The following is a 57,671-nucleotide window of genomic DNA, read 5'->3' on the forward strand; positions in this document are numbered from 1 at the left end:
CAAATCGCGCTGAATGTATTCAATCATCTTCATCGCCTCTCGCTGAATTTTCACCTGTCTCGACAAACAGGCGGTGTCAGCCGTGACATCGAACGCGGCACGCGAGCCATCCAGACACTCGTGTCATTTTCGCTCTACAGCATCTTTCCGACATTTTTTGAGTTTGCTTTGGTACTCGGTTACCTAGCCATCTTCTATGACATCTGGTTCTCCGTCATCACACTCGTGGCTTTAGTGCTCTACATCATATTCACGGTGGTCGTGACCGAGTGGCGCACCAACCTGCGCCGCACCATGAACCAGCTAGATACACGCGCCAATCAGAAAGCCATCGATTCGCTCTTGAATTTTGAGACAGTGAAGTACTTCGGCAACGAGGCCTTTGAAACGCGACGCTATGATCAGAGCATGCAGCAATATCAAAAAGCTGCAATCATTTCTCAACAATCTCTGGCTGCTTTGAATCTGGGGCAGCAAATAATCATTTCAATCGGTTTGGTTCTAATTGTCTGGCGGGCAGCTGCTGGCGTAGCAAATGGCAGCCTGACCTTGGGCGACTTGGTGTTGGTCAACACACTGATGATCCAGCTATATATGCCATTAAATTTTCTGGGGGTTGTGTATCGAGAGTTAAAACAATCCACCGCCGACATTGACCGCATGTTCGGCCTTCTAAACGAACAGCAGGAAATCAATGACAGCCCTAACGCATCGACACTTGTCATTGACGACCCGAACAGAGGCCCAAGCATAACCTTCGATAAAGTGTGCTTCAGTTACGACAAACAACGCCCAATACTGAAAGACATCAGCTTCACAATCCCGGCAGGCACCACGACCGCCGTGGTGGGTCGCAGCGGCGCCGGTAAAAGCACCTTGTCGCGATTACTTTTTCGGTTCTACGACGTTAGCAGCGGCAGGATTCTGGTAGATGGGCAAGACGTACGTCAAGTGACCCAAGCAAGTCTGCGCCAAGCCATCGGTATCGTGCCGCAAGATACTGTTCTTTTTAACGACACGGTTGGCTACAACATCCGTTACGGAAGACCTGAGGCAACAGACGCTGATATGAAGGCAGCCGCCAAAGCCGCCCAATTAGATGCTTTCATCGAGAGTTTGCCGCAGGGGTACGAAACACCGGTCGGTGAGCGTGGCCTGAAGTTATCAGGGGGTGAGAAGCAACGGCTAGCGATTGCCCGCACCCTACTTAAGAATCCAGCGATTTTGGTGTTTGATGAAGCAACCTCTGCACTTGATTCACGCACAGAACGTGCCCTGCAGACTGAACTCTGGAAACTCGCACGCAATCGATCAACCTTGATCATCGCGCATAGATTGTCAACAATCGTGCATGCCGATCAAATCTTGGTCATCGATCATGGTGAATTGATCGAGCATGGCACTCACGAAAGCCTATTGGCAAGTGGTGGCACTTATGCGCAGATGTGGCAGATGCAGCTATCTGAACCTGACCATGTTGAAATCAACTGATCAACCGCCCTCCAGTCTCGGGATGAAATACACCTGTGCGCCAGGTGTGAGCGAGTGCGTATACACAATCTCATGAATCACGCCATCAATCGCGACCGCGCTGTCTTCCTCGAGCACGGCAGCCAGGCCCGGGTAGCGCTTGTCGATTTCGCGCAGCAAGGCTCTGATGGTCGAGGCCTGAGCCTCAAAGACTTCCTCGCCCTTGGTGAATGGCTCAAACGCGCCGGTCAAGGTAACCTTGACCGGGTTGCTATTTTGGCTCTCAGGCACTGACAGCCTCAGCATCTAACGCCGCTAGAATGGCCGGTGGTGACATTGGCAGAGCCGTCATGCGCACGCCCACTGCATCACGAATCGCATTACCGACCGCTGCCATGACCGGTACGATATTTACCTCGCCAACACCTTTGACACCAAACGGATGATTTGGGTTTGGCACCTCAACGATTACGGCCTCGATCATCGGTAAATCCGACGCCACAGGAACCCGGTAGTCTAGAAAACCCGGATTCTCGAGTTGGCCACGATCGTTATAGATATACGTTTCATTCAAGGCCCAACCAATTCCCTGAACCACACCCCCTTCAATCTGACCTTCTACGTAGCTACGATGAATGGCACGGCCGACATCTTGCGCTGCGACGTAACGCAGGATCTTCACAGCCCCTGTTTCAGGATCAACTTCCAGATCACAAAACTGCGTTGAAAACCCAGGAGCTTGCCCGCCGGCGTTGACTGCAACTTCGGCGACAATTGGTCCACCAGTGACTGCGCGCTTTGCTGCGATATCCTTTAGTGTCAAAGGTGCAAAATCACCAACTGAAGGATCTGCCGGTCTCGCAGCACCGTTCTGCCAAACAACCGATTCGATATCAACGTCCCAGATCATGGCTGCACGGGCACGCATATCTTCAATGACCTTCTGACATGCCTGCACAACAGCCATGCCAGTGGCGTAGGTGATTCTCGAACCACCTGTCAGGAAGTTGTAGCCAATCGACGCTGTGTCAGCAACGGTCGATCGAACCGACTCATAGGGCACACCCAATGTTTCAGCAGCCATGATGGCCATGGATGCGCGCGAGCCGCCAACATCCATGCTTCCGGTCGCCAACGCAATCGAACCATCTTCGTTCACGTGTAGCGTCGCAGTGGATTCCCCGCCGCCATTAAACCAAAAGCCTGATGCCACACCCCTACCCTGATTGGGCCCAAGCGGCGCCTTGTAGGCTGGATGGTTCATCAAGGCCTCAATAGTCTCTCTGAACCCATCGTGTGCATGCTTGGGTCCCCAAATGGTTGGCGATCCAGCCTTTACAGCGTTCTTGAGTCTAAGCTCCAAGGGATCCATGCCGATGCGTCTAGCCAACTCATCCACGACGCTTTCGACGGCAAAGGCTGCGATCGGCGAGCCGGGCGCTCGGTATGCCGCAGCCTTGGGACGATTACACACCACGTCATAACTCACAGCCCGTGCGTTTTCTAGGTCATACACAGAAAAGGCACACATAGCCGCATTCATGACAGGCGAACCAGGGAACGCCCCTGCCTGGAACTTGAATACGCCATCGGCCGCGACGATTTTGCCATCACGCGTAACGCCCATTTTTACGGTCATGGACGAGCCAGAGGTCGGCCCGGTTGCCTGGAATACCTCTTCACGCGACATCACCATTTTGACTGGGTGCCCAGACAATCTCGAGAGCGTCAAAGCTAGCGGCTCCAGATAAATGACCGTCTTTCCACCAAAACCTCCGCCGATTTCGGCTGGATGGACCACCACGTCGCTCACATTCAGGCCTAGAAGCTTGGCGGTGTAGGCTCGCACCACGAAATGCCCTTGGCTTGACGACCAAACCTCACACTGCCCATCTGCACCCCAACGCGCCAAAGCAGCATGCGGCTCAATATAGCCCTGATGAACTGGTTCGGTCGTAAAGCTCATCTGAACGACTTCATCGGCCTTTGCAAAGCCAGAATCAATATCACCTGCCTTGATCTCATTGATTCTCGTGACGTTAGACGGCTTGTCTGGCACCGGCTCAACACCACGCGTAAATAAATTATCAAACAGAACAGGCGCATCAGCACGCATAGCCTCTTCTACATTGATGACGTGGGGCAACACCTCATACTGAACATCGATTAAGTCAAGCGCCGCAGCTGCGATCGCTTGCGAAGTGGCCGCGACTGCTGCCAGAGGATGTCCCACAAACAAAACTTTCTCTCTGGCCATGACGTTGCGAGTCATGTGCCAGAAATTGAGCTGCACTCGCTCGGGACCTTGGTAGGCGAACGCCTGATCAGGCATATCGGCTGCAGTCATCACGGCCTTCACCCCAGGCAAAGCCTTGGCGCGACTCGTGTCAATTGAGATGATGCGGGCGTGTGCATGTGGTGAGCGCAATACCTTGCCCCACAACATGCCGGGCAACTCATAGTCAGCGCCATACTGTGCCAAACCCATGACCTTGGGAACACCATCTGGACGCACAGGACGCGAGCCAATCAGCTCGGATGGGTTCATGGCCACTTCAGTTTTTTTAAGCATGGCTCTCTCCTCGCATCTCTCGTGCTGCATCGAGCACGGCCTCGATTATCTTGTTGTAACCGGTACAACGGCATAAATTACCTGCCAGCCAATAGCGCACTTGCTCCTCGGTTGGGTCAGGGTTGTGCTTCAGCAACTCACGCGCTGCCATCAAAATTCCTGGCGTGCAGATCCCGCATTGAAGCCCCGCATGCTCGAGGAACTTGCGCTGCAACGGATGCAGTTCACTGCCAGCAGCCATACCCTCAATGGTTTGAACAGCTTTACCGTTGGCTTCAGCACCGAGCACGAGACAGGAACATACCAGCTCACCATCTAATGTCACGCTACAGGCCCCACAATCACCGGTACCACAACCCTCCTTCGTTCCTGTCATGTCAAGCTCATTACGCAACACATCCAGAAGCGTTTGACTTGTGTCACACAAAAACTCTACCGGCTCGCCATTAATGGTTGTACTCACATGATGCTTGGCCATCTCAGATATTCCCCCTTGCGCGTGCCAACGCCTTTTGTGCCGTTCGCCGGGCAATCACGCCCGACAGTTTCGTTCTAAATACCTTTGTACCCCGCTTATCGTCGATCGGACGCGCAGCAGCGCTAGCAGCCAAACCGAGATTGGCTAGAGCTGCATCGTCCACCATCGTGCCTATGAGCGCCTGTGCTGCCTCTGGCACCACAATGGCTTTTTCAGCGACAGCGCCCAGACAAACCTTGGCTGCGGTACAAACACCTTGTTGATCCAGCGTTAACGAAATACCGGCTCCCACCACAGCGATATCCATTTCTGTTCGCGGTGTAAACCGGATATAGGCACTGCCGGTGTGCTCGGGTGGGTTCGGGAAAAAGATCGACACTAAAATCTCACCAGGCTCAAGCGAGTTCTTGCCAGGACCCGTAGGCACCTGCTCAACCGGGATCTCACGCCGACCATTGGGACCCTCGATACTGGCCACCGCTCCCACTGCCATCATTGCTGGCACGCTGTCAGCAGCCGGTGAGGCGTTACACAAATTACCACCCATCGAGGCTCGACTTCGCACCTGGATTGAACCAATCCAATTGGCACCATCAACTACCGCCGGAAAGAGGGCTGCGAATTCGCGGTGTCGAACAAGCTCCATGCAGGCTACGCTCGCACCCACACGCCAGCCGCCTGACTCTTGCCGAATAGATACCATCTCGTCAATGCCTTTGACGTCCACGATCAGTTTGGGTGCGATTCGCCCGGATCGCATTTGCACCAGCAAATCGGTACCACCAGCGAGCACCCTACCGTGCCCGTCGGCTGCTGCCAGCAATAAAGCCGCCTCCTTGGCACTAGCAGGCGTTTCAAACCTTACATCAGCTGTCATCGTACTTTCCCTTGTTGTTCTAATCAAAAGCCATCTATGCCAAATAATGCGACCCCTTAACGGCGACACCGTTAAGTCCTCATCGCTGCATCACGGCTGACTGCACCCTTCGATTCTAGACCAGTGAAACACCGCAACGAATACTTTACCTAGGTAGACCCGACTTGATATTTCATAGCGCGAAATTTGGGCGAATGTGAGCCCTTTCGTTGCTACTATCACCTAGATAACCATCCATAACCCGTCAAATCAAGGAATATCCTCATGACACTTAAAGACAAAGTAGCCCTAGTCACTGGCGCAGCAAGCGGAATTGGCAAGCAGTGCGCCATCCATATGGCAAAAGCTGGCGCCAACATCGTGATTGCAGACCTCAACTCGGACGGTGCCCAGGCAACAGCTAAGGAAATCGAAGCATTGGGTGTCAAAGCGATTGGGTTGTCCATGGATGTGACCAGTGAAGATCAAGTCAATGCCGGCATTGAGGAGACTGTCAATAAGCTTGGCAGTATTGATGTGCTGGTATCAAATGCTGGTATCCAAATTGTGCATCCCATCGAGGAGTTTCCCTACGCCGATTGGAAAAAGATGCTCGCCATCCACCTGGACGGTGCTTTTCTGACGACCCAGGCTGCTATCAAGCACATGTATGCGAGTGGTCGCGGCGGTTCGATTATCTATATGGGTTCTGTGCACTCACACGAGGCTTCCAAGTTGAAATCGGCCTACGTCACCGCCAAACATGGTCTGCTTGGCCTGGCGCGGGTTGTAGCCAAAGAAGGCGCAGAAAAGAATGTGCGGGCCTACGTGGTGTGCCCAGGGTTTGTGCGCACACCCCTGGTGGATAAGCAAATCCCAGAACAAGCCAAGAGCCTTGGCATTAGTGAAGACGAAGTCATCAAAAAAGTGATGCTCGGGCAAACAGTCGATGGCATCTTTACCACCACTGATGACGTCGCATCTGTTGTAACCTTTTTGGCGGGTTTTCCGACGGCTGCCATGACTGGTCAATCTTTTGTTGTCAGCCACGGGTGGTATATGCAGTAATGACAACAAGGATGAGACAGCATGGCAGCACAAACACACTTTTTTAATGCGCAAGCTCTAAGTACCGCAATTAAACAAGTGGTCAAGGGGTTCGGAAGCGAACCCCTTGAAGTCGAATTGGTGACCGACAACCTGATTGAAGCAAATCTCACCGGACATGATTCCCATGGCATTGGTATGCTGCCACGCTATGCGCTCTCTCTGAAAGAGGCAGGTGGCTTGCAGGCCAATGCTCATGTGAGCATCCGGGTGGACCACGGCACGATGCTAGGCTTGGATGGCCATGCTGGTTTCGGTCAAGTCATCGGTCATGAGGCCATGCTAATTGGTATTGAGCGGACCAAACAGCATGGCAGTTGCATCATGTCGCTCGGTAACGTACACCACTTGTGTCGGATCGGTGCCTGGGCAGAGATGGCCACAGCCGCAGGGCTTATTTCCATCCATTTTGTAAACGTCATGTCCAAGCCAGTGGTCGCCCCCTGGGATGGTGCAGACGGCCGATTTGGTACGAACCCATTCTGCGTGGGGATTCCCATTGAGGGTCGATCGCCTGTCATTCTGGATTTCGCAACCAGCGTCATTGCCCAGGGCAAAACGCGCGTGGCCTATAACAAGGGCATTGAATTAAAGCCTGGGCAAATGATAGACCATGAAGGCAAACCGACCACCAATCCTGCTTACGGTGTCGTACCGCCCTTTGGAGCCATCAAAACATTTGGTGAACACAAGGGGTTCGGACTGTCGCTGGTATGCGAGCTGTTGGGAGGCGCTTTGTCAGCAGGACAAACCTTGCATGACCGGTCAACGAAAAGCAGAATATTTAATGGGATGCTGACGATCCTGATCGATCCCAATAGACTCGGAAAAGGTAATCTATTTGTAGAAGAATCACTCGCTTTCCTAGAATGGGTCAAACAATCTGCGCCGATTGAAGGTACTGAAGGTGTCAAAATCGCTGGCGAGCCTGAACAAATGACCAAAGCCGAACGGCTAAAAACAGGTATTCCCGTTGATGAGAACACTTGGCGGGAGATCCTTCAAACGTCTGAGATACTCGGTATCGATTCTCAAGAAATCGATACATTGGCTCGCGCCTCATAAAGCCTCATCAAAAAACCCAACGGTTCTTCGACAGCAGAGCTGTCAAAGAACCGTTGGGTTAGTGACACTGGGCAGAGCCGGCTTACTGAACTGCCTGAATCGCGCGGATATTATCCGCTCCAAACTCTTTGGCGTATTCAGCATAGGCAGGTGTAATCGCTTGACGGAAGCTCTCGCCGTTTACCTGCTCCACCACCTGCATACCATCTTTCCTCAGCAGAGCAATTCCATTGGCCTCATCGTCATTGACTTTCTTGCGCTGCGCGGCAGAGGCCGCTTTGGCAGCATTCAGAAACACTTGCTTATCAGCGTCGGACAGCTGACTCCAAACGCTCGGCGACAAGATAATGACAGCAGGCGAATACACGTGATTGGTGAGTGACAGATGTTTCTGCACCTGCGCAAACTTGGCCGCCAAAATCACAGGAATCGGGTTTTCCTGGCCATCAACAGTACCCTGTTGTAATGCGGTGAACAGCTCAGGAAAGGCCATGGGTGTCGGCAAGATACCGAAGGTTTTGTAACCGTCCATGTGCACTTTATTTTCCATCGTGCGCATCTTCAATCCATTAGCATCGCTTGCCTGAACAATGGGGCGCACGTTATTGGTCATATGGCGAAATCCGTTCTCGGTCCATGCCAGACCGACAAGACCTTTATCCTGCATTTTTGCCAGCAAGTTTTGACCTATTTGACCATCCATCACTTTTCGGGCGTGGTCGTAATCGCGAAACAAGAACGGAATGTCAACAATCTTAACTTCAGGCACGAAATTACCCAGAGGACCCGTCGAAGTATTGACTAAATCCAGTGTGCCAAGCTGAACCGACTCAATCATCTCGCGCTCACCACCGAGCGCACCGCTAGGAAACTGCTGGCACGTGTAGCGACCCTGCGTACCTTTTGAAATTTCTTCACAAAATACCGTTGAGCCCACACCATAGTGTGAGGTCGGTGAAGTCGCGTAACCAATTTTGAGCACGGTTTGTGCCTGAGCAGCAACACCAACACCAGCCAACGCAGCCGTTAAGGCAGCTACGCGCAAAAACTTGCTTGCTTTCATGACTATCTCCAAAAACGACAAAAGTTTGATTGCCAAAGTTAGCGCAAAAATCGCCTGTCAACGAATCTAACCCTATCGCCAGGCATCAGGGCTTTCCCTTATCCGGCGACAGTACACTTCCATCTAGCTCGGCCTTCTTGCGAGCTATCTCAGCTTTAGCCTGATCAGCCTCAGCTCGCAGCCTAGCCAACTCTTGCGGCGACACCCGTTCTGGATTGCTGTAGTCAAGTTTCCAGTCAGCGCTATCTGACCAGCGCTGAGGTGACTGAACTGTCGTACGGGCGGCCGGCGCACTTGCCAAGAGATCAAGCGCGAGCCGCAAGGTTTCACGCTGGGAGACCAAATCATGGGGTTTACCAGCTGCATTGCCTAAGGGGAAATCGCTAAATAAAAACCGAGGCACACCGCAGTGTTCTACGATATCTTTGGCGCACCCCATTAAAACCGTTGCAATGCCGTTGGCCTCGAGATACCTAGCCACCAAACTCAAGGTCTGATGACACACTGGGCAGTTGGCCACCAAGACCACAGCATCAAGGCCATCAGCCTGACACCGACGCAAAAGCTCAGGACAATCGACAGATAACGTGTGCCGCTGGCTACGATTGGTTGGCGCACCATGAAACCTTGACGCAAGTCTACCAATCACACCCTCGGCAGCAAATTCACGTAAGAGCGGCAACGGAAACCAACTCCCCGAGTCTGTCATGGTCGTATGTTGCCGATCAATTGCCACATGAGCAATTCGCACATCATGCGAAAGGGCTGTGTCACCCGAGTACACCTCGTAGAACTTTGCACGCGCGTTATAAGGTGCGCCAGGTCCTTGCGGTCCCTTTTCCGGATCAAATGGGGACGCTGTTGTGATTAAACCAACCACACTCTCGTGCAGCGGTTTGGCTAGTTTGACAAACGGAACCTCTCGGTAATGAGCCCATCGATAGGGGTTGTTATAGCCAAGCGCCAAATACCAAGCCCGCGTACGTTCCATGTAACCAATCGGCACATCTTGCTCGTCGTCAAACGCAAACGCTGATGGATCGCAAGAGTTACTCATAGGGCAGCCGGCGCGCTGTAACCTGACACGAATGACTTGGTCGGCCCACCATCCTCAGGGAATACGTGACGATTAATCTTCCCAATATTGCCGCCATAAGCATGGATGCTGATGGATACCCGGTCGTCGAATGCATTGCTGACTCGATGAACATCGCCAATTGATGGCGCAACAAATCCGATATGTCCAGACTCCAACCGTTCGGGCTTACCAATAGGCTTGGGCGGCGCCTGCTCGGTAATCTCGTAAGCCTGACAAACCTCTGCCCCGCGTAACATACCAATGACGCCCCAAACCGTGTGATCATGAATCGGGGTGGCTTGACCAGGCCCCCAAACAAAGCTCACCACGGAAAACCTGTCATCCGGATCCGCATACAGACAGTACTGTTGATAATACTGTGGGTGCGGTTGTGCCATTGCCTCAGGCAACCAATCGTCACAAGCCACTAGCTCGCGCATAGCATCGCCCAATTTATCCCAGAAATCTGACTGCGCCTCGCCGCCCGCCTCTACCAAGCTGTCAACACTGGCTACAAATCGATTCAATGCCTCTGACATATGACTCACCTATTTTGTCTTGAACAAACAACTGATTTACTCCGTACTTTGTAACGTTAATCCGCGGCGCGGTACTTCGCAATCCGGCGCTTCAATCCAGGCACCAGAACCGAACGGACCAAATCGGCAATATCGGCATCATCGGTATTCTCACGGAGCACCTCATATAGCGCAGCACGCGCCTGACTCGAAAGCGCACCCCCAGCTAGCACCTGCTGATTCACCACCGCATCCCAATCAACCGGCTCTTGCACTTCACAAACGAGTCCCGATTGCAATGCATCATTGGCATCAAGCGTCTTGGCAACCTGCTGTATTTGCCGTACGCGCTGTGCACCGATTAGTCGAGCCAGGCGACGGGTACCAAGGACCAGACCAAACTTAAGGCCTGGCATCCGAAATGTCGTAGTAGCAGTCGCTACACGATGCTTGCAAGTCACCATCAAGTCAACACCTGCGCCAAAGTTTTTTCCGTGAACCAATGCCACCGTCAGAACTGAACAAGCATTTAGCTTTTGCAGCAATTGCTCAATTCGGACAAAGCGCCACAACAGATCACCTTCACTGGCATTCTCAAAGTCAGAGAAATCAAAACCGGCACAAAAATTCTTACCCTCACCCCGCAGCACCAGCACGCTGGCATCTGAAGCAATCACCTGATCAACGGCATCAATCAATGCCTCCACCAACTCCGCATTCAAGGCGTTACGTTTTTCAGGACGGTTTAATGTCAAGGTCCAGACACCGTCATTTTTTTGGACCCGCAGACATTCTTGGCTCATTGCCCTTCCCCAAAAACCTCAGCATTATGCTCACCTAGGGCCGGTGGCGCACGCCGAATTGCAACGGACTGTCCATCAAATTGCACCGGTGAACCAAACGTCCGTGTCTTGACCCCATTAGGTAGTGTGATATCCCTAACCCATTGCATATGCCTGACCTGTTCATCAGCCAGCACCTGTGAGTAGGTATTGATGGGCGCACAAGGCACACCCCTGGCCCGAAACCGTTCAAGCCACACCGCAGCATCAGCATGCATAAAAATAGTCTCAAGCATCTCACACAATACTTGCTGGTTTTGTGCACGCAACGTCGGATTCAAAAACCGCGGGTCTCGCACCCATTGAGCTTGACCTACTACCTCACAAACACTCGCCCACAGGGCATTGTTGCCAGCGGCCATCCCGAAGTAACCATCTCGGCATTTGAAAGCCTGATACGGCGCATTGCGCGGATGTGCTGATCCCAGTTTGACCGGGTCATTGCCACTACCAAAGTATTCTGACGTCTGCAAAGCTGCAATACCCAGAGTGGCACCCAACATGGGCACATCAATATGAGTACCTTGACCGGAGGATTGCGCTGTGCGCAAGGCACACACCACCGAAAAAGCAGCATAAAGCCCAGCAGAAAAGTCTGCCAAGGGCACGCCACACTTGACCGGCTCCCCGCCTGGTTCACCCGTTATGCTCATGATGCCACTCATCGCTTGTACAGTCAGATCGAAGCCACCTTCGGCTGCGCGCGGACCTGTTTGTCCATAAGCTGAGATTGAAGCCATCACAAGAGCTGGATTGATATCTTTCAAAGTGGCATAACCAACCCCAAGGCGATCCATCACACCTGGCCGGTTGTTTTCAATCAACACGTCGGCGGTTTTGATTAGTGTTTTGAATTTGGACAGGTCATCTGGATTTTTAAGATCCAGCGTCACGGAACGCTTATTACGATTAAGCGATGCAAAATTCTCACTGTAACCCTCGGAAATTGGCGGCCAACTGCGCAAGGTGTCACCGCCTTTGGGATTTTCGACTTTAATCAGATCGGCCCCCATATCCGCTAGCAACATCCCACAAAATGGCCCGGCAGCAACGTTGCAAAGCTCAATAACACGCACCCCTGTCAGCGACAAATACGACGACGAATCTGATATGGATGACACTTTTTGCCCCTTAAAATCGCATTAGTACTCAGTTAATCCAATGTTATCCTCTGGCGAGTCCACAAAGACTAAATTAACCCATCGACGACCTAAGCTTGTCTACCGAGAAACCCAACACCTTCTCTTTATTCGATATCGTCTTGATGTCATTCGTGAGTCTGGGCTGGGGTATTTCCTTTCCGGTCATGAAGCTCGGTCTAGAGACGTATCCACCCATTACGTTCAGAGCGATTTCAATCGTGATCGGTATCGCGGCTTTGGGGATTTTTTTAGTCGCGCGTGGCCAGTCTCTAAAAATCCCCGCTTCAGACTTAAAGAAACTATTTGCCATTAGCCAAGTAAATTTAACTGCCTGGCAGATGGGTTTGCTCTACGGTGTAATCCTGATGGGCGCAGGTCGAGCATCTATCGTGGGTTACAGCATGCCAGTTTGGGCGTTTGTAACCAGTGTCCTAATCTACAGAGCACCCATCACTGCTCGTGGCGTTACTGGCGTCAGTCTCGCCCTGCTCGCGGTATTGTCGCTGACACTAAACGATTTCTCACTATTCCTGGCTGAACCGTTTGGACTATTGATTCTTGTAGGTGCGGCCATGAGTTGGGGTGCCGGCACGGCAATGATACGTAACACCCCTTTGTCAATCACCAACGAGTCGATGGCATTCTGGGCCCTGATTTGCACTGTCCCAGCCTATGCCATCCTGACGTACTGGTTTGAGAGTCATCTTTGGCGGTGGCCAAACTTCACCGAGACGTGGACGATTCTGTATGGCGGACTTATCACTTTTTCATTCTGCTACATCGTCTGGTATCGAATATCTCGCAGACTACCACCAGAAGTCAGTAGCTTATCGGTGATGCTTGTGCCAATCATTGGCGTTGTTAGCAGTGCCCTCACCGTTGGCGAACAAGTATCGATACCAGACTGGTTTGCTCTCGCACTGATCATCGTTGCCATGGGTGTCGTGCTCTTGCCCGCCCGCGTGTTTAACGTCAGGCGCCGTCAACGATCATCATATTAAAGTCCGCAGCACCGAGACGCTCTTTTTTTCCTGCCTGATACTCAACCGAGTTATAAAACTCCCGGGCTCGATCGCGTGAATCAAACTCCAAAACGACCACTCTGGACCACGGAAATGCGCCTTCCATGATTTCAGTCTCACCCCCTCGGACCAGATATTTACCGCCATATTTCGCACAAGCCTCGCTTGCCTTGACCATGTAATTTTTATATTTGTCATTATCAGTGACGTTAACCATCGCAATGACATAAGCTGACATTTCACTCTCCTTAAAAATCGTTCACTTGCTGCGCGTGACTAGCCATACACCAATAACCGTCACCAGCGTGCCAAGCGCCACCCATAGCGACAATGCTTCATCAAACAAAATCCAGGCCATGATAGCAACAGTGGGCGGCGTCAAATAAATCAGGCTGCTTACCCGCGTGGCCGCCCCCTGACGCAACAGAACAAACCAAAGGCTCATCGCACCGATCGATAAAAACACCACACTCCATACCAAGGCACCAATCATCTCGTTAGTCCACTGCACGCTCATTGGTTCAAGTGTGACCATCATCGCCGCGGCAACAGCTGCACTGGCTGCATACTGGATCATGGTACCTGCGCGCAGGTCAAACATCGGACAAAAGCGTTTTTGATATATCGTACCGGTGGTAAAAGAAATGAGCGCGATGAAACACAGGACGACACCCCAGAAGGTCACACCGTCAAACCCGAGCTTGTCCGCTAGGACGATGGCAACACCACCAAATCCAAATACCAGACCCGCCCATTGGCGTGCACTGACTTTTTCTGCTAGGCGTGCGGCTAGAAAGGCCGTCAACACGGGCTGCAAGCCAACGATTAGAGCCGTCAAACCCGCTGGCATGCCAAGCTTGATCGCCGACCATACGCCGCCAAGATAACCCACATGCATCAAGAGGCCAGCGATGGCGATGTGGCTAGTGTCACGCCAGCTTGGCCACGTTGGACGCCACCATACACAAAGCGGCAGCATAATCACGAGCACACCCACGAACCGCATTGTCAGAAAAGTCATCGGATCGGTGTACGGCATGCCATACTTGGCGACGATGAAACCGGTGCTCCACACCAGCACAAACAACGGCCCTACCCAAATAATCGAGAGTTTTTGCACCTGCCAAACCTTGTATTGAGAATAACTCTCAGTTCTAGTTAACCGTCGTTCCTGCGCGCCAAGTGAAAGCAATTCTCACTCACAGGACAAGCAGGATTTTTTATTGATGAATGTCAAAAATTTATGGTGAGGTGTACATTCAATTCATGACTTTCTTAACTATGTTTCGTACAATATCTATCAAAAGATCTACACCCATTCGTTCTTTGCCAGTTTAGTTTGTCGCTTCACAAGAGGAAAGCAAAATGAAATCTACCCGTCGTCAGTTTATGGCCGTATCCGCTGTCAGTGTAGCCTCGCTGGTCACAGCCAAAGTTGCATACGCACAACCCATGCTCGGCGAAGGCGAGCCACAAGCAGTTGCCCTAGGCTACAAAGAGGATGCTACAGCAGTCGATAAAGCAAAATTCGCAAAATATCAGGATGGTCAGCGTTGCGACAATTGCCAACTCTACACCCCCAAAGATGCTAAGGCCGGTGCCTGTAGCGTGTTTCCTGGCAAGCTCGTGACGGCAGCCGGATGGTGTAATTTGTGGGTCAAGAAAGCTGGCTAATGAAGGCTCTTCCAGAAAAAAGGCCGCCCTGGGGCGGCTTTTTTTATTCCACAGTCACTGGGCCAAGCGTACCCACAGGACTGCACCGCTTCTAGTCGGTTTTCGCTGCATGGGCTCTATGACGAGCGATATCGTCGCCAACGATCTTGACTTCCGCTAGAATCGAGTCACATTGTTTATGGAGACTGCTAATGAAAAAGTTCCTTTTAGCCTCTGGCATTGCACTTGTGTCCATGGCTGGTGGCCTGGGTACAGCGCACGCCATTAATATAAGCACTTCGGAAATGGTCACGATTTGCAAGGACACTGGCAATCCTGCCGCACAAAATTTTTGCAATGGGTATGCACAAGGTGTTTACGACATGTACGTGTCTGATATCCATCCTACAGAAAATCCGGCCTACATCTGTTTTCCGAATCCAGGTCCGTCACGTGCTGATGCCATCAAGGGTTACGTAGCCTGGGCATCAAAGGCTACCGAATATAGCCGTTTGCCAGCTGCTGACACCATGATGCGTTATCTGGCCACCACCTACCCTTGCAAGAAGTAATGTGAGCTGACCCGTTTAATCAGACAAGGATTGATCATGATGACGACATTCAAACGCGCTATTTTTGTTTTACCTGTGGTAGCCGCATTTGCGGTAGCCGGCTGCGGCAACATGACCCAGGCTCAACAACGTGAACTCTCCGGCGGTGCCATTGGTGCAGCTGCCGGTGCTGGTATTACTGCGCTTGCTGGTGGCTCAGCCATATGGGGCGCCATTGGCGGTGCAGCCGTGGGTACTCTTGGCGGCTACCTTTACAACAAAAACGAACAGAGTAAATAACTTCGAATCGCAGCTGGTAGAAGAAAGCCTCGCATTGGCGAGGCTTTTTTTATCGGGTTGCCATCATCGCGAGGCACAAAGCCACTTTTGGAAATATGATTACACGGTTAATCAGGATTCTCGATAAAGGAGACTTTACATGGCAGTGACTTTGAAACCAGCCGATCACATCGCGCACTGGATCGATGGCAAGCCCTACAGAGAGACTGGCGCGCGCGCACAAGATGTCTTTAACCCGGCCACTGGTGCCGTGGTGCGTCAAGTCGAGCTTGGGTCAGCCAATACTGTCAAAAAGGCCATTGAATCAGCCAAAGCTGCCTTCACGGCTTGGTCCAACGTGCCACCGATCCGGCGCGCACGCATCATGAACAACTACTTGAATTTGCTCAACCAGCATAAAGACGCCCTCGCTGCGGTGCTCACACAGGAACATGGGAAAGTCTTCTCGGATGCTCAGGGCGAAGTCACTCGTGGTATTGACATCGTTGAATTTGCCTGCGGTATACCCCAGTTACTAAAGGGTGACTACACTGATCAGGTATCGACCGACATAGACAACTGGACCATGCGCCAACCACTTGGTGTCGTGGCAGGTATTACACCGTTTAACTTTCCCTGCATGGTACCGATGTGGATGTTCCCCGTCGCAATCGCCTGCGGCAATACCTTTGTTTTAAAACCAAGTGAACGTGATCCATCGGCCTCGCTATTGATGGCTGAGCTTTTGAAAGAAGCCGGCTTGCCAGATGGCGTCTTTAATGTGGTTCAAGGCGACAAAGTAGCGGTTGATACTCTGCTTGAAGACCCGGATGTCAAAGCATTGAGTTTCGTTGGGTCAACACCGATTGCTCAATATATCTATCAGACCGGCGCGGCCCACGGAAAGCGCGTTCAAGCGCTTGGCGGCGCCAAGAACCATATGGTGGTCATGCCGGATGCCAATCTAGATGTTGCCGTCGATGGCTTGATCGGTGCAGCATATGGCTCAGCAGGCGAACGCTGTATGGCCATCTCGGTGGCCGTGCTCGTGGGTGACATCGCTGACAAAATCATCCCGCGTTTAGCTGAGCGTGCCAAACAGCTAAAAATCGCCAATGGCATGGAAAGCGATGCCGAAATGGGTCCGGTCATTACGCAAGCTGCCAAGGACCGAATTGAAGGCTATATTGCTGCCGGCGTTGCACAGGGTGCGAGCTTGGTAGTCGATGGTCGAGGTGTCAAAGTACCTGGTCATGAAAACGGCTTCTTCGTGGGAGGCACGCTCTTTGACCACGTCACACCCGAGATGTCTATCTACACCGATGAGATTTTCGGGCCCGTCTTGGTTTGCGTTCGAGTCAAGTCTCTGGAAGAAGCGGTCAAGCTGATCAATGATCACGAATATGGCAACGGCGTGTCTTGCTACACCAGCGATGGACATGTAGCGCGCGAGTTCTCCCGCAATATTCAGGTTGGCATGGTCGGCATCAATGTACCTATACCTGTACCGATGGCATGGCACGGTTTTGGTGGCTGGAAGCGCAGCCTCTTTGGTGATATGCATGCATACGGTGAGGAAGGTGTGCGCTTCTACACCAAGCAGAAGTCAATCATGCAACGCTGGCCTGAGACGATCGCCGCAGGCGCCGAGTTCGCCATGCCGGTTGCCAAGTAACACATCAGCGGTTTGTGATAGCACAAGGGCCTCCTGATCAGGAGGCCCTTTACATTCCAGCTCTGCAACGCTCAGAAAATAATTTGCTAGAACTTAAAGCCAGTACCCTATCAAGACAGCTCAGAAGCGGACGATTCCACCTGTTCATCGTCTTCGGTTTTCTTGTTCTTATGGAAGAATTCCATGATCTTGACAAAGAAAATCGGCACAATGGCAACCGCCAACGTGGTCGAAGCAATCATTCCACTAAAGACCGTAATACCGATCGAGAAACGTGAATTAGCGCCTGCACCCGTGGCTGTTAACAATGGAACAACGCCAAGGATAAAAGCAATCGAGGTCATCACGATCGGACGGAATCGCTCATGCGAGGCATGTAGCGCCGCCTCAGTGTAAGTCATACCCTTTTGTACTGCTTCAAGCGCCACTTCAACAATCAAAATAGCATTCTTGGCTGACAACGCGATCATCAACACCAGACCAATCTGCACATAAATATTGTTGTCCATCCCCACAGAAAGCAAGGCAATCACAATGCCTGACAAAGCAAGCGGTACAGCACTCAACACTGCGATAGGCGCAGCCCAAGACTCATACTGCGCGGCTAAAACCAGATAAACCAGCAAAATCGACAGCGCGAACACAAGAATCTGAGTATTACCGACCAACTGTTCCTGATAGGACATGGCTGTCCACTCATAACCAATGCCCTCGGGCAAGCTCTCATTGGCCAGTTGTGTGATCGCTGCAAGTACCTGACCCGAACTAAACCCTGGAGCGGCCGCTCCATTCACACTGGCCGTCGGGAATAGGTTGTACTGGGAAGCAATAGAAGGACCAGACGTCTGAGTGATTTCAACGAACGAACCGAGCGGCACCATATTGCCACTGCGATTTTTCACATACAGTTTTTGGATTTGGTTGATGTCTGTGCGGTACTTGCCATCCGCTTGCACATATACCTGATAGGTTTGCCCAAATTTGAAGAACTGATTGACGTAGGACGACCCAAAGTAAGATTGCAGTGCGTCATAGGCATCACCAATATTCACCCCTAGCGTCTCGGCAGCCGCTGGATTGAAGGTCAACTCAAGCTGAGGAACATCATTATTGAATGTCGTAAATGCCATCATGACTTCAGGCAACTTATTGACGCGTTCAATGAACTGATCGGTGGCATCGGCTAACTTGTCAAAGCTATTACTGCCATCGGTCAACAGCAACTGCAAATTAAACCCACCTGACATACCTAGCCCAGGAATTGCAGGAGGCAAGACCACCCGAGCACTTGCGCTTTGGACCTCTTGCAAACCAGCCGACATCCGTTGGTAGATTGAGCGCAGGTCTTCACCCTTAGCCTTGCCGCGTTCATCCCAAGGCTTCAGAATCACATACATCGCACCAGCACTCGGGTCAGTGTTGTTATTGTCCAGCACACTAACACCACCAATGGTGACTACATCTTGCACCCCGGGAACAGCCTCAATCACTTTGCGCACCTCTTGAGCAGCACTGTTCGTGCGTTGAAGTGATGCACCAGAGGGCAGTTCCATCGTGACAATCAGATAGCCCTGGTCTTCATTCGGAATAAAACCTGTCGGCACGCGTGTCAAACCATAGATCGATGCGCCAATAATTACCACACCGATCAATGCAGTGGTCGTGCTGTGCGCCACTAAGCCATGCATTAACTTCGCATAACGTGTGGAGACTGCATCAAAACCTTTATCAAACGCTCGAGCAAATCGATTTTTGGGTTTGGGCGTTTCATTTTTTTTCGGGGCCTTGATGAACTCACCAGCCTGAGCAGGACTCAGACTGATGGCCGCGATACCAGACAGCAATGCTGTAATGGCAATCACCAATGCGAATTGACGATACATTTGCCCAGTGATGCCTGAAATAAACGACGCGGGTAAAAACACGGCCATGAGTACCAGCGTGATACCGATAATGGGCGTCATTAGTTCGCCCATCGCGGCTATTGCAGCATCTTTAGGTTTCATGCCAGCTTCAACTTTCTTGGCGACGCCTTCGACCACCACGATCGAGTCGTCCACCACAATACCGATCACCACAACGATGGCAAATAAAGTCAATAAATTAATCGAAAAGCCCAACGCTGCCATACCCGCAAACGCACCGATGATGGTGACTGGTATGGTCACGGCTGGAACAAGGGTAATCCGCCAATTCTGTAAAAACACCAAAATTACCAACAAAACCAATAAGCCAGCCTCGTAGAGTGTGACGTACACCTCATCAATCGAGGCCGTTACAAACGAGGTCGTATCAAATGGGATGCCCCACTCAATGTCCGCAGGAAAGCTCTTGGAAATTTTTTCCATTTCATCACGCACGGCTTGAGCGACTTGCAAGGCGTTGGCATCAGGCAACTGATAGATCGCGATACCACCAGCGGGCTGATTACCTAACTGAAAAAATTGGTTGTAATTCTGGCTACCCATTTCAAGGCGAGCCACATCTCGCAATCGAGTCAACTGACCATCAGATTCTTTCAAGACAATTGCGCCAAACTGCTCCGGTGTGTCCATGGCACTAGCGACATTAACCGTGAATTGAAACGCTTGACCGTCCGGCACAGGTGGAGCACCAATCTGCCCGGCAGACAGCAGGACGTTTTGTTTGTTAATCGCCTGCATCACTTCGGCAGGCGTCAGATTACGCTCGAGCATCAGCTCCGGGTTTAGCCAAACCCGCATGCTGTAATTACCAACACCAAACACATTGGCAGCAGCAACGCCTGGAATACGAGCCAAACGCTGTTGCATCTGCAAATTAGCGAAGTTGCTTAAAAACAGAGCATCCCGGCTATTGTCCTTTGAGGTAACGGTCACAAACTGCAAGATAGCAGTGGATTGAGTCTGCGTGGTGACCCCCTGCTTTTGCACCGCTTGCGGCAACATAGGCAATGCAATGGCAACCCGATTTTGAACATCGACCTGAGCCATATCAGGATCTGTGCCAACTGCAAAAGTTACCGTTAACTGATAGGTACCTGCATCGGTCGAGAACGATTGCATATACAGCATGCCCTGCACACCGTTGACCTGATTCTCGATGTTGCTGCCCACCAATTGTTGGATAAGCTTGGCATTAGCACCCGGCCAATTCGTAGTGACCTGAATCGTCGGCGGTGTCATCTGTGGGTACTGCGCAACCGGCAAACCAAAAATCGACACTGCCCCGATCAGTACGATGATGATGCCGATGACATTACTTAAGATCGGCCGTTCAATAAAGGTCTTAGAAAGCATGGGTATATTCCAGTGCTAAAAGCATCAGGTCAGGGTCGTCGCTTGAGTACAAAGTTGCACCGACAACGCTCTTCAGGAACCAGCGGCAACTGGTTTAGCAGCCGCCCCGGTACCAGGCAATTCGGCTGGTTCAACCTTGCTCGTCTGAGCATCAACCGGTTTGCCAACGCTTAGAGTCACAAAGCCGTTGATAACCACTTGGTCAGAGTCAGACAAGCCTTTGGAGACTTCAATGAGGTGTCCAAACTGCTGTCCCGTGGTGATGTTTTGTCGGGCAGCTTTCTTATCCTGACCAACGACGAATACGTACGGACCTTGTTGGTCACGCAAGACGGCCTCAAATGGAACCAGCAGTGCATCGCGCTTGTTACCGTAATAAACCAAGACACTGGCGTATACGCCAGGCACAATCGCGCCATCGCGATTAGCGAATTGACCACGCAACTGCAGTGTTCCTGTGTTGATGTCTAGATCGCTTGCCGCAAAGTCGAGTACACCTTCATGTGGAAACCCTTGATCTCCCTGCAATGCAGCGAAGATAGGCAACTTGCCTACGCCCTGGCCCAAATTGTCGGTGCCGCCGGCCATTTTGATGTAAGCCAACAGCTCGGTTTGACTCATCGAAAAATAAATATAAAGTGGCTGGATTTGGCGAATATCTGCTAGTTTGATGCCATCGGGGCTCGCACCCAAATAATTTCCAACATCGATCAGGTGACGTCCCATGACTCCATCAAACGGAGCACGCACCTCGGTGTAACCGAGATTGATTTGCGCCAAAGCCAAATTGGCCTGTGCTTGCTGCAATTTGGAACGTGCACTGTCAACAGCCGCCTGAGACGTCGCCTTTTGCGCTAACAAGGTGCTCTGACGATCAAACTCGATTTTTGCTTCGTCGTAAATGGCCTGATTAAGTGCCACCTCTTGCTTGTACTGGTCCTGTTCGATAACAAACAACAAGTCACCTTTATTAACCTTGGCACCGTCTTTGAATAGAATTTGTTCAAGATAACCGGGTACTCGGGCCTCAAGGCTGACGTAGAGCAAAGGTGCTGCTGTACCATCAAAGACCACGTAATTCTGAACTGTTTGCTTTACAGGGGGAGCAACAGTCACTTTAGCGGGCGGTTGCTCGGGCGGCGCCTTTTTCTCACAACCTGCCAAACCCAGCGCCACCAGGACACCAACTGCAGCCGCCCCAAAACGAGATACTTTTGAAATAGACATCCAGTTCATCACTTCGCTCCACCAGCAGCGTTACTCATGTTTGCAGTCGCTGGCGCTACCGAGTTGGTCGCAGCAACCGTCGGATCAAGTCCCAACGTCTTAATCAATCTGGGCGTTTCAGGATGATTTAACATTTGTCCCCAGTCTGTACGTTCCTTCATCTGGGCCACCATTTCACTGGGTAACGGCGGAACTTTCAGCTCACCACTCCAGCCCCCACCGAGTGCCTTGAAAGCATCGACATAGCCCAGTAGCGCATTGGTGCGTGTTTGTACCAGATCAGTCTGAACCCGCAATAAAATCTGCTGGGCCACAATGACTGTGTTGTAGTCGGACTGACCTGCCTCATAAAGATCCAGGGCAAGCTTGGCTGATTCGGCTGCTGACCTTGCAGCGCGCGCGTAATCAATCGAAGCCTGCTTTGCCGTAGCAATTTGCACCAGAGCATCTTCAACCTCTGCTTGCGCTGCCAACACCGTGTTTTGATAGTTAAGCAATGCCTGCTGAAAAGCAGCATCTTGCACACGCACTTGATCGACGATAGCACCACGATAAAACAGTGGGAAATAAAAACCGCCACCGCCACTACCACTTGAACCTTCGAAACTAAACGTTTGACCGCCCGTATATGAGACCGAAGCATTCAAGTATCCAAACATCCCAGTCAAAGAAAAGCTCGGATAGAGATCGGCTTCACGCACACCAATCAGCGCAGACTGGGAAACTGCCTGGTATTCAGCGAGAGCCACATCAGGGCGTCGGCGCAACAAGTCTTTGGGGATACCGACATTGAGAACTTCCGGTGTTTTCAACTGGTTCTTGATACCACCAAAGGTAACCTCATAAAAACTCGGAGTCTGCCCCAACAGCGCGCTCATGGCATTTTGTTGGCGATTCAAGCGCGAGATCAATTGGGGAATTTCTGCCTTGGTCTGTTGGTAGCGAGTCTGAGCCTGACTCAACGCCAGCAACGACGTTGAGCCCGCCTTGTAACGAGCATCTGCAATCCGAAGGCTCTCGCCTTGCAAAGCGAGGTTGGTACGCGCCACCCTGATTAAAGATTCCAGGTTACGGATATTGATGTAAGTCCTCGCCACCATCGAGGCCAGCGACACATCGGCTGCGTAATAGGCTGCAATAGCACCCTGGTAACCGGCAAAGGTGCTCTCGATGCCGCGACGATACTTACCCCAAAAGTCAATTTCCCAATTGGCCTGTAACATCGCTTCCTTGGTGGATGCATTATTACCACCGATGGCACTGCCGGCGGCTACGACTGTGGGCAGCAAGGTTGCGTCGCTAACTCCCAACTGGGCTCTAGCTTGATAGATGCGAACTGCCGCCGACTGCAGCGACAAGTTCTGCTGCGCTGCCAACTTCAATAACTCATCCAACGTAGGATCTTCAAACTGCGACCACCATTGCACGGCATTGATTTGAGCATTGCGCACCGTCTCCACCGCTGCGGAAAACGGTGTGCCAGTCTCTTGTCGCCACTGCTCATTAACCAGCACTTCCGGTTGTTTGAAATCCGGCCCTACCATGCAGCCAGCTAGTAACGCTATGCCAGCCGCAGCGCCAAGCCATCTCAGTAATGATTTTCCCAAACCAGTCGATTCGGAAATGCAAGCACGCGAAACGGCAGGCACTGAATGACGCGTCTCTAGGTTGTTGGATGCCGGGTCATGCCAAACACAAAAAGTCACATTGGCGCGCCTTCGCACCGAAAAATCCGAGCCTGGCATGAGCAGCGATCCTTGAACAATTGCAGATTCGGAGATAGTAGCCGAATTCAGTGACGGCCTACTACCATTTTGTTGCGTGGCACCACGACAACACACCCGCCCGCAATGCCTTCAAAAGCGGCACTTATGTTTGCCCAATTCAACACCAATTTAACCTTAAGGATGGTCTAGCCAGGATTGACCAACGTATTTAGCCTTCTGCGACAATTCTTCTGCAATGGGCTAAAGCGGCCTCGATCAAGTTGTCGCTAGCCTCTTGCGTTCGAAAGGCGGAGTGAGCTGACAGTGTGACATTCTCAAGCTGGGACAGGGGATGCCCAGCGGGCATCGGTTCAGTCGTATAAACATCGAGCGCGGCATGCCCGATCTTGCCAGACACGAGGGCTTGAATCATGGCCGGCTCATCGACCACGGCGCCCCTGGCCGTATTGATCAACAAGACGCCATCGCGCATTTTCTGAATGCATTCGCGGTCAATCAGACCCCGAGTTTCATCGTTTAGCAATAAATGAACCGAGATGACATCACTGCCCATCAATACTTCATCTAAAGACATAAACTGCACGCCCGAATGGTTTTTAGGCGATCGATTCCAGGCGATCACACGCATACCAGCGCCAAGGCAAAGGCGTGCCATTTCCGCGCCGATTCCACCAAAACCGATCAATCCAACAGTTTTACCGGTCAATTGCAAACCATCACGCCTTGGCCACCCGCCTGCCCTGACACCACGATCCATGTAAGCAAAATCTTTGGCAGCTGCCCACATCAAGCCAAATGCGCACTCCGCAACTGCCGTATCGCCGTAGCCTTTGATGATGTGAACCTGAATGCCAATCTCAGCCAATTCCTCTGGATTCATGTAAGACCGTGCACCCGTACCCATAAAAACAACATGGCGCAAGTTTGGACACTGGCTAGCAATATCAGTCGGCAATCCGGTGTGATCTATCCAAGCAATGTCTGCATCCCCTACTACGGCCGGGATTTCATCTGGCGTGATGTCGATATTGCGGTTCACCATGATATCGATGTCAGTTGGCAGACGCAGACGATCTGTAACCGCAGCATGCATATCGCTGGCATCGATGAACACAGCTCTCATAGCAGAACCCATTTTTTTATTACCTAACTTGATCTGACATCGGCATCATGCTTGAACGAACCCGCCTGCGTCAACCACGACCCACTAAACCCACCGTACAAAGACGCATCCCGTATAAACTCAAATTGCCCATACAATTTGTAAGGCGTGCGTATAACAGCACCGATCGGCAGCCGCAAAATTGCGTGACCCGTCCAAGCCTGCATCAACCTCTGCTACCTGGTAACCGGCAAATCCATCGTGTACGGCATTACAGATCTGACCACCTTCATGCTTGGCACCATATTCATTGTGCTACTGCCTGGACCTAACTCCGTTTTCGTACTCTCAACGGCAAGCATGCATGGTACGGCAGCTGGCTATCGAGCAGCTGCAGGCGTATTCGTTGGTGATGCCATCTTGATGCTGCTGGCATCAATGGGCGCAGCATCAGTGCTCTACACCAATCCGACACTATTCATGGTGCTGAAGTATGCCGGTGCTGCTTACCTGTCCTGGATTGGTTTGGGGTTATTCCGAGAGGCTTGGCTTGGTCTAGCCCAAAAGCATACTCTGTTATCGAAGGCACAAGCCGTGCCACTAAATACCAACAAGCAGACAAGCCCGCAAACAGATGATCCGATCGTAGAGAAAGAATTAAAACGCCACGCAGGCCGCCAAATCAAAACCTCGCACAGCGCGCCGTTTCGGGGCGCTTTATTGATCAGCCTGCTGAATCCGAAAGCAATTTTTTTCTTCATTTCTTTTTTTGTGCAATTTGTCGACCCCAATTACGACCATCCCGTATTAACCTTCTTTTTGCTCGGCACCATCGTTGAAATCTGCAGCGTCGCCTATTTAGCCATGCTGATACACGGTGGTGCTCATTTGGCTAGGCGCATGCATCAATACCCCAGACTGAACGCTTTGGCAGCAGGTGCGGTGGGGAGTATCTTCATCTGGTTTGGGATCAAACTCGCGAGTGCCACGCTTTGATAATCAGATGGTTGGTTAACCTGAGCTCGTTAATGCGAATGATTCTATCTATCGGTTAATTAGGTTTACTTTTTGCATGAACCGGGCGATTGCCATCACCAAGTCATAAATTTGGATAACAATATGACTCATGGGAAAAATACACGCTCACGGCCATGCCCATACGCATGCGAACGATCATTTGGAGTCCGTGGCTGACGAATCAGCCGAAATGGACGTTAAGAACACGCCCTATACGGCTGCAGAACGCTCCAAGGTAGCAAAGTCCTCGACCATGGTTAGTGTCGTGGTCAATATCGTGTTGAGCACTTTACAAATTGCCGTCGGTTTTTTTGCCAAATCCCAGGCCTTGATTGCCGACGGTATCCACTCCTTATCTGACCTGTTGTCTGACTTTGTCGTGCTTATCGCTAATCATCACAGCCAGAAGGAAGCCGATGAGGACCATCCTTATGGACATCAACGATTCGAGACGGCGGCCTCGTTGTTCTTGGGAGGCATATTGCTATCTGTCGGGATCGGCATGCTTTGGGCTTCAGTAGACAAGATAATGAACCCAGAAACCATTCCAGATGTCGCTCCGATTGCGCTCGGAATTGCAATCCTGACGCTGTTTGCCAAGGAAGGTTTGTTTCGCTACATGCTATCGGCAGCTAAACGCGTCAAATCCAGTATGTTGGTGGCCAACGCTTGGCACGCGAGATCAGATGCTGCGTCATCGCTGGTAGTGGCCATCGGTATCTTGGGTCACCTGCTCGGCTACAAAATCCTGGATCCAATCGCCGCACTGATTGTCGGCTTAATGATTGCTCGCATGGGGTGGCGGTTTGGCTCAGAGGCTTTCAATGATCTGATGGATCGTGGTGTGGACGAGCAGGAACTGCAGGAAATTATCCGCACGCTCAACAGCACACCAGGCGTTTTAGGTGTACATGATGTGCGCACGCGAAAAATGGGTGACATGGTGATGGTTGATGCCCATATCGAGGTCGACCGCACATTAACCGTGGAGCAGGGTCATGACATTGCGGTAGCAGCCAGAGAGGCTGTCATGCATCGCCACAGGGTGCTGGATCTGATGGCGCACGTCGACCCGGTGGACCTGCCAAACGTTGCCTCCAGTTGAGATGACGGCCAGACAATCCCTACGCTGGGCCGAGCCACTACGTAATGCTGCATTTACACCCCAACCGCGCATTCACTCCCAAACCCGGTACCGAACTTAATCAGTAGCCAGCACTAACCATGCAAAACTGCGTATGGGGTTAGACAAGCACATACAATTCACTGATTACCGTCATCAACATTGATTTATCTGGATTATGTCCAAGCACAACCCTCCCCGCGCGAACGCGCAACATGATACGCACACCACCGACGAACTGGTAACCAGCCAGGTACCGGCTGACAGCATCGGCATACGACCGCTGGATGGCTTAAAAGTACTGGAACTTGGACAGCTGATTGCTGGACCTTTTGCATCAAAAATCCTCGCCGAGTTTGGGGCCGATGTTATCAAAGTCGAGCCACCCGAAGGAGATCCATTACGTAAGTGGCGATACATCCATGAAGACACTTCGGTCTGGTGGGCCGCACATGCTCGAAACAAGCGCTCAATCACGATTGACCTAAGACAACCCGAAGGACAAAACCTGGTGCGCATGCTTGCCAAGCAAGCCGATATCCTGATAGAAAACTTCCGTCCGGGCGCCATGGAGAAATGGGGCCTTGGCTTTAAAGAACTGCATGCCGTGAATCCAAAACTGATCATGCTTAGGGTGTCTGGTTATGGGCAAACAGGCCCATACAAAGATAGACCGGGGTTCGGTGTGATTGGTGAGGCCATGGGTGGGCTCAGATATATATCGGGCGAGCCAGGCAGGCCGCCAGTGCGCGTAGGGGTTTCGATTGGCGACACGCTTTCAGGGCTGCATGGCGTCATCGGCATCTTGATGGCTTTGCGTCACCGCGAAGTACAGAACGGTCTGGGCCAGGAAATCGATGTGGCGCTTTACGAATCTGTCTTCAACATGATGGAAAGCCTAATCCCCGAGTACTCCAAATTCGGTGTGATCAGACAACCCTCGGGCGGCTCGATGCCAGGAATTGCGCCAACCAACGCATACCCGACGCTAGATGGCAAATACGCATTGATTGCTGGCAATGGGGACAGCATCTTCAAGCGGCTGATGACACTCATCGAAAGGGATGATTTAGCCAATGACGCTGAGCTTGGGGACAACATTGGCCGTGCCAAAAATGCCCAGAAGCTTGACGACGCCATATCCGCATGGACTAGCCAACATCGACTCGATATCGTGCTCGCGAAACTAACCGAAGCTGGCGTTCCCAATGGACGAAGCTATGACGCAGCTGACATTTCTGCAGACCCGCATTACCGGGACAGAAACATGATTCTGCAAACCCAACTTCCTGACGGATCCGCTATCGAGGTTCCAGGGATTGTTCCCAAACTGTCTTCAACTCCCGGCCAGGTTGACCGATTAGCACCAGGCCTTGGAGAGCATACCGAAGAGATACTGATCGAACTTGGCTTAGACGATGACGAGCGCAAGGCTTTAAAAGACAAAGGTATTGTGTGAATCCATGCATGACGCTAGCCATTGACCGAACAACTGTGATGTCTGGGCTCAAGAAACGTCAGCTTGCAGAGCCGATGCATAAAGCTCAAGCGTTTGTTGATTGACGATATCTCGAGAAAACTCTTGAACTGCCATTTTGCGAGATGCATCACCAAACTGCTGGCATAAGGCGGGATCTTGTAACAAGCGGTCGATGGCGTTGGCCAAAGCGGAAGCATCACGCGGGGGCACAAGAAAACCATTCACACCCTCTTGCACCGCCTCGCGACATCCCGGCACATCGGTGGCAACGCATGGCAATCCCATGGCAAGAGACTCGAGCAAAGACTTTGGCAATCCTTCACGATAAGAGGGAAGACATGAAATGGTTGCCTTCGAAAGGACAGGCTGAACATCAGGCCGAAATCCCCACCACTGAACAACACCCTCCTGCTGCCAGTCTAACAACTGCTCCCTGGCAATTGCACCGCGATTGTCATCATCAGGGTCACCAACGAGTACAAATTGTGCGTATTGACGGCCGTACTGACGAGTAAGTCTTCTGGCGGCCTCAACAAACTCACCAACCCCTTTGTCCCATAGCATTCGAGACAACAACATCACCACTGGAATTGGTTTGGCAAGCCCTTGATTGGAGAAAGTATCCTCTATCTCTGGCAAAACTGGTCTGGGACGAAAGCGGTCAACATCAACGCCGGCTCCGCGAATCAAAACTGCGCCACTTTCCCTAATCCATCCTTGGCGCAGAAAATAATCACGGTCATCCGCATTCTCAAACACAGTTTTAGCGTGCTGCTTATCTAGAACCAAGTGAAAAAGTAACGACATGAACAGACGGGCCACTTTCGCTGCTCGCGTCTCGGATGAAAATGCAAACCCAAGACCGACTACAGCGTTAATCACGCACCTGATACCAACCCACCGAGCCGCGATAGAGCCGATCAATATCGGCTTTAAAGCGATTTGATGCACGATATCCGGCTTCTCTTGTTTAAGAATCCGGACAAAGTCTCGAAGATTTCTTACGAGCCTTAAAGGATGCATACTGCGCCGATCAATATGAATCGGGATCAGCCTGATGCCGTGCTTGGATAACCGATCTGGTTCTCGGTCTAACTTTGAGGTCACACGCGTGACCACGACCACATCGTAGCCAGCCTGCTTGGCTGCGATGGCGCGATCGAGAAAATGGGAATAAAAAAACCAATCGACACCAATAAAGTAAAGCAGTTTGGCGTGCTGTGCGCTCGGTAGATTTGATCCAATATGCTTGTTCAATTGAGTCGTCGCAATATTTTGTAGCAATCGATTAGACAAGTTTCGGCCTACTTCGGCAAACTCAAATAGCCTTAATATATGTGCTTCTAGTCAACTGCTATGGTACGCAATTAAGGCAATATTAACCACCGTAAAAAGTAACAAGCATGGACAAAATGAACCAATTCTCTTGACTGCGAATTAGGCTCAGATGCACCCATAAGCCCTTCTAGCCTTGAGTCGTTGACGCTCAAGTGCGACGCAACTCGAACCCCCAATGCCAAGAGAAATCACCTAGCACTCAAATCAACAGTGCTGTAGAAATCCTGCGTACCACGACTGAGTGAACCGAAGGCTGCCCGAAAGACAACAAATTACAATGCGGTATGAAAACGGTCATTCGATCTACCGCTGCACTGACCTCAGCCCACGCGGCAGGCTACCTCATTTCGTTGGCGGAAGTTCCCATCCTGGCGCGTGCGCTCGGTGCTAGCGCCTACGGTGAACTGGTATGGGTGCAGGCCACAGCACTGCTTGCATCGATCGTAGTGGACTACGGATTTAACCTGAGCGCTGCGCGTGAAATTGCAATACGCAAGAACGATCCGATTTTCCTGAAGAAGCTCTGTGGCGACGTGTTTCTTGCAAAACTTTTGATGTTAAGTCTGATTACCTTACCAATCTTGGCGGCCTATTGGATATTCACACCTGTGTCGGCGGGTATGGCAGCTGCAGGATTTTTGTATTTTGTAGGGTTCGGATTGACTCCATTTTGGTATTTCCAAGGCATGGAGCGCATGGGGCGAGCAGTGGCGATCGAAACAACTGCCCGCCTACTGGCTTTGTGCAGTCTGTTTTTATTTGTCAACTCACCGCAAGACAAAACGCTAGGATTAACTATCATGGCGGTAAGTTTTGCGATCTCTACTACGATAGCAATTGGCATGTGTCGATTCGAAGTGGGCAGTTTTAAAGGATCAATATCAGGTGCCATCGCCCAAATAAAAAGCAGCACCGCATTTTTTGTCTATAAAAGTAGTAACCAGATAATGACGACAGCCGCCACCACTGTACTTGGCATCGTCGCAGACAAAACAATCGTTGGCATCTTTGCACCGACCGAAAAGGTGGTGAAGGCTATTATCGGAATTCCTCTACCGATTTTTCAAGCCTTCTATCCTTATCTCTCGCGCCTGTTCGTAGAAAATCGATCGCAACAAAATCGTCAGGCATTGATATTGATAACACTCATCACGGCAGGAGGAATGGCAGCAGCCATCACTCTTTTCTTTATCGGCCCCAGTCTCATGCACTTGTTACTAGGACCGGGTTACGCTGCGGTAAACGAGTTACTAAGACTCATGGTGTGGCTCATACCACTTCGCCTACTCAATCAAACACTTGGCTTTGCCGTGCTACTGCCAGCTCATCTTGAACACAAAGCCGGCATAGCGACCCTTTGGTCATCAGCCATTGCTCTGGCATCAGGCACTTACTTCGCGAGCCTGTATAGTCCAACACAGGGTGCAACCGGCATGGTTCTGGGTTTACTGATCGGCGAACTGGTGTTAGTGGCTGCCCTGCTATGGTTGTGCAGGCATGGCTTGGTGTCCCGAATACAAACTTAAACCTCGATCGAAGTACAATTGACAAATAAATTGATAGTAACTGGTACGCCTTGGAGTCATCGATGGAAAGGCAAGCGGCAACACATCGCGCTAGCGTCGCATTCACGGCATAGCCTATCTAATAGGTAAGTTGCTTTAGTCATGCTCATCTGTTTATCAGTTGATTTTTTGTAAAAGTAGTTATGATGAATTAGGCTCACTAATGGCAACAATCATCTGAACATCTATTATTTGCAAGCACCCGACATATGAACTTTGCATAAAACCAGCTCATGTCAAACCCAAGCGAGCCCAATGATCCTGTGGCCAGTATCACGGTTTCCATCGTGAGTCATAAGCATGGCCAGCAAGTGGAAATGCTCGTCAAACAAGTTCTTGCGGATCCTTTAATCAGTCGCCTTGTTCTCACCTTGAACACAGAGGAGATGCTGAATCTACCCCAAGATGACCGGTTACTTTTGCTGCAAAATGCAACGCCAAAGGGATTTGGTACCAATCACAACCAAGCGTTTACGCATTGCGAAACACCCTACTTCTGTGTGTTGAATCCCGACATTGTGCTGCGAGATGATACGTTCACGCATCTGCTCGGGTGCCTAAACGAAACCAGAGCAGCTGTCGCTGGGCCCTTGGTACTCTCTCCGTTAGGCGAGCAGGAAGATAGCTGGCGGCGGTTCCCAACAATCTTTAGCTTGGTTTTAAAAGCGCTTGGTCATGACATGACGATCATGAAGCAAGCTGACAAGGAATTTCCGCTGTTTCCGGATTGGATCGCTGGCATGTGCATGTTGTTTGATTCGAAACACTACCAAGCAATCAACGGATTTGATGAGAGTCTGTTTCTTTACTACGAAGATGTTGATATCTGCGCACGACTCTGGCTCAAAAATCTAGCCGTTGTCGCTAGTTCGAAGGCAGTTGTTGTACATAACGCCCAGAGAGCCAGTCGACGAGAATGGCAGCACATGAAGTGGCATGCCAGGAGCATGGCGAAGTACCTCAGGCGCTACAGCCTAAGAATGCCCAAAGCCAATCGACACTTTGTAGCCGATCAATAGACAGCGGCAAAGCTAGTCGGTCGGCCCGAAATAGGCGTCACAGACTTCCTGTGGCGTCGCGTCCATTTTGATTTTGCCTTGTTCTAACCATAGAGCGCGATTGCAAATACTCATGGCCAGCTCTCGCGAATGGGTCGCTAGCACCAGAATACTAGTGGACTGAACCACTTCTTTCATTCTGGCTTCTGCCTTATGCTTGAAACCCTCATCCCCAACTGACAGCCATTCATCCATCAGTAATATTTCAGGACGCAGGGCAGTAGAGATCGTAAAGGCAAGTCGCATGTGCATGCCGGTCGAATAGGTTCTGACCGGCATTTCTATAAAATCACCAAGTCCGGAATATTCAACTATCTCCGGCGTTTTTTCTTTGATGTCAGCCGCACTCAGGCCAAGTAACCGACCACGGATGTAGATATTCTCTAATCCTGAGGCTTCAGGATCGATGCCTAGCGAGATATCGATCAGAGAACCTAGGTTGCCTTGTACGAGAGCGCTTCCGCTTGTTGGTGCGTACACGCCGCCTAAGACTCGCAGCAGGGTTGTCTTACCAGCCCCATTGTGTCCAAGCAACGCTACACGATCGCCATCTCGCATCTGAAAATCGAGTTTGTCTAACGCTCGAATTACCACGACACCGGCAGCATCAGCGCTTAACTGACCGCCAGTAGCCACTTGCATCAAGCGTTTTTTTAACGATCTACCCGTCGAGTTAAAAATAGGGAAGTCAACACAAACTCCCTGAAAATCAATTAAAGCCATATTCACTCGACTGTTAAGCCAATTAGTTACTTACTTCTTAGATGTCTTTGATTTTAACGTTAATCAACCAGCGTATTAGCGCGAGCCACACAATCGCGCTCGGACTGCATCGATCACCAAAACTGACAGCTGACTTCGACGGGCGTGTCCAAGCAGGTTGCCGGCCCAATCAAAGTTCAACTAGCCACCCTCTCAAAACGAGGCAAATCTATCCTACAGCCAGTAACTGATACGGCGCTTGTACCTTGCATAGACAATCAAGGTAAAGACCCAGCCAATTAGCGCCATACCAAGTGATACCAACCAGTTGGTCAGAGTCGGTGCAGTTCCAAGGATAGGTGCTCTGACGATCTCGATTAGGTGATAAAACGGATTGAGATCTAAAAAGACAAATTCGCGGCGACCCGATAATAGCGATGGCATCCAAATGATTGGCGTGACGTAAAAAGCGATTTGCAAAACACTCGCGACAATCTGGGACAGGTCTCGATACCGAGTGCACACAACACCAGCCAATAACGCTACCCAAGCCAATGTCAGCGAGCTCAAAACCAACCCTGGAATTGCAAGTAACGCCATTAAATCAAGCGGGCGTAGAAATAACAGGAAAATCAGAGGAATGATGACAACGTTGTGCGCGAGGATTACAAGATTGCGCCAAATGACACGCATAACATGCAAAAACATTGGCAAAGGCAGCTGCTTGATCACAGCATCGGAACTAATAAAGGCAGTACAGCCTTCATTGATCACCGTAGCGATATAGGTCCAGAGAATGATTCCCGTTGCCAGGAACGGCAAAAACTCTCGCATGGGTGTTTTAAAGATCCCACCAAATACAAGGCCGAGCGCTGCGATCAGTACGCCCATGCTGATCGTCAACCAAAATGGGCCTAACTTCGATCGTCTGTAGCGTTGCTTGACGTCTTGCCAGCCTAATGTGCCCGCTAGATCAGCTCGTTTAAGCGCGCTCAACACATCACGGATGGCCAGGTTGGAGGATGAATTCATGCTAAGCAACAAATCTCATATCAACATCTAAGTTGGGATTATTTCACAATTGCCAGTGGCTACATGAGTTCAAGCGCCGGCAGATATTTCTTTCAAGCCCAGCAAAGTCCGCCTCGCCGTTGTTTCCCAAGAGAACTGCTTTGCCCGCGCGATCCCCAACGCCGATAGACGGTCACGCAATGCCGGGTCTAGCAACAGCCTACTGAGACCTGCTTGAATACTGCTAACTGATAATGGCTCAACCAATACCGCCGCATCCTGGGCCACCTCCCGGGTGGCTGCGATATCGCTCGTCAATACTGGCGTTCCTGCCGCCATGGCCTCGATGACCGGTAAACCGAAACCTTCGTACAAAGACGGATATGCCAGAAAAGTGGCATGACGCAAGTACCAGGCAAGTTCGGTATCGCTCTTATGTCCCAAGAACTCCACCGATTCGTCACCACATTCGCGCAATCGATCAACCATCCAGCCTTTTGCACCAATGACCAATAACCGATACGATGCACGAGCTTCAGGGGCCAAATTACGCCATGCCTGTAGCAAGCGTTCAAGATTTTTACGTGGCTCAAGCGTCCCTATAAAGAGGACATAGGGTGACCATGGACTCCCGTCATCCAATTTGGTGACTGGGATATCACTAACAGATGACGCAGAGGGCAAATCGGTGGTGAACTTGCCTGCTGCCAATGGCGTCACCACTATCTTGTCACTGTTGCCAGGCAATAACAAATCAATATCCTTGGCTGTTGAATTCGAGACAGCGAATACGACACCCGCCCGTTTGATAGCCCTGCGAATCATGAAAGGAAAATAGATTCTCTTGATGGGCTCATGAACCCGGGGCAGTAACTCAAACGTCATATCATGGACGGTGACAGCCATCGGACATACCTTAAGCAATGGCAGGATAAATCCTGGCCCCCAATGCACATCCACATGATTTCGCCACAGATAGTACGGCAGCGCGGTTTGCTGCCACAGCATCCGAATAAGCTTTGAGTTCGACGCCATTTTGAATGAAAACGACTTACCCAGTGCAAGACACTCAAAGTGATGTTTGGCCGACGGCGCACAAAAAATAATGAATTCATGCTCTAAGTCAGCATCTTGATTCCACTGCGCCAGGATTTCCAGAAGGTACGTCACAGTGCCGGTTTTATAGGCACTGATTCCTGTGGCGTCAATGGTGATTTTCATAGCAAAGACCGAATCATCTGGGCCAGTTTTTGACCTTCCTTGGCCCAGGTAGACCCCAGGTCAACGGAATGCGCCACAGACAACACACCTGAGGAACCAAGATCGTTGGGCTGCAGCGTCTGCTGCAGCACTGCCTTGATACCGGCAACTGTCGGTTCGAAATAGCTTGCCTGCTGGCCGCCTGCCTCGCGAATTTCAGGCGTATCTGAAGCCAGCACATGCGCGCCGCATTTTAGTGCTTCAAGCACAGGGATTCCAAAACCCTCATAACGCGACGGAAAAATGAAAGCCTTCGCAGCACCGTACAAACCTGGCAAATCCTCATCGGGTACAAAACCAAGCTGCACAATGCGTACTGCACAAGATTTAGCGTACTCGATCACCTGCATCAGCTTTTTTGTTTTCCAGCCCATTTGCCCCACCAGGACTAGATCGGGCATTTCAATTTGGCGCTCGGTTTTCAGTCTCGCCATCGCCTCGATTAATGAATCAAGATTTTTTCGAGGCTCCAGGGTCGCTACAGCCAGGAAAAACGGTTCGTGCAGACCATACACACCTCTGACTCGTCTGACCTCCTCTAGGCTGGGCATTCTGAAATGCTGGCTCGCACAGGGATAAATCACTGCATCTGCCTGTTTTCCGTAGGTCTGAAATAGACGATCCTTGCTCCCCTGGGAAATGGTGATCAAACGATCAGCATTGTTCAAGGAATTACGAAAATACAAACTGTAAGCCAATCGATGCTTTAGCCCCATGGTTTCGGGGAACAGTTCGGGCACAAGATCCAGCACAGTCAGTAGACTTTTACAGTGGCCAGCGCGGCTTCTAAAGTCCCTAGGCAAGAAATTAGCACCACCCCAGAACACATCAATGCTATCTCGTTTAAGCAAAGAACCTACTCTCTCAGCGAACCAAATCGTAGGCGGCAAACGCGCATACAGCGGTGAGTGGTCACTGACTCGATGCCAGCGTTCATTGCGAACCGGCAAATCAAATGGACGATTGCCGTAAACAAAAAACTCAGCCTGAGGCAAACATACGTCTAAGGCACGACATAGTTCTAGCGCATAACGTCTAGTGCCTGCGAACTGAGCCTGAAATGGACGGGCATCGATACCAATTCGCATAGCCTAGGCGAGTCCAGATATGACGATAGCTTTATGCCTCACGGACTCTAGGCCTCCATCATCCACTTCAATGTGTCTGTCAAGCAGGGAGAATCCCAGTCTCCAATGATGGATAGCAACTTACTGGGGTCTCCGGACAACGTCTTCACATCGTTGGCACGAACAAAGTTGGGATTCAAACGGACCTCGATGGTTCGACCGCTAATGCGTTGAACAAGATCGAGCACATGGCGCAGTGAAATCGCTTTGCCGGAACAAATATTCACTATCTCGTTAATCGGCTTGGTCTGAAGCAAACGCCGATATGCCTTGGCAACAGCGCGTACATCGGTAAAGTCTCTAGACACATCAAGATTACCGAGCTCAATAAAACTCTCACCACGGCGAAAGTGATTCACAATCTTGGGCAAAAGAAATGATTCAGACTGCCCCACGCCAGTGTAGTTAAAGGGACGGGCAATCACGATGGGCAACTTATCACGCCACAGATTACTCATATATTCCATAGCGAGCTTGCTGACTGCGTAATCGTTGGCAGGATTGGGGGCAGACTTTTCATTTAAGACGCCTGCTGTCGCATTGCCATATATGTAAGCACTACTCGCGATTAAAACGCAATCGGGCGTTTTATCGCAATTCGCTAATGCAGACAACAGATTGCGAGTACCTACGATATTGACACGGTAGAAGGCATCCGCGTCACCATGCGCCACAAATGCAATGGCGGCTAGATGCACCACAACATCGGGACTGATATCCGACACAACATCATTTAGGCGGCTGTGATCAAGGAGGTTGACCTGCCTGTATCGTTGACTGCAGTCAGATTGTGCCTGCGATCCAATTCCCCAGACTTCCCAACCAGCCTGCTCTAATTCCTGAGCAACATACCGCCCTGTAAATCCATTAATGCCAGTGATTAATGCTCGTTTCATCACATGGACATTCAGAACGAAAAGCCACGTTCGTTGCGCTTTATGTCAGCTTCCACCATCATCTGGCACAACTGCTCAAGCGTAGTCTTAGGCTCCCACCCTAGATCAGTTTTAGCTTTTTCGGGGTTGCCAATTAGAAGATCCACTTCAGCAGGGCGATAAAACTTTGGGTTAATGCGCACCAGCGTACGTCCGGAAACCCGGTCAACACCAATTTCATTTTCCGCTTCGCCCTGCCACTGCAACTCAAAGCCAGCTGCCTGCGCAGCCATCGTCACAAAGTCACGTACTGTTTCGGTCCGGTTAGTTGCAAGCACGTATGTATCTGGCTTGTCTGCTTGCAACATTCGCCACATGCCCTCGACATACTCCTTGGCATACCCCCAGTCTCGCTTCGCATCGAGGTTACCGAGTTCGAGCACATCTAGTTTGCCTAGTTTGATCTTCGCAATGCCGTCAGATACCTTACGCGTCAAAAATTCTCTTCCACGCAATGGCGATTCATGATTAAACAAGATGCCACTGGCACCAAAAATGTTGTAGCTCTCCCGATAATTGACGGTCATCCAATGTGCATAGAGTTTGGCGGCACCGTATGGACTGCGGGGATAAAACGGCGTCGATTCAACCTGCGGAACCGCCTGCACCTTGCCAAACATCTCCGAAGTGCTCGCCTGATAAAACCGAATTTGAGGATTCACAATTCGAATGGCTTCAAGCAGGTTAACGGGCCCAATGCCAGTAATATCTGCCGTCGTAATCGGTTGCTCAAAAGAGACCCCCACAAAACTCTGGGCAGCAAGGTTGTAGACCTCCACAGCCTTAGAGAGCTCAAGCAGCCGAATACTCGATGACAGGTCAGTCAAATCGTACTCAACTAGATGTAACTGTGGATGATTCTCTAGACCTAGCTCCTCGATACGCCACAAATTGACTGAACTAGTGCGTCGAAACGTTCCGTAAACCCTATAACCGGCATCAAGCAGAAACTTTGCCAGATACGCACCATCCTGACCGGTGATACCAGTAACTACAGCAGTTTTCATGAAAATCCTTTAGATACAAAACGAGAGCCATCAGCGCAATATTCGAGTAATTTGTCTATTGAACGTAGACTGATTTGCCGAACTCAACTTACCAACGAGCAATCCGCAACCTATCCGGAATAAGTGTGCCAACGAACTTCTAAATGGCGGATTGATTGAATATGAGGTCCAGACAAGACCCACTACAAACAAAATGCTTCAGCAACCCGTCGCATCCTGTCTGAAATTGATTGCTACAAACGTCAGGCTCTATCCACTAAGCCTTAGTTTACTGCATTAGATCCAGCCGGGCTTATGCACGAGCCTGCCTTTCATGCTCAGGGGAACACCCGTCGACAGACCCCGCGCCCAGGTTCGCCACGGAACAGGTAGTCAGCATTTCGTAAGCCCCTGTAACCAAAGCGCCGTTAAAATCGAGTTTTATCCCCGATCAACTTTGGAAACAAGCATGTCTCTCAATAACGTCACGCCGGGCGACAAAGCCCCTGAAGTCGTCAATGTCATCATCGAAATTCCGATGGCGTCAGACCCCATCAAATATGAAGTGGACAAGGAAACTGGTGCCTTATTTGTTGACCGTTTCGTTGGGACTGCAATGCATTACCCCACCAACTATGGTTATGTCCCACAGACAATTGCCGGCGATGGTGACCCCGTTGATGTGCTGGTGCTCACTCCCTTTCCCGTTGTGGCGGGCGCTGTCATCGCATGCAGACCTATTGGCATCTTGAACATGGAAGATGAGAGTGGTCTTGATGGCAAAGTCCTGGCAGTACCCACCACAAAAATCCTGCCACTCTACAACCACATCAACAAGCCTGAAGATCTAAACCCGGCGCAGCTGAAAATCATCGCCCACTTCTTTGAGCACTACAAAGACCTGGAAGAAGGTAAATGGGTCAAAGTACTGGGTTGGGCTGGCAAAGATGAAGCCATCAAAGAAATTATGGATGGCATCGCCAACTATAAAAAAGGCTAACGACGGCCCTGACGCTAATTAGCACACTGGGCGGACGATCAATATCCGCCCGACATTTTTATGCAAAGGGCGAGCCCTGTCGATTATTTCGCTGGCTGCTTTTGAAGTAATCAGACACGCGTTTACGCATCTGTCTTTTGAGTTTTTGCTTGAACCTGATCATCAATAGACTCAAAAGCACCCATCGACAGAGGTATCGGAGCACTGTCGAAGAACTCATCGTAGTCGGTTTTGGCTGTCTGGTTAGCACCAGGTCCATCATCTGACCGTGAGGCGAATTGAACCTCATCGGCATCCTGTTCCCCATACACATCGAGACCCTCACCATGAGGCACGACAGGATCAGCCTCTGTATTGGCAGCAGGTAGCACGACATCCTGCGCCAGCGTTGGCAATGCGGCACTGACAGCCGTGGCCAAGCGCCAATGCTGAGCTGCCCTTTGTGGCTGGCCAATTCTGTCAAATAGACTCCCCAACAGCGCATGCACCCGTGCATCCTTTCTTAACTTTGCGCTGCGTTCGAGATATCTTTGAGCCTGCCCCCACATCTGGGCGGCCAGACACAAAGCGCCAAGTGTCGTGAGCAGATCTGCAATATTGGTAGAAGGCGTTTGCTTATTAGCAATGGCTGCCTGGCGATCCTCGAGCCATTGTTCAGCCTTTTGCAACCGCGGAGTGACCTGTTCGGGCTCAGCCCGTGCGTAAGCAGCTAAAAGCCTGGGGTCAAGCGGTTTATCTTTCTGCGACTTGTCATTATTTCCTGTCAGCGCCGCTTCCAGGACCTTGGTGGCTTCTTTGTAATTGCCTTCATGTTGAAATGCCTGCGATGCCGCCAATGCCACCTCCGGCAAAATCCGCTCTTCAGCTTTGAGCTGCTTCCAGCAAGTTTCCCAAGCACGATCCTGTTGTCCGGCTTGTACGCTGGCACTATCGTCCTGTCCGGTCTGAGTGCCAGCATCAGTACTTTGCCTGATCAAGGCCGCGGCAGCAGACTCAATCAATCTATCTGCTTCAACCTGATCGATTGCTTCTTTACGCTTTAATGCTCGAGCTAATTCCAACACCTTGGCGTGGTGATTTGTCTGTTGATAGACCTTGAGCAATAATCGCATGGTGTGCAGATGTCGCATGGGCTGCACATGGTCCAACTGCAATGCTGCCAAGGCCTCCTGGGCTCTACCTTGCTGCAGCCACAGGTCAGCGGCAGCAGCCGCCACTGCGGTATTTAACTCAACGTCAGCAACTTGTCCGACAGCAACGGTCTGTGCCTGCATCAGTAATTCGTCCTGACGCTTGAATTGTCCTACCTCGTGCGCCGCCCTCGCGGCACTAAGCATGGCAAGCACTTGACGACGTTTGTCAGCTGACTTGCCAGACAAGCGGGTAAGCATCTTTTCAGCATGCGTGTAACGCCCCTCCAAAAGGGCAGTCCACCCTTGTTCTAGCAAAGACTGTTCACGCTTTTCTTGTCGTTGACCTTGCCAGTGGCGAAATCGCTCTGGCGTTTTAACCAACCAGGTCACCAATCGCAGCAGTAGATATAGTCCTACGAACGAGGTGACCACCACCAAAATAGCGAAAGCCAAGGAGACCTGTACACGCCACTGATCAACAATAATCAGCACGTTTCCTGGGAAGCGATGAATCACAAACGCCAGCAAAACCGCCAATGACACCAACAAAACAGTCCAGAACCAAGTGCGCATGATCAATTCCCCTGCTGACTGGTGGTAGGCGTATTGGTTGGCGACGAAGTCACAGGCTCAACGGTCGATATCGAAGGTGCTGACGTGTTACTCGGATTTGTCTGCGTTTTGACGGGTGTGTCCGTGATGACGCCGTCCCCTACAGCACCACCACCTTGGGTTTGGGCAGTTTGAGCAGTGGTGAGAGCCCGCTCAGCCGATGCGAGGGCGCTCAATGTCTCACTGATCTGCGGCACGTCGGCACCCACGGGCGCATCTAGCAGCTCATCCAATAGATTTAAGGCCGCCTTGGTGTCTAGAGCCTGATTGTCATAGCGAGTATTCAAAAGCGAACGCACCTGCGTCAGTTCTGAACGCCAAATCTCTGTCTGACGAGTCATGAGTGCAAGTTGCGCACTCAACAGCATGGCACGTATGTTGGCTTTGAGTTCGATCGCCTGCTCCTCCGACAGCAGCAAAGCCTGCGGATCATCCGCCTTGCGAATGCTCATGACATCAGCGAATTCACGCACCAACACAGATGAAGCATCCGATGTCCATTGTGCGATAGCGCTAGACGCTTGATTCCAAGTCGCCCAGGCTGGCCACCACGACCCTGAAGCGGGTGCATCACTCTGGGTTGATGTCGTCACAGGCCTACTTTCCTGCGCAGCAGGCGCTTTACTTTCAACGGATGCGCCGGCAGTGTTACCAATCATTGCGCCGGCAGGACTTAGCAAAGGCGCTTTGCCCGTCAGCTCTATGAGGCTGTCAAGTCTGACCGATAGCGTAGCGACACTGACTTGGGGAACAGACTGTAAGCGAGCCAGATCGGAGATAACGGCCTGTTGCAGACGTTTGAGCGCTGGCGTACTCTGGGTATTGAGCATGGCGTTAACCGAGGACAGAATCGAGACAGCGCTATTGACGTTCCCAAACAAAGCCAGCTCTTGGTCAGCCATGGTGATAAGGCGCTTGAGGTCATTAAGCAACAAGGTCTGGTCCAGGCCTTCATTGGCTGCCTCCCAGGCTTGTTGCAATGTTTTGAGCTCGGCGCTCACCACGGCGAGCTCACGGCTTAGCTGATCCACCGATTGACGCTCAGAGGTGGCAATCGCCATGGCCTGTTTGGCTGTCTCGTTTGCAGCAGTGGTCAATTGTTCGGATTGCTGCAACCGACTGGCGACTTCTTTGGCGACGACTTCGAAACGCTGTTGTTGCCACCACACCCCCGCACCAAGCCCGAGCACGATGATCAGCAGCCCCAAGGTGAAACCTGTCCGAATCCCATTATTTTTTTTAGAGGCCGGCACAGACCTGCCAGCCGCCGCAGCCGCTGCGCCAGTCCCCTCCTGGGGGCTGTCTTGCTTGCTATCGGTTTTGTTCTCGCTTTTGCTGTTCATGGTACCCGCTTGATCTAGGATTTCAGTTTATAGCTGTGTTGTTTGGCGTTTCTGTCATGCTCAAGGCATGAAGTGGCGGATTCATATCGCCTTATGAACCCGATTGTAGACCGCGACTGGTCAAAAGCCTACGCAGGTCTGGCATACAACAATATAAGTGATTCGGTGATTTACCGTCGAACTGCCATCGCTTGAGCCCTTTGTGTCAGCCTGTATCCACAATACGTGTTGCGATGAATGACGTCGGATCGCCTTGCCTGAAAAACCCAATAAAACCCATTAAAAACAGCGACATACAAACCAAGCGCGTAGTCAGTTCATTAGACAGACTTGGCTAGGCCACTAGTATCCCACTGATAATTGACTCATCATCGGGTGCAACGACCACAATCGGTGTCTGATCCACGATAAGCGCATGGTCAGTAGGACCCCTTTGAGGTGGCTCCCAGTGCGCGAGCCACTGGCGCACTGGACTGACAAGTCGATCATGGATAACCACCACCCGCTCAGGCTTAAAGCCCGGCTTACCCAAGAAACCGTGAAGCTGGTACTGAGACCGTATCGCTGCTAGTCCTTGGGCACTGGTAATAAGCCATATCCCAGCATTAGAGACCACGTCGGTGTCTTCTGGGCTGGTAAATCGATGTGTCGATTCACGATTCCAGCCGCTCGCCCATCGCGTTAGCACCTGAATTTGATCTTCGTCCCAACAAGCGGGCTCGCGTTGATAAACCGAAAGGCAACTAACTGATATTCCATGCTCTGTCAGCGTCTCTAACAACCAATCACGGCCAGTTTGACCGCGAACAATTAAAACTTTTTTACCTGGACCCAATATTGGTTTTAAGAGGGTCCAAAGACCTTCCGAGTCAGCGGATAGACCTTCTGATGGATAAACAATCGTACTAAGCGGTAAATTGAGATCATCGGCAATCTGTTTTGCTGTTGCGACACCGACGCAAGCAACAATCAGCTGTCGCGCTGAGATCAATGATGCCACGCGTTTTATCCATGATGGTTGCTGCGTCTCTACAGCATTAATCACCGGGGATGGATTTTTACTCGAATTGCCTTCGAACTGACCAGAGAGATAGAAGCGGCAATAGTTTTGCCATGCGCTCCTACTCACAAAAATTAGTGCATCAAACTGTTCTGGCCGCCAATTCTGGATATCTTCCTGGACAGCACCTCGAGTCGGTGAGACGTGGTTCGGTGTACTTGTGGCACTTGAAGGCAGGTGTTGTGGATGTCTGGGGGATATGGTGAGCGCTGGCAATTCCAGCACCTCACAGCCCTGCTGTCTCAAGTTTTTTACAAGTGATTTTTGCCTTTCGGTCGGCCGAGTCAGCACAACGCGTTTTACGTGTTGATTGAGTGCGGCAGATTCACGTGACCCACCGCTGGCACTCATGGTTGACGTTTTTTTGTTGCCTGGAGCCGCGCGCTTTGTTGGGTCTGCAGCCATGAACAGTCATCAATGATCAAGTTGAGCGAGCAGCTTGTCAGCACCTTGGTCCAGCAATGCTTGCGCCACTTTTGCCCCTAACTCTTCTGGAGCGTCAGCGTCAGAGATCGGGCCTCTGGCATTGGCTCTTAGAATTGTCTGACCATCAGGCGTCGCAACCAAAGCATAAACCGTGAGTTGATCGTTAATCAGTTGGGCGTGCGCTGCCAACGGGGTAGAACAAGAACCACCAAGGACTCGGGAGACGGTCCTCTCCGCTTGCGCAATTGCGGTGCTTCGCATGCACGCCAACGGCTGCATCAACCTAGACATTTCAGGCCGCGATTTCAGCACTTCAATACCTAGTGCACCCTGACCTGCAGCAGGCAAAGATTGTTCAAGCGGAATAATGGTTCGTATACGATCCGATAGTTCCAGACGCTGCAATCCCACTGCTGCAAGAATGATCGCGTCGAACTCGCCATCGTCAAGTTTCTTTAATCTGGTGTCCAGATTACCTCTGAGGGGTTTCACCACAATGTCAGGCCGTTGGGCCCTGAGCTGGCACTCGCGCCTAAGACTACTGGTGCCAATGATCGCTCCTACGGGTAACTCTTGAAGGTTAGCGTATTTGGACGAGACCCAGGCATCTCGACTCTCCGCTCTTGGCAAAATAGCGGCAAGCTCAAACAATGGCGGCATATCAACTGGCACATCCTTGAGTGAATGTACCGCGAGGTCTGCACGGCCATCGATCAAAGCGTTCTCAAGCTCTTTGATAAATAGCCCCTTGCCGCCAACCTTTTGCAAACTGCGATCAAGGATCTCATCACCCCGGGTGCTTAGCTTTAACAAACTCACTTCTGTTTGTGGATACTGAGCCTGCAGCAAGGCTTGCACATGCTCTGCCTGCCACAGCGCAAGACGGCTCGCGCGAGTAGCGATCACCAGACGATCGGGGATAGATAAGGCCATAAGTAATTTCAGCGAGTATGTCTCGTTTTTAAAAGAGGCTGGTTACATGTGCTTGCCGCTGTCTTTCAAGCGTGATTGTCACACTCAACACCAAGAACTGACCAAGCTAGAAAACTAGCGTAGGTAATTCAGAATAACGGTTAACACAATTCCGGCAACAGCAGCCACAGCAAGCCACTGCAAAATGGTGAGTTCATGCTTGGAGGGTTTTTCTGACATGATTGAAACGTTCCTATTCTATTGTCCACAACCGCCACCAGACGCAGTTGGTTAAAACAGTTGTTAAAGCGACACCCTGTAGTGCCATACCCAATTCACAAGGGTTACTGGCATTGCGCTTTACGACCAGCCCAATAACGACCGATGATGATGGCTGCCATGGCACCTACGATCTGAGCTAGCAGTTTAGCAAGGGATGAGAGTTCTCCAAATTGATTCAGAACAAGATTGTCTGTCACAATCATGCCACCGGCGATCCAACCCAGAAGTCCGACGCCGGCAAGCACCAGTATCGGGAAACTTTCCAGTAGCTTGAGCACCAGGCTGCTAGCCAAGATCATAATAGGCACGCTGATCAAAAGGCCAATCACGACGATGGCAAATTGCGCTTGCGAAGAGCTCGCTTGCATACCCGCATGAACTGCACCTGAAATCGCAAGTACATTGTCTAGGCTCATCACAAAATCAGCCACCACTATGGTTTTGACGGCCCCCAATAATGAGGCGTTGGCGACGACTCCGGTGACAGATCGGGTGTGATCCGGTTCTGGCTTTTGTAGAAGGCGTATGGCTATCCAAAACAGCAAAACGCCACCAATAACCCTCAATCCAGGCACCGTCAAAAGACTGAGCGCCACAAAAATGAGCAACATCCGTAAGCTGATGGCGCCTAATGTGCCCCAGACGATACCTTGCTGCCGACGCGCCGGATCAAGGTGACGACAAGCCAATGCAATGACCACTGCATTATCTGCACTCAAAAGCAAATCGATCAGTATGATATGAATCACCACAATCAAACTGATGTTTTGCAGGAGGTCTATCGGGTCCACGACGGTTCCGGATGGTAACTAAACCCCACCATCGTAAACCATCTAGCAACACCCGTGCGCACATGATGATTGCTGCGCAACCCTGGTCACGAAACCTACATCTCAGTCGACCTGCATACGACGTCGGATATCTCACCCACCGCCAAAGCAGTGACAAATAAAAACGAGCCTGCACGCAATTGCACAGGCTCGAGTGATCGGTTTCAAAGAGCTGATCTGAACGTCTACTGCAGGATGAACGACGTCATAACCAAGCCCCGATGTGATCAGGTAACCAGACTGTCAAGCTTACAGCACTGACTTGAGTAACTGCCCCATCTCAGAAGGATTGCGCGTCGTTTTAATTCCGCAGGCTTCCATGATTTCGAGTTTGGCGTCCGCAGTGTCTTCCCCACCAGATATCAAGGCACCGGCATGACCCATGCGCTTGCCTGCTGGAGCCGTCACACCGGCAATAAAACCGACGACGGGCTTGGTCATATTGTCCTTAGCCCAACGCGCGGCATTAACCTCATCTGGCCCACCGATTTCGCCAATCATGATGACTGCGTCTGTGTCAGGGTCGTCATTAAACATCTTGAGGATGTCAATGTGCTTCAACCCATTGATCGGGTCACCGCCAATACCTACTGCACTGGACTGACCCAGACCAAGTTCGGTGACTTGCGCCACGGCCTCGTATGTCAAAGTACCCGAGCGACTCACGATTCCAATGCGACCTTTACGGTGGATATGGCCAGGCATAATCCCAATCTTGATTTCATCTGGCGTGATCAATCCGGGGCAATTGGGACCCAATAGAAGTGTTTTGCTATGGGTCTGTGCCATTTTGCTTTTAACTTCAAGCATATCCCGCACCGGGATGCCTTCGGTAATGCATATCACCAAATCAAGTTCAGCCTCCACAGCCTCCAAAATAGCCGCCGCCGCTCCGGCCGGTGGTACATAGATCACCGACACGGTGGCGCCTGTAGACTTTTTGGCGTCAGCAACATTCGCATAAATTGGAATACCCTCAAAGTCTTCGCCAGCACGCTTGGGGTTCACACCCGCAACGAAGGCTGCTTGACCATTGGCGTACTCGCGGCACATGCGGGTATGAAACTGACCGGTCTTGCCGGTGATGCCTTGTGTAATGACTTTAGTGTCTTTATTAATCAGAATCGACATGTGAAATCCTTTGGTAACCCTTTCGCAAGTTCGTGTGGCTGGCTTATTTGACGGCTGCAACTACTTTGGTAGCGGCCTCAGCCATGGTGTCAGCGCTGATGATAGGTAGGCCCGAATCAGCGAGCATCTGCTTGCCGAGCTCTTCATTGGTGCCTTTCATACGCACCACCAGCGGCACATTCAGATTGACAGCCTTGCAGGCGGCAATCACGCCCTCGGCGATGACATCGCAGCGCATAATACCGCCGAAGATATTCACCAAAATCGCTTTGACGTCCTTATTGGACAACATGATCTTGAAAGCTTCGGTGACCTTCTCGGCTGTTGCACCACCACCCACGTCAAGGAAGTTGGCCGGCTCGCCACCGAACAACTTGATGGTATCCATAGTTGCCATCGCCAGTCCGGCACCATTGACCAGGCAACCGATATTGCCATCGAGCTGAATGTAGGCCAGATCATATTTACTGGCTTCGATCTCAGCAGGATCTTCTTCGTCAAGATCACGGAACTCGACAATCTCCGGGTGACGGAACAAGGCGTTGCTATCAAAATTAAACTTCGCGTCAAGCGCGATAATGTCGCCCGAACCAGTCAAGATAAGTGGATTAATCTCTGCCAGTGACGCGTCGGTATCCCAGTACGCTTGATACAGCTTCTGGAACTCAGCAGCAGCCTTGGGAACCGAGGTCTGTGGCACGCCAATGCCCAAAGCGAGCTCTTCAGCCTCTTCTTGAGTGAAGCCCTTGGCAGGGTCAACAAATACTTTGAGGATCTTCTCTGGCGTCTTGGCAGCAACTTCTTCGACATCCATACCACCTTCGCTCGATGCCATTACACAGACACGTTGCGATGCACGATCGGTGACGATACCGACGTAGTATTCCTTTTGAATGTCAGCACCTTCTTCGATTAGCAACCGCTTTACTTTTTGCCCGTCAGGTCCTGTCTGGTGAGTAACAAGCTGCATGCCAAGGATTTCACTAGCCAACTGTCGCACTTCTTCAATTGACCTGGCTAGCTTCACGCCCCCGCCTTTACCCCGACCACCGGCATGGATCTGAGCTTTGACCACCCAAACCGGACCACCGAGTTTTTCTGCGGCAGTGACTGCCTCGTCAACGCTAAATGCCGGGATGCCATGCGGCACGGTCACGCCAAATTTTCGCAACAGTTCCTTGCCTTGATATTCGTGAATTTTCATGTGAAACCTGTGTCTGTCAGTTGGTCAATGAATCAAGAACTACATTAAAAATCTTTACAGTCGCTCGCCCTGCCTAAACTGCATGAGCAAACCCTGCATATCTCTAATTCGACGCTGCCTCGCGGTGTTTCTCATACCACTGAGGGTAAAACTCTTGTACGACGGGGCCGTCCAAACGTAACGCGTGACAGCCTTCAAGCTGGAATGGTTTTTTAGGTGTGCCACTGATAGCTTCTTGAGCTTTACGACGCTTGGCTGCCATAGTCTGCATCGCCACTGTTGGTAGCAAGCCAGCAAGTTCATTTAAATGGGTACAACCGGCAATACGTCCAAATCGCTCCCTCATCTGCTGACGGAAGTTTTTCAACAGGCTCATGCCAACCATGTCGCCATAATCGGGCGCGATACAGGAACAAGCCTCACTATAGGGCGCAGCGTCATAAGCCGCCTGTGCCTGCCTGATAACGAGGTCGCTATCGATCGTGATGCGTATGTGCATGTGGTGAAACGGTTGACCTGCGTGCTGAACTTCACCAGAACGTTTGGTGTAGTCATATGACTTGCTGTCAATCAGTTCGGCCTCAATGTCCCAAAGCCCATCATCACGCTCGTAAGAGTGCGCGTGAATTATCCGATTGTGCAACGGCTTTCTTGAGCAATCAGGTGGAGATAAGGGCATGGCATTAACTGGTAAGACTAAGCCATGGAGTATAGCGCGTAAGCGCGACTGCCCGCTGACACCGATCTGACGTAACTATAGATGGAAACCATAAGGGGCGAATAAACCACATCAGTTCACATACTGAAATGTGCCGCTAGAGCGAGTGCGTTGCCTGCTGTTAATTCTGCTGTGCAGCCTTAACCCTAACCCTCTAGGTCTTCTGTATCGAGAACACGCCAGATCACGCCGGCATCAAACCCCCGACTGGCCAAAAATCTGGCTTGCCGAGCTTTTTCTTTTGGGTCGGGGGAAAGACCAACTTTGCCGAACTTCTTGCGCCAGACTGTACGGGCTCTGTCAAGTTCAGTGAGTTTAAGTTGTCCCATCGCTTGGTTGATTAACTCAGGATCTACACCTTTTTGGCGAAGGCCCTGAGCTATTAATGCACTACCCTGCTTGCTTGACTTCAAGCGCTGAAACGACTCCACAAAACGGGTATCAGACTGCCAACCCTCGCGCTCAAGGTCATCAAGCACCGCCTCAATGTCTGCAGCGTCCTCCGTGTAAGAGGCAAGCTTTCGTGCAAGTTCAGTTCGGGTATGCTCGCGCACCGACAGCCAGCGAACCGCTTTTGCTTTGAGCCCTGCACGAGGCAAGGGCTCAAACTCTTCAGGTTTATTACTCTGACGCATCCGGGGTTGCTTTGTCGGCCGTCTTATCTTGGCCTTGCAATACAGCACCCTCGCGCGGCTTCACCCCAAAATGCTCGCGCACCCGGTTCTCAATCTCGATGGCCATCTCGGGGTGCTCTCTCAGATACTCTCGAACGTTATCCTTGCCCTGACCAATTCGATTACCGTTGTAACTGAACCAAGAGCCTGATTTATCAACAATGTTGGCTGCGACGCCTAGATCAATGATCTCGCCTTCGCGTGAAATACCGGCCCCATACATGATGTCGAACTCGGCTTGTTTAAAAGGCGGGGCAACTTTATTTTTTACAACTTTTACCCGGGTCTCATTACCCACTACCTCGTCGCCTTTTTTGATAGCGCCAATACGACGAATATCGAGACGCACAGAAGAGTAAAACTTTAGTGCATTGCCACCCGTGGTGGTCTCGGGGTTACCAAACATGACACCGATTTTCATTCGAATCTGGTTGATAAAGATCACCATGCAATTGGTACGTTTGATGGTCGCGGTAAGCTTGCGCAGCGCCTGACTCATTAACCGTGCCTGTAAACCAGGCAAGGAATCACCCATTTCGCCCTCAATTTCAGCTTTGGGGACCAACGCAGCAACCGAGTCGATGACGATCAAGTCAACCGAGCCTGAACGCACCAAGGCATCGGCAATTTCGAGCGCCTGCTCACCGGTATCAGGTTGCGAGATTAAAAGGTCGGTCAGGTTAACGCCCAAATGCGAGGCATACTGAACATCCAAAGCATGTTCAGCGTCAATAAAGGCGCAGGTGCCACCAATTTTTTGCATTTCCGCAATCACCTGCAAGGTCAGAGTCGTCTTACCCGATGACTCAGGGCCGTAGATTTCTACGACTCGACCCCGGGGCAACCCGCCAACACCCAATGCAATGTCCAGTCCCAAGGATCCCGTGGACACGACCCGAATGTCATGCTCGACCTCGTTGTCGCCATAGCGCATCACCGAACCTTTGCCAAACTGCTTCTCGATCTGCGAGAGCGCAGCCGCCAAGGCCTTGGCTTTTTCAGAAGCGGCTTGCTTGCTTACTTTGTCGTCCATGTTGTTCCTTGCTGTAAAAAAGTTGCTTCAGATTACTGTCTGACGGTTCTTGTTGGTTAGCCAGGCAGCTATGCCGAGCATTATCACACCCGATAATACTGGATAAATAAACAGTATGACAATCACATCGTTAGGAAACCGCATCAGAACCAATATAAAGCGCCGAAATCTGGGGAATATCCTGTATGCAATTTGCAACAGCTGTGACAGAATTGCCTCGTCTGATCCGTAAAAATACGACAACATGAGAATACTGATCGCCGAAGATGACAGCCTTTTGGCTGACGCCCTAACCCAATCCTTGCGCCAAAGCGGCTATGCCGTGGATAACGTCAGCGATGGCATGGCTGCTGACACCGTTTTGCGTTCACAAGAGTTTGACCTGCTGATTCTTGACCTCGGCTTACCTCGCATGTCTGGACTTGAAGTACTGCAAAACCTTCGCGCTCAAAATTCACGCTTGCCAGTGCTGATTCTAACTGCGGCTGACTCGGTCGATCAGCGCGTGAAGGGGCTTGATTACGGGGCCGATGACTATATGGCCAAGCCCTTTGCATTGTCGGAACTCGAAGCTCGTGTGCGGGCATTGACGCGTCGCGGTGCTGGCGGTGGCAGCACTTTGCTAAAGCACGGGCGCCTTGTCTTTGATCAGACCGGCCGCGTAGCCACGGTCGATGACAAACCGCTTGAGCTGTCTGCACGAGAGGTCAGTCTGCTGGAAATACTGCTTACGAGAGCTGGGCGGATGGTAAATAAAAGCCAAATCGTTGACCACTTGTGCCAATGGGGGGAAGAGGTGAGCTCCAATGCCATTGAGGTATACATTCATCGGCTGCGCAAAAAGCTCGAACCCAGTGGCGTTCGTATTGCCACGGTCAGAGGCTTAGGCTACTGTTTGCAGCGTGACCCCAACGAAGTGAATAACGGTATGGGTAATGGTACCAACTAAGACCGAATATCAAGTTTGGATATGTAGGCACGTATGCCACCAAGCACTGCAGGCAACCTAGCCACAGGGGCAGCACCACTGACCCAAAATGCTTCCCTGAATGTCACCAACCCGGATGTAGAAGCAAGCTTTTCGCGGGGTGACGCCAATACACTGTATCGCCGAAGCCTTCTGGGTGAGATCCTGGACTGGATGCTCGCACCTTTGTTTTTATTGTGGCCTATGAGTGTGGCCATTACTTATGTCGTCGCCCAGGATATTGCCAACACGCCCTATGACCGGGGCCTGCGAAGTGCACTGGCGGTGCTGTCCGAACAAATTGAGTGGCCAAACGGGGGGGTTGGCCAACCCATCTTGCCGCTGAATCCGTTGACCAAAGTCGCGCTGCGTACCCATGACAGTGAAGGCGTATTCTGGAAGGCTCAAGTTGTTCTTTACACCGGTGACGGTCAGGTCGATGGACCTGTTATCGGCGGCGATGCCGCACTGCCAACACCGAAGCTCAACTATGAAGACATTCGCCCTGGCCGAGTGGACTACATGGACCAGACGATCAATGGATTTGATGTCCGTCTTGCCTATCAGTGGGCTTACAACCAGCGCTTCCCCACAGACGACCTGGTATTGCTGGTGGTAGCCGAAGGCCGCGAGCCACGCGTTGAGTTAGCCAATGCGATCATTAAAGGCGTGATCATTCCACAGTTTCTGGTATTGCCGGTGGCAGTACTTTTAATTTGGTTCGGCTTGTCACGTGGGGTGGCACCCATTAACGCCCTGCAACGCCGGCTACGTGCACGCCGCCCAGATGACTTGTCGGCCATTGAAGAACACTCCACCCCTGCCGAAATCACCCCCCTGGTAACCGCCATGAATGACCTTCTGAGCAGACTATCCGGGAATATCGAGGCGCAACGCAGGTTTGTTGCTGATGCCGCGCATCAGCTTAAAACCCCTCTCTCTGGTTTACGGCTTCAAGCAGAGTTAGCTTTAAAGTCGGCTCCGGATGCCGAAACCCGAGAAAACTTGCACAAGATAGTTGCGGGTACCGCACGGGCCACGCGTCTGATCAACCAGTTGCTGTTGATGGCCACCGCTGAAAACCCTGATCGAGTACAACTGGTGCCCCTAGACCTAAACAAGCTGGCGCGTCATGTAACTGAAGAATGGGTAGACCAAGCACTGGCTCGCGGCATAGATCTAGGCTTTGAAGACACACAGGAACCGGCCATGATACGGGGTCAATCCTTGCTGTTGTCAGAGGCCCTTAACAACTTGATTGACAATGCTTTACGTTACGCCCCGTACTCCGGACATGTCACTGTGAGCGTCAAGCTTTCAGATACCGAAGTTAAATTATGCGTCGAAGACAATGGGCCTGGCATATCGGCCGATGAGCGCACGCGAATATTTGACCGCTTCTATCGCGTACTGGGAACCCAAGCCCATGGCAGCGGGTTGGGGTTGGCCATTGTCAAAGAAGTCGCTCAGAAGCATCACGCCAACGTGATGGTCGACGCGGTGCACCCAAGCTCGATGCCACCCGGCACTCGTTTCACGTTGACCTTCAGGCGAGTGCGTTAGATACCGTCTGACCTTAAGTTTTGACTTAAGTCAAATATGCAGACTGTTGCAAAAATTCCACAAGGGTCGTAACTATTTGCAACAATAACAATCCGCAACAAAGCTCAGACCCTCTCGCCGTGCACTAAAACTCACCGCAAGATCTAGCGCCCAAGACCAAACCCTATATCTGTCAGCATTAAGTCAGGAAACTCTTCTACCATTTGCTTGTCTTTTGAATAACGAAAGACTGAGTTTTGAAATTCAGTGTCGTTGACTGTAGTCAAAGTTTGGCGAGTTTGCAGATATTAAGTCCGACACTGCAATTGGCTTAGGTTTTAGGATTTGGTTTCAGGATTTGATACCGGATTTCTTGCTTGCAGCTGGTTGCTGCTGTGGTTGAACGATCCCCCGCCGGATGGGACTGCTGCGCCCTACCGGCTTTTGAGGCCCTGATGCTTATCTGGGCCTCTTTTTTTTGCTGAATCACTCAAGCGCGCAAAAAGTGGTGGCTAATGAGCCTTCGGAACCCATGCGTCGCAGATTCGACGAACCAGTGATTGAACTCGCTACTTTGGCACAGCTGCCATCCGCCTTCGGAGTAACCTCAACACCGACCCAACCAAGGGCAGCCGTTCATAAAGACTCGCGGCCACATCCCAATAGTCCACGTGATCAGTGACTAGCCCCCGATCATCAATTTCAAATCGGGTGCCACCGGGGATATCAAAAGCCTGACCGCGCCATTCAAACTTGAACTGCCAAGCTACGAATGCACTACGTCCCGCATCAACCGGGTCTAGCTGTAATGGTTCGGTTCGCTTGGAGCTCTGTTCGATAACGTGCGTGATTTCAAAGCGCGCACCCGCGAGGTTCTCAAACATATGGGCATAGACAGTACGGATCTTATCAACACCCACTACATCATTAAAGGGGTCCTTAAAGTGTGCATTGCTCGCATAAATCTCGCCAATTGACTGCAAGGTCTCTGGTGTGAGCGATTCAAACCAAGCTGTGATCTTTGGCAATGGGCTCGTCATGATGGCATTCGTTATACAAGTGTGTTGATCAGTTATTGCTTGGTCGCCCGATGAAGCAACGGAAACCGCCATCTGTAAGGCAGACGACTCACCCACCTGAGTCCGTTGGCAAACCCGCGCGGAAATCGGATTTCAAACTGTCCACGGGCCATGCCACTAATAATGGCTTGAGCTGCTTGTGCAGGCGTCATCAAGCCTGGCATTTCAAAATCGTTTTTGGCAGTCATCGGCGTTTTTACAAAGCCTGGACTGATCAGGTAAACCCCAAGTCCTTTGGGCTCAAGCTCAAAGTACAGCGTCTCAGTAAAGTTCTGTAATGCCGATTTAGTCGCACCATAGACTACCGCGCGCGGCAGGCCGGTGTAGCCTGAAATACTGCCAATGATTGCCAGACCACCGTGGCGTTGCGTCAGCAGCCTTGGCACCAGATGCTTGACTGCCTCGTACATGCTGATCACATTCAGCTCGTAGCTAGCCCTGACCTCATCCATGTTCAGATTCCAGGCGTGCTGTGGGTCATAGCGGGCTGCGCCCAACACCACCAAATCCAACTCCCCAAGATGAGCGACCACTTCATCGACGGCTTGCGACCAGGCGTCTGAATCAGTCACATCGAACGGTATGACTATTGCATTTTTGCCATCGGGATGACTGTCGACCAGCTCATTCAAACGGTCCGCCCTTCTGGCCGATACCGCCACTTTTGCGCCTAGATCCAGAAGTGCAATAGCCAACGCAGCCCCTATGCCGCTCGAGGCACCAACGATCCAGACACGCTTGCCCGCCCAATCCTTGATAGGTGGATTAAGCGGCTTAAACAAAGACTTAAACATATCGACTCGCCTTAAGAACCTTGCGGCTTGATTGCGCCAGCGCCGTTGCTTGCGGGCTCACGCTTTTTAAAAAATAGCGACACTTCACCAAGGTCAAACCCGAACTTCGACATGGTTGAGCGATTCATCATGGTGTTCTCATCCATCAGCCACATCCAATCATCGAATTTGACCTCATAGACTTTGCCGTCTACTGGCAACTCAAGCGTGTATTTCCAATGCAGTGCATTACCAGCGACCTTGCCAATCGCCACGCCCACCACATCGTCGGCCGTACCATGCCAAGTGCCATCAGGCTGCTTAACCAGGGTCCATACACGTCGCTGTTTCTCTCCATCAGCATATGTGAAATATTCATCGAGTACACCTCGCTCAGGCGACTCCCACGTGCCAATGATCTCTACATGAAAGCGTCGCACGAGCTCGCCACTGCGCTTCTGAAAAATACCCCACGCATCCATCTCGCCATTAAAAAAGGTGGGTAGATCCAGCACCGGCTTTTGATCGGCGTACGTTGATACATCGACACTGCTACACGCAGTTAGCAGGGCCGCACTCATGGCGGCAAACAACGCTTTAACTTTCATGACAAAGACTCCGCTTGATTGAACTTCGTGGGCGCGGGCCAAATCACCCACGCTGCCATTACTTTGAAAGCCACTGGAAGAATCGCGTACAGAAGCGATAAGACACCTGCGGTCGCGGGCTCGCCTGGCACGTAACCCAAACCACCCAAAAGTGGTAAAGCCGCCCCCGCTGCCAGAGCAAGTGAGAACTTCGCAATCAGTGCCCAGAACCCAAAATAAAGACCCGTATTGGCCCTTTGTGCTGGGGCGATGGCATCGGCTAGCATCGCCGGTGGCAAGGCCAGATCAGCACCCAAGGCAGCTCCACTGACGGCACACACCAACACGTAGAGCCAGATATCACCCGCACCCAACAATGCGGCACCCATCAGCGCCATGCTGGCCATCACCGCACCCGCTGCCCAGGCTCTTCTCTTGCCAACTTTGTCTGAATAACGAACCCAGAGTGGCAAGGTCAGTAGCCCTGCCAGAAAATACACACCCAAAAATAATCCCGCCTGGCCTTTGGCCTGCAAGACGTCATCCACAAAAAACAAAATCAAGGTTGCGGGGATGGCCGCGGAGGTCGCATTAAATAGATAAAACCAGTAAAGCCTACGTATCGCGGAGCTCTTTAATGCCAAACGCCAATTCGAGCGAGACTGTGATGCGACTAGTATCGGCCTTGGTGAACCCAGCAGTGTCACAACCAATGCGATCATCAACACGACCGCAAACACGAGTGCGAACCAGGCGTAAGCTTGGGTCTCTCCGTACTGAGCCGCCCACAGTACCGGCAGCACTGAAGCTGCGACCACACCAATGACTCCGCTGGCTTCACGCCATCCCGTTACGCGTGCCCTACCCGCCTGGTCATCAGTCAAACGCGCGCCCCAAGCCAGATAACACACATTCAAGCAACTATGTGCGGTGTAAACCAGCACCAGAGTGAATGCCAGCCATAACAACAAAACTGTTTGATTCGAGCTTGCAGAGGCCACTTGTTCTGCAACAATCAACGAAGGCATGAACAGCAATGCAAAACTGAGCGCCAATACAATAGCGGCCAGAACCATCAACACTGCCCATGCCGATCTATGCTTGGCTAGCCGATCCACGAGGCGTCCAATGAACGGGTCTTGCACGGTATCAATTAACCGAATCGCAAACAAGGTCACGCCCAAGGCAGTAAGACTCACACCAAGGCTGTCGCTGTAGTACTTGGGTGCCATCATGTAAATTGGTAACATCGCCATCGCCAAAGGCAAGGCCAAGGCACTATACGCAGCCAATGGCCACTGGCGTATCACTGCGCGCTCCGTGACAATTTGCCCAGTAAAGCCTGACGCAAATCAGGTGCAGTCGTTTTAGGGCTGAGCCAAATGGCAAAAAACGCCTCAGCAAGCTGCTCATCTACCTGACCGGTCAATTGATCGTTATAAAAAAACACAGCGCCCTGGTCAGGCATATAAATCCCGGTCAACGTATCGCCTGCGCTTACCGACTCCATGACTTGATTCAACTTCTGAGTCCATTCAGGATGACGCTGGACGGGAAACCCTAAGTCACGCATTTGGTCAATCGACGCTTTGACAATATCAGCCTTGGATATCGACCGAGCGTAGCGTAGGCTAAGCGCAAACGGACGCCCCGATCGATACTCGCCAAATGGCGCCCACAGTGAGGCGTCATAAACCAAAAAACCCCACCATCGAAACTGCCCTGTACCCACTTGACTAGCGTTAGGCAAAAACACCTCCCACGCGGGTTTGTCAGCCCGAGCCGTCGCTGAATACGTCAAACTGGCAATGCTTAACAGCATGACTGATATCAGCAACAGTAGCTTTACCATCGCACGACGCATGTCACCTCCAATCATTGATGTGTGAGCAGCCATTGCTTGACATCGGTGCGCTGCTCGCGGAACCCGGCTTCGCAATAGGCCAGATACATACGCCAGATACGAATAAAGGATTCATCAAAACCAAGTGCCTTGACCTCATTTAACTGAGCATCAAACTGCTGCAGCCAGCGATTTAAGGTCTCTGCGTAATCAAT

54 protein-coding genes (2 of these 54 only partly in view) are annotated in these 57,671 nt (G+C 51.3%); 16 read left to right on the top strand and 38 right to left on the bottom strand.

Annotated elements, in window-relative coordinates; all coding sequences use genetic code 11:
- Positions 1-1,491: the 3' portion of an ABCB family ABC transporter ATP-binding protein/permease gene (locus DHf2319_RS09315; protein ID WP_243477942.1), read on the top strand. It extends 336 nt beyond the left edge of the window; the window shows 1,491 of its 1,827 coding nt (coding positions 337-1,827); its start codon lies off the left edge, out of view; the stop codon is at positions 1,489-1,491.
- Here DHf2319_RS09315 and DHf2319_RS09320 read toward each other — a convergent pair whose 3' ends face one another.
- The 4 genes from DHf2319_RS09320 to DHf2319_RS09335 are packed head-to-tail and all read right to left on the bottom strand — an operon-like array spanning position 1,492 to position 5,397.
- On the bottom strand, positions 1,492-1,761 hold the full coding sequence (locus DHf2319_RS09320; RefSeq protein ID WP_243477943.1) for a MoaD/ThiS family protein: 270 nt from the start codon (positions 1,759-1,761) through the stop codon (positions 1,492-1,494).
- A complete protein-coding gene (locus DHf2319_RS09325; protein WP_243477944.1) occupies positions 1,754-4,042 on the bottom strand; it encodes a xanthine dehydrogenase family protein molybdopterin-binding subunit in 2,289 nt (762 codons plus the stop codon). The genes DHf2319_RS09320 and DHf2319_RS09325 overlap by 8 nt, the downstream gene beginning before the upstream one ends.
- On the bottom strand, positions 4,035-4,520 hold the full coding sequence (locus DHf2319_RS09330) for a (2Fe-2S)-binding protein (protein ID WP_243477945.1): 486 nt from the start codon (positions 4,518-4,520) through the stop codon (positions 4,035-4,037). Before DHf2319_RS09330 ends, DHf2319_RS09325 begins: the two co-directional genes overlap by 8 nt.
- 1 nt (position 4,521) lies before the next feature.
- Positions 4,522-5,397, bottom strand: a complete 876-nt coding sequence (locus DHf2319_RS09335) for an FAD binding domain-containing protein (RefSeq protein WP_243477946.1) — start codon at positions 5,395-5,397, stop codon at positions 4,522-4,524.
- A 264-nt stretch (positions 5,398-5,661) separates the two neighbouring features.
- Here DHf2319_RS09335 and DHf2319_RS09340 point away from each other — a divergent pair, with 264 nt between their 5' ends.
- Together DHf2319_RS09340 and DHf2319_RS09345 are read left to right on the top strand one after the other, a co-directional pair.
- Positions 5,662-6,444: a 3-hydroxybutyrate dehydrogenase gene (locus DHf2319_RS09340; RefSeq protein ID WP_243477947.1), complete on the top strand. Its 783-nt coding sequence runs from the start codon at positions 5,662-5,664 to the stop codon at positions 6,442-6,444.
- A gap of 21 nt (positions 6,445-6,465) precedes the next feature.
- On the top strand, positions 6,466-7,548 hold the full coding sequence (locus DHf2319_RS09345; RefSeq protein ID WP_243477948.1) for a malate/lactate/ureidoglycolate dehydrogenase: 1,083 nt from the start codon (positions 6,466-6,468) through the stop codon (positions 7,546-7,548).
- Between the two features lie 82 nt (positions 7,549-7,630).
- On the opposite strand, the gene DHf2319_RS09350 is transcribed toward DHf2319_RS09345, so the two are convergent.
- From DHf2319_RS09350 to DHf2319_RS09370, 5 genes are all read right to left on the bottom strand, one after another.
- Positions 7,631-8,611: a TRAP transporter substrate-binding protein gene (locus tag DHf2319_RS09350; RefSeq protein WP_243477949.1), complete on the bottom strand. Its 981-nt coding sequence runs from the start codon at positions 8,609-8,611 to the stop codon at positions 7,631-7,633.
- 85 nt (positions 8,612-8,696) lie between these two features.
- Positions 8,697-9,668, bottom strand: a complete 972-nt coding sequence (locus DHf2319_RS09355; protein ID WP_243477950.1) for a reductase — start codon at positions 9,666-9,668, stop codon at positions 8,697-8,699.
- The gene (locus tag DHf2319_RS09360; RefSeq protein ID WP_243477951.1) at positions 9,665-10,228 is read right to left on the bottom strand and encodes a cysteine dioxygenase family protein; all 564 of its coding nucleotides are present in this window, start codon (positions 10,226-10,228) and stop codon (positions 9,665-9,667) included. Before DHf2319_RS09360 ends, DHf2319_RS09355 begins: the two co-directional genes overlap by 4 nt.
- A gap of 56 nt (positions 10,229-10,284) precedes the next feature.
- Positions 10,285-11,010 (bottom strand): enoyl-CoA hydratase/isomerase family protein, encoded by a 726-nt coding sequence (locus tag DHf2319_RS09365; protein ID WP_243477952.1) that lies wholly within the window; start codon positions 11,008-11,010, stop codon positions 10,285-10,287.
- A complete protein-coding gene (locus DHf2319_RS09370; protein WP_369810176.1) occupies positions 11,007-12,170 on the bottom strand; it encodes a CaiB/BaiF CoA transferase family protein in 1,164 nt (387 codons plus the stop codon). Before DHf2319_RS09370 ends, DHf2319_RS09365 begins: the two co-directional genes overlap by 4 nt.
- Before the next feature lie 95 nt (positions 12,171-12,265).
- Here DHf2319_RS09370 and DHf2319_RS09375 point away from each other — a divergent pair, with 95 nt between their 5' ends.
- Entirely contained in the window at positions 12,266-13,192 is a 927-nt protein-coding gene (locus DHf2319_RS09375) for a DMT family transporter (RefSeq protein ID WP_243477953.1), read from the top strand.
- Here the strand turns inward: DHf2319_RS09375 and DHf2319_RS09380 are convergent.
- A complete protein-coding gene (locus DHf2319_RS09380) occupies positions 13,164-13,451 on the bottom strand; it encodes a DUF1330 domain-containing protein (protein ID WP_243477955.1) in 288 nt (95 codons plus the stop codon). The genes DHf2319_RS09375 and DHf2319_RS09380 overlap by 29 nt on opposite strands.
- A 21-nt stretch (positions 13,452-13,472) precedes the next feature.
- Positions 13,473-14,333: a DMT family transporter gene (locus DHf2319_RS09385; protein WP_243477956.1), complete on the bottom strand. Its 861-nt coding sequence runs from the start codon at positions 14,331-14,333 to the stop codon at positions 13,473-13,475.
- Positions 14,334-14,578: 245 nt separating this feature from the next.
- Here DHf2319_RS09385 and DHf2319_RS09390 point away from each other — a divergent pair, with 245 nt between their 5' ends.
- From DHf2319_RS09390 to DHf2319_RS09405, 4 genes are all read left to right on the top strand, one after another.
- Positions 14,579-14,887 (top strand): high-potential iron-sulfur protein, encoded by a 309-nt coding sequence (locus DHf2319_RS09390; protein WP_243477957.1) that lies wholly within the window; start codon positions 14,579-14,581, stop codon positions 14,885-14,887.
- Positions 14,888-15,078: 191 nt separating this feature from the next.
- Entirely contained in the window at positions 15,079-15,438 is a 360-nt protein-coding gene (locus DHf2319_RS09395; protein ID WP_243477958.1) for a Rap1a/Tai family immunity protein, read from the top strand.
- A gap of 36 nt (positions 15,439-15,474) precedes the next feature.
- Complete coding sequence (locus DHf2319_RS09400; RefSeq protein WP_243477960.1) at positions 15,475-15,717, top strand: YMGG-like glycine zipper-containing protein; 243 nt, start codon at positions 15,475-15,477, stop codon at positions 15,715-15,717.
- 139 nt (positions 15,718-15,856) lie between these two features.
- Entirely contained in the window at positions 15,857-17,371 is a 1,515-nt protein-coding gene (locus DHf2319_RS09405; RefSeq protein ID WP_243477961.1) for a CoA-acylating methylmalonate-semialdehyde dehydrogenase, read from the top strand.
- Positions 17,372-17,481: 110 nt separating this feature from the next.
- Here the strand turns inward: DHf2319_RS09405 and DHf2319_RS09410 are convergent, their stop codons facing one another.
- The 4 genes from DHf2319_RS09410 to DHf2319_RS09425 all read right to left on the bottom strand — a co-directional run bounded on the left by DHf2319_RS09410 (position 17,482) and on the right by DHf2319_RS09425 (position 24,726).
- Complete coding sequence (locus DHf2319_RS09410) at positions 17,482-20,649, bottom strand: efflux RND transporter permease subunit (RefSeq protein ID WP_243477962.1); 3,168 nt, start codon at positions 20,647-20,649, stop codon at positions 17,482-17,484.
- Between the two features lie 72 nt (positions 20,650-20,721).
- Entirely contained in the window at positions 20,722-21,876 is a 1,155-nt protein-coding gene (locus tag DHf2319_RS09415) for an efflux RND transporter periplasmic adaptor subunit (RefSeq protein ID WP_243477963.1), read from the bottom strand.
- An 8-nt stretch (positions 21,877-21,884) separates the two neighbouring features.
- Positions 21,885-23,582: an efflux transporter outer membrane subunit gene (locus tag DHf2319_RS09420; RefSeq protein WP_243477965.1), complete on the bottom strand. Its 1,698-nt coding sequence runs from the start codon at positions 23,580-23,582 to the stop codon at positions 21,885-21,887.
- 229 nt (positions 23,583-23,811) lie between these two features.
- Complete coding sequence (locus DHf2319_RS09425) at positions 23,812-24,726, bottom strand: NAD(P)-dependent oxidoreductase (protein WP_243477967.1); 915 nt, start codon at positions 24,724-24,726, stop codon at positions 23,812-23,814.
- Between the two features lie 240 nt (positions 24,727-24,966).
- Here DHf2319_RS09425 and leuE point away from each other — a divergent pair, with 240 nt between their 5' ends.
- The 3 genes from leuE to DHf2319_RS09440 all read left to right on the top strand — a co-directional run bounded on the left by leuE (position 24,967) and on the right by DHf2319_RS09440 (position 28,304).
- On the top strand, positions 24,967-25,701 hold the full coding sequence (gene leuE / locus DHf2319_RS09430; RefSeq protein WP_256462156.1) for a leucine efflux protein LeuE: 735 nt from the start codon (positions 24,967-24,969) through the stop codon (positions 25,699-25,701).
- A 211-nt stretch (positions 25,702-25,912) separates the two neighbouring features.
- The gene (locus DHf2319_RS09435) at positions 25,913-26,827 is read left to right on the top strand and encodes a cation diffusion facilitator family transporter (protein ID WP_243480080.1); all 915 of its coding nucleotides are present in this window, start codon (positions 25,913-25,915) and stop codon (positions 26,825-26,827) included.
- Between the two features lie 286 nt (positions 26,828-27,113).
- A complete protein-coding gene (locus DHf2319_RS09440; protein WP_243480081.1) occupies positions 27,114-28,304 on the top strand; it encodes a CaiB/BaiF CoA transferase family protein in 1,191 nt (396 codons plus the stop codon).
- A gap of 48 nt (positions 28,305-28,352) precedes the next feature.
- On the opposite strand, the gene DHf2319_RS09445 is transcribed toward DHf2319_RS09440, so the two are convergent.
- Entirely contained in the window at positions 28,353-29,582 is a 1,230-nt protein-coding gene (locus DHf2319_RS09445; protein WP_243477968.1) for a glycosyltransferase family 4 protein, read from the bottom strand.
- Positions 29,583-29,947: 365 nt separating this feature from the next.
- On the opposite strand from DHf2319_RS09445, the gene DHf2319_RS09450 reads away from it, so the two are divergent.
- Together DHf2319_RS09450 and DHf2319_RS09455 are read left to right on the top strand one after the other, a co-directional pair.
- On the top strand, positions 29,948-31,189 hold the full coding sequence (locus DHf2319_RS09450) for an oligosaccharide flippase family protein (RefSeq protein WP_243477969.1): 1,242 nt from the start codon (positions 29,948-29,950) through the stop codon (positions 31,187-31,189).
- A 272-nt stretch (positions 31,190-31,461) separates the two neighbouring features.
- Positions 31,462-32,247, top strand: coding sequence for a glycosyltransferase family 2 protein (locus DHf2319_RS09455; protein ID WP_243477971.1), 786 nt, complete (start codon positions 31,462-31,464; stop codon positions 32,245-32,247).
- A gap of 12 nt (positions 32,248-32,259) precedes the next feature.
- Here the strand turns inward: DHf2319_RS09455 and DHf2319_RS09460 are convergent, their stop codons facing one another.
- The 6 genes from DHf2319_RS09460 to gmd form a co-directional block, all read right to left on the bottom strand.
- Positions 32,260-33,009 (bottom strand): ABC transporter ATP-binding protein, encoded by a 750-nt coding sequence (locus DHf2319_RS09460; RefSeq protein ID WP_243477972.1) that lies wholly within the window; start codon positions 33,007-33,009, stop codon positions 32,260-32,262.
- Between the two features lie 213 nt (positions 33,010-33,222).
- Entirely contained in the window at positions 33,223-34,020 is a 798-nt protein-coding gene (locus DHf2319_RS09465) for an ABC transporter permease (protein WP_243477973.1), read from the bottom strand.
- Between the two features lie 69 nt (positions 34,021-34,089).
- Positions 34,090-35,220, bottom strand: a complete 1,131-nt coding sequence (locus DHf2319_RS09470) for a glycosyltransferase family 4 protein (protein ID WP_243477974.1) — start codon at positions 35,218-35,220, stop codon at positions 34,090-34,092.
- Positions 35,217-36,347: a glycosyltransferase family 4 protein gene (locus tag DHf2319_RS09475; protein ID WP_243477975.1), complete on the bottom strand. Its 1,131-nt coding sequence runs from the start codon at positions 36,345-36,347 to the stop codon at positions 35,217-35,219. Before DHf2319_RS09475 ends, DHf2319_RS09470 begins: the two co-directional genes overlap by 4 nt.
- Before the next feature lie 47 nt (positions 36,348-36,394).
- Positions 36,395-37,282, bottom strand: a complete 888-nt coding sequence (locus DHf2319_RS09480; RefSeq protein WP_243477976.1) for an NAD-dependent epimerase/dehydratase family protein — start codon at positions 37,280-37,282, stop codon at positions 36,395-36,397.
- 11 nt (positions 37,283-37,293) lie between these two features.
- Positions 37,294-38,328, bottom strand: coding sequence for a GDP-mannose 4,6-dehydratase (gmd, locus tag DHf2319_RS09485; protein WP_243477977.1), 1,035 nt, complete (start codon positions 38,326-38,328; stop codon positions 37,294-37,296).
- A gap of 448 nt (positions 38,329-38,776) precedes the next feature.
- Between gmd and ppa the strand changes: the two genes are divergently transcribed.
- Positions 38,777-39,307, top strand: a complete 531-nt coding sequence (gene ppa / locus DHf2319_RS09490) for an inorganic diphosphatase (RefSeq protein WP_243477978.1) — start codon at positions 38,777-38,779, stop codon at positions 39,305-39,307.
- Positions 39,308-39,429: 122 nt separating this feature from the next.
- Here the strand turns inward: ppa and DHf2319_RS09495 are convergent, their stop codons facing one another.
- The 10 genes from DHf2319_RS09495 to recA form a co-directional block, all read right to left on the bottom strand.
- On the bottom strand, positions 39,430-41,013 hold the full coding sequence (locus DHf2319_RS09495; RefSeq protein ID WP_243477979.1) for a heme biosynthesis HemY N-terminal domain-containing protein: 1,584 nt from the start codon (positions 41,011-41,013) through the stop codon (positions 39,430-39,432).
- A gap of 2 nt (positions 41,014-41,015) precedes the next feature.
- Positions 41,016-42,395 carry a uroporphyrinogen-III C-methyltransferase gene (locus tag DHf2319_RS09500; protein WP_243477980.1) on the bottom strand — a complete coding sequence of 460 codons (1,380 nt, stop codon included), beginning with the start codon at positions 42,393-42,395 and terminating at the stop codon, positions 41,016-41,018.
- Positions 42,396-42,729: 334 nt separating this feature from the next.
- Complete coding sequence (locus tag DHf2319_RS09505) at positions 42,730-43,860, bottom strand: uroporphyrinogen-III synthase (protein WP_243477981.1); 1,131 nt, start codon at positions 43,858-43,860, stop codon at positions 42,730-42,732.
- A gap of 9 nt (positions 43,861-43,869) precedes the next feature.
- Positions 43,870-44,814, bottom strand: a complete 945-nt coding sequence (gene hemC / locus DHf2319_RS09510) for a hydroxymethylbilane synthase (RefSeq protein ID WP_243477982.1) — start codon at positions 44,812-44,814, stop codon at positions 43,870-43,872.
- A 323-nt stretch (positions 44,815-45,137) separates the two neighbouring features.
- On the bottom strand, positions 45,138-45,866 hold the full coding sequence (locus tag DHf2319_RS09515) for a TerC family protein (RefSeq protein WP_369810177.1): 729 nt from the start codon (positions 45,864-45,866) through the stop codon (positions 45,138-45,140).
- 288 nt (positions 45,867-46,154) lie between these two features.
- Positions 46,155-47,036, bottom strand: coding sequence for a succinate--CoA ligase subunit alpha (gene sucD, locus DHf2319_RS09520; RefSeq protein WP_243477983.1), 882 nt, complete (start codon positions 47,034-47,036; stop codon positions 46,155-46,157).
- Between the two features lie 43 nt (positions 47,037-47,079).
- Entirely contained in the window at positions 47,080-48,240 is a 1,161-nt protein-coding gene (gene sucC, locus DHf2319_RS09525) for an ADP-forming succinate--CoA ligase subunit beta (protein WP_243477984.1), read from the bottom strand.
- A gap of 103 nt (positions 48,241-48,343) precedes the next feature.
- Positions 48,344-48,919 (bottom strand): DUF2889 domain-containing protein, encoded by a 576-nt coding sequence (locus tag DHf2319_RS09530; RefSeq protein ID WP_243477985.1) that lies wholly within the window; start codon positions 48,917-48,919, stop codon positions 48,344-48,346.
- A 185-nt stretch (positions 48,920-49,104) separates the two neighbouring features.
- On the bottom strand, positions 49,105-49,593 hold the full coding sequence (gene recX, locus DHf2319_RS09535) for a recombination regulator RecX (protein WP_243477986.1): 489 nt from the start codon (positions 49,591-49,593) through the stop codon (positions 49,105-49,107).
- A complete protein-coding gene (recA, locus tag DHf2319_RS09540; RefSeq protein ID WP_243477987.1) occupies positions 49,580-50,665 on the bottom strand; it encodes a recombinase RecA in 1,086 nt (361 codons plus the stop codon). The genes recX and recA overlap by 14 nt, the downstream gene beginning before the upstream one ends.
- 244 nt (positions 50,666-50,909) lie before the next feature.
- Between recA and DHf2319_RS09545 the strand changes: the two genes are divergently transcribed.
- Complete coding sequence (locus DHf2319_RS09545; RefSeq protein WP_243477988.1) at positions 50,910-51,614, top strand: response regulator; 705 nt, start codon at positions 50,910-50,912, stop codon at positions 51,612-51,614.
- Between the two features lie 33 nt (positions 51,615-51,647).
- The gene (locus DHf2319_RS09550) at positions 51,648-53,195 is read left to right on the top strand and encodes a sensor histidine kinase (protein ID WP_243477989.1); all 1,548 of its coding nucleotides are present in this window, start codon (positions 51,648-51,650) and stop codon (positions 53,193-53,195) included.
- Between the two features lie 548 nt (positions 53,196-53,743).
- Here DHf2319_RS09550 and DHf2319_RS09555 read toward each other — a convergent pair.
- The 6 genes in view from DHf2319_RS09555 to DHf2319_RS09580 are tightly spaced (at most 32 nt apart) and all read right to left on the bottom strand, a layout consistent with a single transcriptional unit that may run on beyond the window.
- Complete coding sequence (locus DHf2319_RS09555) at positions 53,744-54,214, bottom strand: nuclear transport factor 2 family protein (protein ID WP_243477990.1); 471 nt, start codon at positions 54,212-54,214, stop codon at positions 53,744-53,746.
- A gap of 32 nt (positions 54,215-54,246) precedes the next feature.
- Positions 54,247-55,047 carry an SDR family NAD(P)-dependent oxidoreductase gene (locus tag DHf2319_RS09560; RefSeq protein WP_243477991.1) on the bottom strand — a complete coding sequence of 267 codons (801 nt, stop codon included), beginning with the start codon at positions 55,045-55,047 and terminating at the stop codon, positions 54,247-54,249.
- 11 nt (positions 55,048-55,058) lie between these two features.
- Positions 55,059-55,634, bottom strand: a complete 576-nt coding sequence (locus tag DHf2319_RS09565; protein WP_243477992.1) for a DUF3833 domain-containing protein — start codon at positions 55,632-55,634, stop codon at positions 55,059-55,061.
- A complete protein-coding gene (locus DHf2319_RS09570; protein ID WP_243477993.1) occupies positions 55,631-56,923 on the bottom strand; it encodes an MFS transporter in 1,293 nt (430 codons plus the stop codon). The genes DHf2319_RS09565 and DHf2319_RS09570 overlap by 4 nt, the downstream gene beginning before the upstream one ends.
- Positions 56,920-57,477, bottom strand: a complete 558-nt coding sequence (locus DHf2319_RS09575; RefSeq protein ID WP_243477994.1) for a chalcone isomerase family protein — start codon at positions 57,475-57,477, stop codon at positions 56,920-56,922. Before DHf2319_RS09575 ends, DHf2319_RS09570 begins: the two co-directional genes overlap by 4 nt.
- Positions 57,478-57,488: 11 nt before the next feature.
- Positions 57,489-57,671, bottom strand: partial view of an SAM-dependent methyltransferase gene (locus DHf2319_RS09580; RefSeq protein ID WP_243477995.1) — the 3' portion only. 1,035 nt of this gene lie beyond the right edge of the window; 183 of the gene's 1,218 nt are visible here — the last part of the coding sequence; the start codon falls outside the window, past its right edge — the gene reads right to left on this strand; its stop codon occupies positions 57,489-57,491.

The sequence above is a fragment of the Orrella daihaiensis genome (genome assembly GCF_022811525.1).
Classification (GTDB): domain Bacteria; phylum Pseudomonadota; class Gammaproteobacteria; order Burkholderiales; family Burkholderiaceae_B; genus Algicoccus; species Algicoccus daihaiensis.

Excerpts from the sequence above, each read along its gene's own strand:
- DHf2319_RS09325 (WP_243477944.1), bottom strand. The coding sequence starts at position 4,042 with ATGCTTAAAAAAACTGAAGTGGCCATGAACCCATCCGAGCTGATTGGC.
- DHf2319_RS09330 (WP_243477945.1), bottom strand. The coding sequence starts at position 4,520 with ATGGCCAAGCATCATGTGAGTACAACCATTAATGGCGAGCCGGTAGAG.
- DHf2319_RS09335 (WP_243477946.1), bottom strand. The coding sequence starts at position 5,397 with ATGACAGCTGATGTAAGGTTTGAAACGCCTGCTAGTGCCAAGGAGGCG.
- DHf2319_RS09340 (WP_243477947.1), top strand. The coding sequence starts at position 5,662 with ATGACACTTAAAGACAAAGTAGCCCTAGTCACTGGCGCAGCAAGCGGA.
- DHf2319_RS09345 (WP_243477948.1), top strand. The coding sequence starts at position 6,466 with ATGGCAGCACAAACACACTTTTTTAATGCGCAAGCTCTAAGTACCGCA.
- DHf2319_RS09350 (WP_243477949.1), bottom strand. The coding sequence starts at position 8,611 with ATGAAAGCAAGCAAGTTTTTGCGCGTAGCTGCCTTAACGGCTGCGTTG.
- DHf2319_RS09355 (WP_243477950.1), bottom strand. The coding sequence starts at position 9,668 with ATGAGTAACTCTTGCGATCCATCAGCGTTTGCGTTTGACGACGAGCAA.
- DHf2319_RS09360 (WP_243477951.1), bottom strand. The coding sequence starts at position 10,228 with ATGTCAGAGGCATTGAATCGATTTGTAGCCAGTGTTGACAGCTTGGTA.
- DHf2319_RS09365 (WP_243477952.1), bottom strand. The coding sequence starts at position 11,010 with ATGAGCCAAGAATGTCTGCGGGTCCAAAAAAATGACGGTGTCTGGACC.
- DHf2319_RS09380 (WP_243477955.1), bottom strand. The coding sequence starts at position 13,451 with ATGTCAGCTTATGTCATTGCGATGGTTAACGTCACTGATAATGACAAA.
- DHf2319_RS09390 (WP_243477957.1), top strand. The coding sequence starts at position 14,579 with ATGAAATCTACCCGTCGTCAGTTTATGGCCGTATCCGCTGTCAGTGTA.
- DHf2319_RS09395 (WP_243477958.1), top strand. The coding sequence starts at position 15,079 with ATGAAAAAGTTCCTTTTAGCCTCTGGCATTGCACTTGTGTCCATGGCT.
- DHf2319_RS09400 (WP_243477960.1), top strand. The coding sequence starts at position 15,475 with ATGATGACGACATTCAAACGCGCTATTTTTGTTTTACCTGTGGTAGCC.
- DHf2319_RS09405 (WP_243477961.1), top strand. The coding sequence starts at position 15,857 with ATGGCAGTGACTTTGAAACCAGCCGATCACATCGCGCACTGGATCGAT.
- DHf2319_RS09410 (WP_243477962.1), bottom strand. The coding sequence starts at position 20,649 with ATGCTTTCTAAGACCTTTATTGAACGGCCGATCTTAAGTAATGTCATC.
- DHf2319_RS09415 (WP_243477963.1), bottom strand. The coding sequence starts at position 21,876 with ATGTCTATTTCAAAAGTATCTCGTTTTGGGGCGGCTGCAGTTGGTGTC.
- DHf2319_RS09425 (WP_243477967.1), bottom strand. The coding sequence starts at position 24,726 with ATGAGAGCTGTGTTCATCGATGCCAGCGATATGCATGCTGCGGTTACA.
- DHf2319_RS09435 (WP_243480080.1), top strand. The coding sequence starts at position 25,913 with ATGGACGTTAAGAACACGCCCTATACGGCTGCAGAACGCTCCAAGGTA.
- DHf2319_RS09450 (WP_243477969.1), top strand. The coding sequence starts at position 29,948 with ATGAAAACGGTCATTCGATCTACCGCTGCACTGACCTCAGCCCACGCG.
- DHf2319_RS09455 (WP_243477971.1), top strand. The coding sequence starts at position 31,462 with ATGTCAAACCCAAGCGAGCCCAATGATCCTGTGGCCAGTATCACGGTT.
- DHf2319_RS09460 (WP_243477972.1), bottom strand. The coding sequence starts at position 33,009 with ATGGCTTTAATTGATTTTCAGGGAGTTTGTGTTGACTTCCCTATTTTT.
- DHf2319_RS09465 (WP_243477973.1), bottom strand. The coding sequence starts at position 34,020 with ATGAATTCATCCTCCAACCTGGCCATCCGTGATGTGTTGAGCGCGCTT.
- DHf2319_RS09470 (WP_243477974.1), bottom strand. The coding sequence starts at position 35,220 with ATGAAAATCACCATTGACGCCACAGGAATCAGTGCCTATAAAACCGGC.
- DHf2319_RS09475 (WP_243477975.1), bottom strand. The coding sequence starts at position 36,347 with ATGCGAATTGGTATCGATGCCCGTCCATTTCAGGCTCAGTTCGCAGGC.
- DHf2319_RS09480 (WP_243477976.1), bottom strand. The coding sequence starts at position 37,282 with ATGAAACGAGCATTAATCACTGGCATTAATGGATTTACAGGGCGGTAT.
- gmd (WP_243477977.1), bottom strand. The coding sequence starts at position 38,328 with ATGAAAACTGCTGTAGTTACTGGTATCACCGGTCAGGATGGTGCGTAT.
- ppa (WP_243477978.1), top strand. The coding sequence starts at position 38,777 with ATGTCTCTCAATAACGTCACGCCGGGCGACAAAGCCCCTGAAGTCGTC.
- DHf2319_RS09495 (WP_243477979.1), bottom strand. The coding sequence starts at position 41,013 with ATGCGCACTTGGTTCTGGACTGTTTTGTTGGTGTCATTGGCGGTTTTG.
- DHf2319_RS09500 (WP_243477980.1), bottom strand. The coding sequence starts at position 42,395 with ATGAACAGCAAAAGCGAGAACAAAACCGATAGCAAGCAAGACAGCCCC.
- DHf2319_RS09505 (WP_243477981.1), bottom strand. The coding sequence starts at position 43,860 with ATGGCTGCAGACCCAACAAAGCGCGCGGCTCCAGGCAACAAAAAAACG.
- hemC (WP_243477982.1), bottom strand. The coding sequence starts at position 44,814 with ATGGCCTTATCTATCCCCGATCGTCTGGTGATCGCTACTCGCGCGAGC.
- sucD (WP_243477983.1), bottom strand. The coding sequence starts at position 47,036 with ATGTCGATTCTGATTAATAAAGACACTAAAGTCATTACACAAGGCATC.
- sucC (WP_243477984.1), bottom strand. The coding sequence starts at position 48,240 with ATGAAAATTCACGAATATCAAGGCAAGGAACTGTTGCGAAAATTTGGC.
- DHf2319_RS09530 (WP_243477985.1), bottom strand. The coding sequence starts at position 48,919 with ATGCCCTTATCTCCACCTGATTGCTCAAGAAAGCCGTTGCACAATCGG.
- recX (WP_243477986.1), bottom strand. The coding sequence starts at position 49,593 with ATGCGTCAGAGTAATAAACCTGAAGAGTTTGAGCCCTTGCCTCGTGCA.
- recA (WP_243477987.1), bottom strand. The coding sequence starts at position 50,665 with ATGGACGACAAAGTAAGCAAGCAAGCCGCTTCTGAAAAAGCCAAGGCC.
- DHf2319_RS09545 (WP_243477988.1), top strand. The coding sequence starts at position 50,910 with ATGAGAATACTGATCGCCGAAGATGACAGCCTTTTGGCTGACGCCCTA.
- DHf2319_RS09550 (WP_243477989.1), top strand. The coding sequence starts at position 51,648 with ATGCCACCAAGCACTGCAGGCAACCTAGCCACAGGGGCAGCACCACTG.
- DHf2319_RS09555 (WP_243477990.1), bottom strand. The coding sequence starts at position 54,214 with ATGACGAGCCCATTGCCAAAGATCACAGCTTGGTTTGAATCGCTCACA.
- DHf2319_RS09560 (WP_243477991.1), bottom strand. The coding sequence starts at position 55,047 with ATGTTTAAGTCTTTGTTTAAGCCGCTTAATCCACCTATCAAGGATTGG.
- DHf2319_RS09565 (WP_243477992.1), bottom strand. The coding sequence starts at position 55,634 with ATGAAAGTTAAAGCGTTGTTTGCCGCCATGAGTGCGGCCCTGCTAACT.
- DHf2319_RS09575 (WP_243477994.1), bottom strand. The coding sequence starts at position 57,477 with ATGCGTCGTGCGATGGTAAAGCTACTGTTGCTGATATCAGTCATGCTG.